This is a genomic window from Pseudocolwellia agarivorans, from assembly GCF_002000085.1.
GTDB lineage: Bacteria > Pseudomonadota > Gammaproteobacteria > Enterobacterales > Alteromonadaceae > Pseudocolwellia > Pseudocolwellia agarivorans.
In genome coordinates, this window is record NZ_MUZU01000002.1 from 576,715 (window position 1) to 618,223 (window position 41,509).

The window sequence follows — 41,509 nt, forward strand, 5'->3', positions numbered from 1 at the left end:
AGTGATCGTAAGATTCAAACGGACCAAATTCAGCTTGCCATTTACCGTCAGCATGATGAATCAGTCGCGATTGAACTTGCTCTTCGCACGCGATACCAGCAAGTTCGTCAGGAGAAATAGGATCTTCAAAATTTAAAAAACCTTGTTTGATAACAACTGGCTTTTTTTGCCAGTAATCACGTAAGAATTCTTCTTGGGTAAACTGAGTTAAATTTAATTGAAACATAGACTATTTTCGTATTCTGTAATTTTATCTGTACTTGCGCGAAGTTTATCACGTTAGCTTACAGCTCGTAATCTCTCATTAAATAATTATTACCTCGTTATTCAACGACCATTCATTAGACAAAATAGGCCACTCGCCATAGAATGATTTTTCTAAGATAAAGAATAAAGAGATAACACACGATGGATTTGATTCAAGGTTTAATGATCATTACCACTATTCACTTTTTAGCAGCCGCAGCACCAGGACCAGACTTTGTACTAGTGTCGCAACAAACACTCACCCATGGTAAAAAAACAGGTTTGTTATGTAGCATAGGGATCACGCTAGGTTTATCTATCCATCTAATCTATTCAGCCCTTGGTTTAGCGGCCGTTATTGCCAATTCAAGCTCTGCACTTTGGGCGATTAAAATTATTGGTGGCTGTTATTTACTTTACTTAGGTTATAAAGGCATTACCTCTAAAAAATCAAGTCACGAAGCAGTTCAAATAGTTAGCGTAAAAAACTCACCACTCAAAAGTATTGGTATCGGTTTTTTATGTAACGCACTGAATCCAAAGGCTCCTATCTATTTTGTGTCATTATTTACCTTAGTGCTATCGCCTGACTTACCTCTTTCACATCTATTAATTTACGGCGTTTGGATAATGGCTATTCAATTTATTTGGTTTTCAAGTGTAGTGTTTTTACTTTCAAGACCAGCGGTCAATAAAAAATTTCAAGACATGGGGCATTGGGTAGATAGAGTAACGGGTGTCGCTATGGTTGCACTGGGTTTAAAAGTGATAACCACTAAGCTGAATTAACACTTTTCGCCTTTATATAATAATTAATTTTCAAATAAAAAAGGTGAGCTAATTGCTCACCTTTTTGTTTCTAACATTTTGTTTTACTTAACGATTAATCTTTACCATGCTGCTCAGCTAAATATAACCAAGTAGGTATAACCGTATCAGGGTTTAACGATACACTGTCGATACCTTGCTCTACCAGCCAAGCGGCAAAGTCTTCGTGGTCGCTTGGACCTTGACCACAAATACCCACATATTTACCTCGTGCTTTACAGGCTTTAATCGCCATAGACAATAAGGCTTTTATTGCAGGGTTGCGCTCATCAAACAAATGCGCAATTAAGCCTGAATCTCTATCTAAACCAAGGGTTAACTGTGTTAAATCATTAGAGCCGATTGAAAAGCCGTCAAAGTGATCTAAAAACTGATCAGCCAATAATGCGTTTGAAGGCAGTTCACACATCATAATTACGCGTAAGCCATTCTCGCCACGTTTTAATCCATGTTCAGCTAATATATCAATTACCTGTGTTGCTTCTTCTAATGTACGAACAAATGGGATCATTATTTCTACATTGGTTAAACCCATATCGTTACGTACACGTTTTATCGCCTCACACTCAAGAGCGAAACAATCTCTAAAGTCTTTAGAAATATAGCGCGCTGCACCACGGTAGCCAATCATAGGGTTTTCTTCTTCTGGCTCGTATTCTTCACCCCCCACTAAATTAGCGTATTCGTTCGACTTAAAGTCAGACATGCGCACAATCACTTTTTCAGGTGAATAAGCAGCAGCTAATGTAGAAATACCTTCGGTAAGTTTAGCAATGTAAAATTCTACAGGGCTATCGTAACCCGCGATAATATCGGTAATTTCTTCTTTTAAATCTATCGATTGCTCATCAAAATTAATCAGTGCTTTAGGATGCACGCCAATCATTTTGTTAATAATAAACTCTAAACGCGCTAAACCTATACCTGCATGCGGTAAACGAGCAAACGCAAAGGCTCTATCAGGATTACCCACATTCATCATTATTTTTAGTGGTAACTCAGGCATTTTGTCTACTTCAGAGGTTTTAACCTTGTATTCAAGTTGTCCCTCATAAATAAAGCCAGTATCACCTTCAGCACACGACACGGTTACTTTGTCGCCATTGGCTATTTTACTGGTTGCATCGCCACAACCTACTACAGCAGGAATACCCATTTCACGGGCAATAATAGCAGCATGGCACGTACGGCCACCACGGTTAGTAACAATGGCTGAAGCACGTTTCATGATAGGTTCCCAGTCAGGATCTGTCATGTCAGTGACTAAAACATCGCCCGGCTGGATCTTATCCATTTCATCAAGCGAGGCAAGCACCTTGGCTTCACCACTACCAATTTTATGGCCAATTGAACGACCTTCAGCAATGACTTTTGCGGTTTCTTGTAATTGAAACTGTTCTATTACATTAGTGCTTTCACGGCTACGTACAGTTTCAGGTCGAGCTTGTACAATATATAACTTTCCGTCGAGGCCATCTTTTGCCCATTCAATATCCATAGGGCGTTGATAGTGCTTTTCAATAATAACGGCTTGCTTAGCTAAATTCATTACCTCATCGTCGGTTAACGAAAAGCGATTAGATTGCGCTTCGTCTACATCAACAATTTCAACTTGCTTGCCATGCTCAGGGTTGTCTGCGTAAATCATTTTAATGGCTTTACTACCGATATTTCGGCGAACAACGGCAGGTTTACCTTTAGCTAACGTAGGTTTATGAACATAAAATTCATCAGGGTTAACAGCGCCTTGTACCACCATTTCACCAAGGCCTAAGCTTGAAGTTACAAACACTACATCTTCAAAACCCGATTCAGTATCGATAGAAAACATAACACCGCTTGACGCAATATCACTTCGCACCATACGTTGAATACCCGCTGAAAGCGCGACACCACGGTGATCGTAACCTTGATGTACACGATATGAAATAGCACGATCATTAAATAAAGAGGCAAATACATGCTTGATGGCAATCATTACGGCGTCAAGTCCACGTACATTTAAAAAGGTTTCTTGTTGTCCTGCAAAAGACGCGTCGGGCATGTCTTCAGCCGTTGCAGATGAACGCACAGCAAAAGAAGCTTCATTTGAAAATTCACCCGCTAGCTTGGCATAAGCTTGCTCAATGTCAGTCTGCATTTGTGGTAAGAATGGTGTATCGATAATCCATTGACGAATAGTTGTACCACATTCGCCTAGTGCGTTTAAATCATCTACATCGAGCGTATCTAAAAGTTGATAAATTTTGTCGTTTAAGCCGCTTTGCTCTAAAAACTCGTTAAAGGCAAACGAGGTAGTAGCAAAACCTCCTGGCACTTGCACACCAACATTGGCTAGGTTAGAAATCATTTCACCTAATGATGCATTTTTACCGCCTACGCGATCAACATCATTCATTCCAAGTTCTTCATACCAAAGTACATATTCTTGCACGACAACATCCTCAAGTTATTTAATAAAAGTGTATAATTAAGTAACTTTATTCAATAAAACAATGAGATATGAAAAGTTACTTAGGTATAAACTTTATTTTTAACCACTAAGTATTTATGTTCAAATACATTTTATTCATGGTTAAATAAAAACAATTGATGTTTATAGAGTAAACATTCTACACTGTGAACCACAACAAAAGAAACACCTTTTGAAAACTTTCACACAAAGGAACACAAAATGAGAGCAGCTTTTTATATTTCAGACGGAACAGCGATTACTTCAGAAGTATTTGGTCATGCGTTGTTGTCGCTATTTCCTATGGAATTTGAACATCACACCATTTCTTTTGTTGAAAGTACCGAGCAAGCTTTATTAGCCAAAAAACAAATTAATAAAGCGAGTAAACGCGCAGGCGAGCCACCTTTAGTTTTTCATACCTTTGTAAACCCTGAAATAAGAGAGATTATTGATGGCTGCGACGCCATCATTTATAACTTTCTTGAGCATTTTATTCCGCCACTTGAAAAACAATTAGGTATTAAAGCAAATCCGCAACCCCATAGAACACATAGCATTCATGAAAAAAGTTACGACAATCGTATCGATGCCGTTAATTTTTCGTTAGCCAACGATGACGGTTCAAACATCAGTAATTATGAACATGCCGACGTTATTTTAGTGGGCGTGTCTCGTTCAGGTAAAACCCCTTCCGCCCTTTATTTAGCGCTACAATACGGCGTAAAAGCCGCTAACTACCCTTTTATTGACGACGATATGGAAGACCTACAGATCCCTGAGTTTTTAAAAAAATATAAAAAGAAAATATTCGGTTTAACCATTGATGCCGACCGATTGATGGATATTAGAAACAATCGAATGTCTAACAGTAAATACGCATCATCACGTCAATGTAGAATGGAGCTAAGAGAAGTTGAAAAGCTATACAAAAAAGAGAAAATTCCGTATATAAACACCACTAAATTTTCGGTTGAAGAAATTACCGCCAAAATTCTTTCAGAAATGAAGCTACAACGGAATAAGTATTAATATCAATACCACGAGTAAAATAGATAATACAAAACTAAAGCTTTATTTTATAAACAATGAGGTATAATTGTATCTCTTTGTTTATTTGAGTTAATACCATCAAACATACTGATCAAAAAGAAAATCTACCCGTCATTACTTCAAGCGCTGAAGCAAGTTCAAATATGCCCGTATCAGAAAACAACACACAGTTAAAAATTGCCACGTTTAACTTATTTAATTACCTTGAGCCGCCTAATGCTTGTTACGAATTTGAACGTATTTATAGCGCAGAACAATGGGCTAAAAAGCAAAATTGGATCACTGCGTATTTACAAGAATATCAACCGGATATTATTGGTTTTCAAGAGGTATTTAGCCCTAACTCATTAAAAATATTAGTAGCAGAACAAGGTTATGAGTATTTTGAGGTAGTTGATCAACCTGAAATAGTTGACGACTTTATTTACCGCAGCCCTGTTGTAGCTATAGCCTCTCGTTACCCTATTGTTGATATAGCTACAATAAAACCTAATATAGAACTGGCACAAAGTTTAGGTTTAACTGACGACTTTTCTTTTAGCCGAAAAGTGTTAAGAGCCACCGTTGAAGCGCCCCATATTGGCAACACAGATTGCTATGTTGTGCACTTTAAATCTAAACGTTCAATGTTTGAAATAGACGAACAAAATAATACATGGTCGCCAGAAAAAACCATTATTGAAAGCCTAAAAGCTAACGTTGCAGGTAGTTGGGGTTCAACCATACAACGCGGCAGTGAAGCAACGTTTTTAATGATTGAGATGATAGAACGCCGCGAAGCGACTAATTACCCTATGGTGTTAATGGGAGATTTTAACAATACACTAACCGATGGTGTGTTGAGTCATTTACTTACCGACACTCTACGGTTTGTTTCCGCTATAGATCGCGATGCCTATTTGGCTAAATATTGTTTACAAGACGCTTGGAATTTATTTGAAGCGGTTATTGTTAATGACAATAAAGATATTTCAGAAAGTGATGAGGCTGTTGATTCGAACAAATCTGCTGACATAAATCAGCTTACCGCAGCTAGAACACCTACCCACTATTACGGTGCGAGTAATTCAGTGCTTGATTACATTTTGTTGTCGTGTGAGTTTGATGCCAGTTACCACGATAGTCTTTATCAAGTCAGCGATCATCATACTTACGATAGGCATTTAATTAATCCTATTTTTGATCGAGATGGCGAGAGTACAGATCATGGGGTTGTGCTGGTGACATTGGCATTGAGATCGTAATACGCCTATTTGAGTGTTGTTAGTGTAGCTATAACTCAAGTTTTAACGATCGTTTACCTTTCTTTGTCGTGGTAATGGCTACACTCAAACTCACTTGTTCTTTTGAAATAAGCGCTATTGTTAAAATGTTCACTAGCGCTTTCATATTCCTGTATTACAACGAAGCCAATAATTCTTTCTTAGCAATGGCGGTGATCAAATTACTCACTCGGGTCAATAAGCCTTTTATAGAATTATTTTGAGCATGGAGCTCTTCAACTAAATCAACACAACTATCAACTAATGCGTCACTGTAAGCGAAGCCGATCAGTGCAACAATTTTAACCATTTTTTCTTGTTCAAGCATTTTATGCTCGTCGTTTTGTTGTTCGTAAACGGCATTTACTAACTCAATAGTACTGACTAGTTTTTCCATTTTAGGGCTTAATCTAATTAATGCATCTGCCCGCTTACTTTCTGTTTTTTCAATTTGTGCTTTGCTTACTACGACTCTAGGTCGAGGCTTTTTACGTGGTGGTTTCTTTTTAATGACTTTACGTTCGATTGAATCGCTATAACTAAACTCGCCATCAACAAACTGATGAATGTTGGTTACACTCAATCGTTCAGACATGATAGCAGCAGATTTAGCGGTTTTACGGGTAAAGTCGCGGTGATCTTCAGCAAAACCATGTGTAGATATGCATTGTGCTAAATCGAGTATCAACGCGTCTTTCTTACCTTTAGATGCACGTAAACATCGGCCGATAATTTGTAAATACAATCTTAATATTTTGGTAGGTCTTGCTAGTACAACACAATCAGTTTCAGGATCGTCGAAACCAATAGTCAGCATAGACATATTAATAATCAGTCTAACTTCGTTTGATTTGTATCGGCGTATGCTTTCATTATTTTCATCAACTGAACGTTTTGAATGAACACGATCATGCTTAACACCCAACAAGTGAAACGCGTCAGAAAGTGCTTCTACATGGTTGATTGAGTTAGCAAAAAGCATAACCTTACGACCTTTCGAAAGCGCGTTATCAACGGTTTGTTGCGCAACAACAGAACATTGTTCAAGTAGTATTTGATCTAGGCCTGAAACACTGAAGTCGCCTCGGTACATTTTTACAGCGCTGTAGTCTATTTCTTGAGAAAGACTAGGTACTTTGTACACGGGCTTAGCCAGTTCGCCTCGTTCTATAAGCTGTTTGGTGGTAGTTTCTTCAATGAGTTGCATTGACGGGTCAATATAAACACCAAGCCTGTCAATGGGAGTAGCGGTTAACCCTATAATTAAATCAGGCGAGAGTTCTTCGCGCATGGCGATGTAAACGCCCCCCATGCAACCTACATGATATTCATCGCGCAGTAATACGTCGCACTGTATATTTAAATGTTTTCTTCGGGTAAATGATTGCTCCATTACCAAAGTTACATCACCACCAGCAACGTACTTATAGCCTGATTTAACAACACTAACGGTTAAACCATTAACGGTTAAGGTGTTTAATAATTGAGGAATTAATGCTGCATTACGTAGGCTAACAACCACTTTTTTGTTAGACATTGCTTGGCACAGTTTGAGTATACAAATACTCTTACCGCCCCCCGTAGGTAGTGCGATAATGGAGTTAGTTCCTGCTTCTATCGCTTTGCGAACACTGTTAATTTGGTAGTCTTTTTCTAATATCTGCACGCAATACAACTCGGGCTTATTTCTAGTGTTGGTCTGCTAAACCAGTTATTTCTGAAGTTAACTTTATCACATACGGGCCTGTACCATAAGCATGATACTGATTATTTGTTCTTATACGTAAATACTTGTAAAGCTAATTGCCATTTAATGGCCATTAATCGCAGTAATAAAATAATAGTAAATGCGATAGAGGCACTCAAAGTATCTGAAATATAAGGAGTTAAAAGTACATAAGCTGAACCGCCAGCAATACAACAAGCAGCGTAGAGCTCTTTTCTAAATATCAGAGGAATTTCGTTGGCTAACACATCTCTGATCATACCACCAAAACAGCCGGTTATAGTGCCCATAATTACAGCAATTAACGGTGGTACACCTGTACCTAAAGCTTTTGCAGTCCCCATAACAACAAATAACGCTAAACCTAATGCATCGGCTATTTCTAGCGATTTTTCGGGTAATTTTTTCGAGCTATTAATCCATAAAATAGCAATTAAACTAGAACAAATAATCGCGTATATATAGCTAGGTTGAGTTACCCAAAAAACAGGTACGTCTAATAATAAATCTCTTACTGTTCCACCACCTATAGCGGTAACGGCACCTAAAACTATAACGCCTATGCCGTCCATTTTTTTTTGATAGGCAATAATAGCTCCCGACAATGCAAAAACGCCGCATCCGATGAGATCAAACATAAATAAGTAAGACATTTTATTTCTCTTAAAAAATGTTGTTTATTTTTCTATAAAAAAAGGCAAGTCAGTAACTCGCCTTAATTAGATCAATATAACATTTTACTCAAGTTTGTTAATACACATTCGAACGTTCATTTTCATTCTGATAACCAATAGCCTCTTTCAGTAATAAAAACTAGGCAGCAAATATCGCCATTTTTTTTCTAATGTTATTAATAGCTCTTTCCTCTAATTGTCGAATACGTTCATGAGAAATCCCATATTTATCTGCAAGAGATTTATGAGTTTGTCGTTCATCAGATAACCATCGGTTAATAAGAATATCTTTACTGCGATCATCTAACGTATCGATAACCTCTTTGACTTTTTCTAAAGATTTTTTGGTAAAGTCTTCGTTTATGAGTTTGTTAGAGAACGGTTCAGATTTGTCTTCTAGTAAATGGCCTAAAGTAGAAGACGAGCCCTCCTCGTCGTTATCTGCCGAAGCATCAATAAAAACATCAGGCTGACTTAACTGTACCTCCATATCGTTAACATCGGCTTCGCTAACACCTAAATGATCAGCTATCTCTTTTTTTTCTTTATAACTTAACCATTCAGTTTTCGCTTTTAAACTTCTTAAATTATAAAAAAGTTTACGCTTCGCCTTTGTGGTTGCTGATTTAACTAATCGCCAATTACGCAGTACATATTCTTGTATTTCTGCTTTAATGTAATGCACAGCAAAACTCGCTAACCTCACGCCAAAATCGAGGCTAAATTTTTTTACCGACTTCATTAATCCAATAGTCCCTTCTTGAACTAAATCTTCTATGGGCAAACCATAGCCTTGATATCCTTTGGCTATATAAGCAACAAAGCGTAAATGCGACATAATAATTTGTTGCGCTGCGGCTAAGTCATTATTTTCTTGGTAATTTGAAAACAATGTTTTTTCTTGCTCTTCATTCAACGCAGGTATGCTATTAACATGCGTTAAGTATGATTGAAAACACCCTGTATTGGCTAAGGAAATAGGAAGTTGAATTGACATAGTTATCCCTCCTTATGATTAGATTTGTTTGTTAACGTTTTATTTAAAAAGCGCGAATTAAAGCGCTTAGTTCCAGGTACTAACATACTCAGTTCTTTTTGCATTTTTGTATCTAATGTTGAGGTGTTAACCAAGCGTTTTTGTATATGACTTTGCTGTGGGTAAGAACTTTTAATTGTTTGATTTTGTTTAACGGTAGTAAAAGCGGAAACACCTATACCTACAACCGCAGTTACTAACACCAGTAAAATTTTGAATATTGATTTATTTTTTGAAGTCATGATATATCCTCATTTAAGCAATATAAAACAAGCTCAAATAATGTACTTTAAAAAGCTACACGTATTTGTAATAGTCGTAAATGGGGCTTAATATTTTTGAATACCTGCCCCATTGTATTACTCTGAAATATTATTTGCTTCGTCCTCCTCTTGTTCTGACGTTTCTGAAATAAACTTATCTACCGATACATTAGCCAGTGTTTCAAATTTTAGCTTAGGTATAGTAAACCATTGGTTAATATCGTTTCTTTTTACAAAGTAATTATCGTTATTAGCAGCAAATGAGTAGATATACTCTGTATTTTTATCATCATGAATAATCAGTTTATTTGTCGCTTCGTATGTTTCCTCTGCAATTCCCGATACAGTTAAGCTCGTTAATTGATTAACCAAGTCGGTTATGCTTTCTGTATTTAACGATTGCTGATCATTAAGTTTGCCAGGCGATGTTAACTGCCACTCATTGTCATGCTTTTCTAAATTAACGCTTGAATGGCTTACTTTGCTAATGCCGTTAATTGAAAGTAACGACTTATCTAACCAGTCGCTTGCTTTAGTACTCAATTGATAAGCGCTATACTCGATAGAAAAAACCTCATCTCCATCCGCATCACGCACATAAAGCTGCTTATAACTGGGCGATTCACCCAATAATAACTCGTGCTTATTGTTGTTTTTATCTGTAAACACAATGCGTTTTTCAAAGTTATCTTCAGCAACTTTAAAGCGCTCATGGCTGCTTGCGGTACGCGTGACAGGCCAAGTGACTTGCGTATCTATTAATTCAGAAGTTAAAGAGGCTATTTTACTTGCCACTAGAGGTAGCTCTGGATGCTCCTTTAATCGCCAATCTCCTTCATGTTTAGTGAGTATGAGTTCAGTATCCTTGGCAATTATTTGTATCTGGTTCAACTCGTTTTTATCCATATGAACAAGTGATTGAGGGTTTATATTACTTTGCATCCCTGAATTAGTAGAAAACAATAGACCCGCAATAATTAATTGCAATAAAAATAAGGCCGACAATGTAGTAATGTGTTTGCTCATTTTATTCCCCTATTGTGCTAACCAAGTTAAATAATGGCGTTGTTTGTTCTTTCTATGTTGCCGCTCTAATATCGCAATCCCCGCTAACATAACAAGCGCTAAAATATAGTTACCGTATTCCCAAAACAGCTGTTCGCTATGCTCCATTGGCGGTAATGTTCTATTAAAGTTACCGTGAGAACGAATACTCATTAGCGCTCGGTCTTCTAGAGACCAATCAATAGTATTCACTAAAAGCTGTAAGCTATTTAGGTAGTCGGTTTGCGATACTCCACCCGTAAACTGTAGTACTTGGTCTTGAACAAAATCATTCGAGCTAAACAAAATAATACGCGCACTTTCAGGTGCGTGATTAATAACGCTAGTAACATCGAATGAATTTTCTTCTGGGTTAGATGACGCTGAACTTTCTTCTGCTGTGTTTTTGTTTTCAGCCGTTTTGTTTTCAACAAGTAACGGTGACTCTTTATCAGCAAAATAAGACGTAAATTTACCTTGAGCAATAACTCCCATTAACTGCTCTTTAGTGTCACCCTCGGCACTGTAATTTGTTTCACCTAGTTGATTCACCGTAGGCATAATATTAAGTGAAGACGATGTCCATGCTTCAGCTGAGCTTGATACTAATGGGGTAAAGCTAACATTCGACTTTTTGTCATCAATATTGATTGGCGAAGACCATGCCATAGTTAACTGCGGAAGTTCAGACGTTATTAAGTTGTCTTTATTTAACCCCGCTCTAATGTCGGCAAAATATGGATAATCTAGCATGCGCATTTCTTGTAGCTGAAAACCGCCAACATTACGAGTAACAGGGATAGGAAACGAAGCATTACTTGGGTCCATCACCAAACTATTTTCAATACTTAAACCATGATGCGATAACCATTGAGATAAGCCACTTTCAACAGGCGACATAGATAAACTACCACCGCTAAAATTAACGCTATATGGCGAAGTTGCCGCGATAACCGTACCGCCTTTCATCAAAAATTGGTCAACCGCAAAAAGTTGTTTCTGATCTAATGATTTGGGCGACATTAACATAAGAATATCAGCTTCGCCGGAAACACTCCCATCAGATAAATCTTCTTTTAATACATTAAACTCAGCACCTAACATACGTTCTAGTTGACTATATTTAGCGCTAGGCATTGCATAGCCGTTATAGGGTTCTGCATTGGGGGTAACAAGGGCTACATTTTTATTAAAACCTGAAGCAAAACGTTTAATGGCGGCATCTAAGTTTCGATCAAAGCTTGCTTCGCTAAAGTCATCAAGTGGTATTTGAACCATTTGTTCGCCACCCACAAGTGTTAAATAAAAGTAGAACGATTGGTTTGAAAATATGCTGGTAGACATAGGTTGAAAACCGTAATCGTCAGCAATTTGTTTCGCTAAGCTGCCACCATTTTTTTCAGGTTCAACAAAGTTAACCGTGAGTTTGTTGTTTGATTTAAGTTGTATGTTTTCAAGCTGTTGTTTAACCGTTTTTTTAAATTCGATTAATTGTTCAGGGAGTTTATCGTTTGCTGATATATAACCTGTAAACGTTATATTTTGCTTAACAGTATCAAACAAGTTACCCGCACTCTGATAATTTTGTAACACCGTTTTTATTGCACGTGTAATATCATGTTCAGGGTTACGTAAAAGCACCTCTACATCTGACTCTGCACGCGCGCTTACTTCAATTAAATCTCTAAAACCTAACACCTCATGCTCGTCACCATATTGCACAAGTACATTAAAATATGAACTCACAATAGAAGCTTGATAACGGTCTGCTACTTGAAATGGCATAGGTTTTATACCAAAGCTGGTGTTGGCTTCTTCTTCAAGTTCTGGATTTTTTTGTGGGTCTATAAATTCAACTCTTACTCTGCCCTTAGCTGCGACTTCATATTCTTGTAGTAGATCTTTTATTTGCGGTACAAGGGGCGCCAGTAAAGGGTGCGTTTTTTCACTAAAATAACCACGGATCAACATAGGCTCTTGTAATTGAGTAAGGTAACTTTCTGTAGCCTCAGAAATAGAATACTGTTTACCCGCTGTAGTATCCCAACGTAATTGAGGTAACTGGCTAAGCCATAAATTAGCCGCCAGTAAATTTATGGCGAGCAAGCTGGTAATAAACTGCCAATTTTTATGGTGTTGAGTTTTTTGCTGAGTAACCCAACGCTCTTTTTCTAAAAAGTATGTGTTAAGCGCTAAAAACACGAACGTTAAAGAAACGTAATAATACAAATCTCGCAGGTCAATAACACCACGCGTAATATCTTCAAACCGAGATCCTGTACCTAATTGTCTTAAAAATTCAGCGCTTTGATGATCTAAAAAACCTGTAATAGCAGCAGAACCAATAAAATAGAATAAACCGCAAATAAAACAAGCTGTAATTAAGCTTACTATTTGATTATCACTTCTTGCAGATACAGCCAAACCTATGGCTATATAAGCACTACCAAGTAGTAATACCGCTAAATAGCCTGATACAACCGGCCCCCAATCAAGATCCCCTAAAAAGCTAACGGTTATAGGTAAAGGTACGGTGATAAGCAGTGCTATGGCTAATAAAAACAAACAACTTAAAAACTTACCGATAACAAAATGCCAAAGAGGCACTGATAAGGTATGAACATATTCAATGGTGCCACTGCGTCTTTCTTCGCTCCAAAGCTTCATCGTTAAAGTTGAACACAAGAAAATAAGAAGCAACGGCATCCACTCAAACATAGGACGAACATCAGCAATGTTTCTTGAGAAGAAAGCCTCGCCCCAAAAAAATATAAATAAAGTAATCGCAACAAAAGCACCAATAAATAGGTAAGCAATAGGTGATGAAAAAAACAACGCTATTTCTTTTTGTGCAATACGTAATGTATTAAATTGAGCTGATTGATCAGGCTGCATTTTTAGCCTCCTTGCCTTTTTTAACCGCTTGTTTTTTACTTGAATAAACATCGTTATTAATTTGATTAAATACGGTTTCTAAATCTCTTTTTTGTGGGTAAAGCGCAAATAAATTAGCGCCAGCTTCAATAATAACTTTACTCATATCACTACAAATAGTGCGCGAAAACTCTTGTTTAGATATTTCTACAAGTAAGGTGTTGTTATTATTTACTTCAATATTTTTGACACCTGAAACCTTTTTCAACATGTCTAAGTTTTTACAATCTGTTTCAACAATAAGGTGCTTGCTGTGTTGCAGTACGTCTAATTTTTCGTCAAGCACAAGCTGCCCAGATTTAAGTATGAGAACACGATCACACAAAGCATTAACTTCTTGCATAATATGTGTTGAAAGAATAACCGTAGCCTCTTGCGCAATATCTTTAATTAACTGGCGCATATGCTGTGTTTGTTCAGGGTCTAAACCATTCGTTGGCTCGTCTAATATAAGTAATTTAGGTTTTCCTAAAATCGCTTGTGCAACCCCTACCCTTTGTTTATAACCTCGCGAAAGTGTTTGAATAGGTGCCAGCAATTTAGCACTTAAATCAGTGGCTTTGATCACTCGCTTTATTTCTTCAACTTTTTCTGTAATTTTTAACCCTTTTAGATCAGCCGCATAATCCAAATATTCAGCCACACTCATTTCAGGATAAACAGGTAAACTTTCAGGTAAATAACCTAAATGCTTTTGTAATAGTTTGGGATTTTTTTTAAGAGAAATACCGTTAAAAGATACTTCGCCTTGGTCAGCTTCAAGGTATCCACTCACTATTTTCATAATAGTGGTTTTACCTGCGCCATTGTGTCCGAGCAGACCAATGATCTCACCTTTTTTAATTGAGAAACTCACATCATCTACAGCAACAAAACTGCCATAGTTGCGAGTTAAATGACTCACGTTAAACATGGTAGTCTCCGAAAATTACTGAGAAAGAGTTATATTAATTATTGGTTTTTCAAGATTAGTTTTTAACGTACACATTACGTTGAAAAGGGTCGAATAATACATTGTTAAAATCTCCATAGTTATAAAGGGAATATTCCCAAAACAAAGTACATAACGAGTTAAATGGCTTGATATGGTCTAAAAATAAAAATTCAATAACACCAACTAACACCCAAAAAATAGTTTGAGGGTGTAATAACTACACCCTCAATTTTTTTAGGCCACTTTATCTGCTTTTGATTCTTTAGTGGCTTTTGGATTGTCTTGCGTTTGATGTTCAATCGCTTTTGCCTGTTGATTAATTGCAATCGACTTAGGCTTCATCGCTTCAGGAATTTCTTTCACTAAACTAATAGTGAGCAATCCATTAGAAAGATCCGCATTGGTTACTTCAACATAATCAGCCAAGTTGAACTTGCGCTCAAAGCTACGGTTTGCAATTCCTTGATACAGGTATTTACGCTCTTCTTTCACGTTTTTATTACCTCGTACCGTTAGCACGCCTTTTTCAACCTGAATATCGAGTTCGTCTTGTGTAAAACCAGCTAATGCTAACGTAATGGCATATTGGTTTTCGTCAATAACCTCAATATTGTATGGGGGATAAACACTAGCGGATGTGTCTGATGTAAAAGCATGGTCAATTAACGATGCTAAACGATCAAAGCCAACGCTATTGCGGTAAAGTGGGGTTAAATCAAGTGAGTTCATAATATATCCTCCGTTAGAAGCAACATAAAAATAAAAACAATTTAAGTGATTAATACCAAACGCATTAATGAATTGACCTATTTTATACGAAGAATAAATTGTCAAATACAAGGCATTTATTTTAATAACTAGTTGTTCTAATTATTAAATAACGATGTAATTGGCCATTTAGACAAGTATAAATGATCAATTGGTTATTGTGATTGGTATAGAGTTCTTTTAAAGACATCTCTATCACAGTGATTTATTTAGGGTCTTTGAAAGGTAAAACAAGACTTTTTTTTATAAAAATTTTAAATAAAAAAATAAAATTTTATAATGTTGAGGAATATTTATCTCGGTCTAATAAAGGGGGTTTACAATAGAGTATTATCTCTATATTCCACCGAAGCCATTTCTCTTAACCGGCTTTTGGTACGTTCAAATTCAAACATTAATGAACCACTATTATAAAGTTGCTCTTGTGGCACGTAAGCCGTTATAAATACATTTAAATTACAATCGTAGCATTCATCAATTAGGGCAATAAAACGTCTTGCAGCATCGTCCATGGGTGCTAACATAATTTCACGCTCACCTGTTGTTCCTGCTGACACATTGATATTTGAGCCATTATCTTCAGTGCCTCTCGCTTTTATTCTTTCATAGGTTTGCCCACTCATAGGTGGAACATTAAACAATAACAAGGTGCTAAATTGTTTCGCTAATTCTATGTAATCAAAATGGCTACGCGCGCCTTGGCATAGTTGGGAAAAATCAAAACAAATAACGGGTTTATCTGTTTGAGTATTTTTAGCCATGTAGTTAATTTGTCGACCTAAAATATTAATCGAACGATGTTGAGCAAGCTCAGGCTGAGTTTCTTCCAAAACATTCAAATTAAATCGGCTTAATAAGTTTTGATGCAGCTCTATTTGCTGCTGGGCGCTATGAGGTAATTCAAAATAGTTTTGAGCATAAGTTAACGCACGGTGGCGATGATCTTGTTCTCCATTTAAATGTAATACTTGCGTGTGTTGTTCAATAGCCGCAATGGCAGGTAAAAATAGATCTCGCTGTAAGCCATTTCGGTACAACTCGTTAGGCGCACAGTTACTGGTACTTACCACAACAATGTTCAACTCGAACATAAATTTCAGTAAATTACCCAGTAGCATAGCGTCACCAATGTCTGAAACAAAAAACTCGTCAAAACATAAAACGCGATATTGCTGACTAAATTTTTCAGCAATATGCTTTAATGGTTCGGGTTTACCTGAAAGTTCTTTAAGTTGGCGATGTACGTCTTGCATAAAATGATGAAAATGTTGTCGCTTACATACTTTATCAAGCTCTTTATTAGACTCTTTATTAGGCTCTTTATTAGGTAATGTATTAGCCAAGCTACTTACAAATAAGTCCATTAAAAAGGTTTTGCCACGCCCTACTTTCCCCCATAAATAAAGGCCTTTAACAGCTGTGCGACTTTGGCTACTTTCACTAACATTTTCTGATTGAAGCGTTACATATAGTTGTTGCAACAATTCAACCGCTTGTTGCTGAGCAGGATCAAAGCTTATTTTATTTGAGCTAACTAAAGCTTGGTATTGTTTGATAGGTGAACTATTTGGCATTAGTTTTATGATATTTAAGCGTAATGAATAACAAGTGTATTCTATCGTAAAACACGAATGGCGTCAGTGAATGTGTTTTATCTTAATTTATAAATAACATCTGTTAAAATAAATCAGACTTCCTCTATTTCATAATAAAAAGGGTTTTACGTGTTTAGAATTTCACTACTTATTATTAGCGTACTCATGTCGTTTCAATTATTGGCGGCTAATACCAAAGGCCAATATATTCAACCTAATAACCTATCTCCTAAAGTACGTATAGAAACTTCAATGGGTAATGTGATTATTCAGCTTGATCGTTATCGAGCTAAAATTACCGTCGATAACTTTTTAGGTTACGTAACTCGTGGACAATACGATAAAACCTTAGTTCATCGTGTAGAAGAAGGCTACCTTATTCAAGCGGGTGGTTTTATGACCAACTACCAAGAAATTGAACCCGACACGCCTATTTTTAATGAGTCAGGCAATGGGTTAAAAAATAAAGAGGCGACGATTGCTATGGCAAAACAGCTAAGCGATGCACATTCAGCCACTAGCCAATTTTTTATTAACTTAAACGACAATAGCAATTTAGACCCAGGAGTATCGTGGGGCTATGCCGTTTTTGGTGAAGTGATAGAAGGTTACGATATTCTTGAAGCGATTTCGCAAGTTGAAGTAGGTTATAGCGAACAATTAGGTTATCCAACGGTACCTAAAAAAATGATCACCATTAACAGAGTGGTTATTCTTGACGAAGACAAAGCCTAATAAAAAATTAAAACCGTTTTATAAATTACGTTATTTGATTACATCACAGAAGTGCTGATGAATAACAACACCTTATAACTTCAACCTCTTTATATAGCCTATAAAGCATAATTGGTTAATTAACGCTTTATAGGCTGTTTAAGTTATCTAAATAATATTGTGCTTGCGAAAGTATACTACGTTGCTGCTCAGATGTTTTTTTCTGCCAGTTACTATAAACCATACTCGTACGTGGGTTTTTAACAAAATCATTTTGATGCCTATCCATAAAATGCCAATACATAGAATTAAACGGGCAAGCATCATCCCCTTCTATTTTCGACACGTTATAATGACACCCCGTACAGTAGTCACTCATTTTTTTAATGTAATTACCACTTGCTGCGTAGGCTTTTGATCCTACAATTCCCCCATCAGCAAATTGACTCATACCGCGAGTATTTGGCATTTCTACCCATTCAATTGCGTCTATATAAATACCTAAGTACCAGTCATCAACTTTACTTGGTGAAATACCAGCAACTAAGCAGAAATTTCCAGTAACCATAAGCCTCTGAATATGGTGTGCATAGGAAAAGTCTAGCGACTGCTTAATAGCATGGTGTAAACAGTTCATTTTAGTTTCGCCACTCCAGAACCATTTAGGTAATGTACGAGACGCTTCTAAATAATTTGCATTTGCATAATCAGGCATGTTTGCCCAATAAATACCACGTACAAACTCGCGCCACCCAAGAATTTGCCTAACAAAGCCTTCTATTTGAGCCAGGTTAATTTTACCTTTTGACTCAAAATAGTAATGTATCGCCGTATTAACAACATGCTTTGGGCTAAGTATTTTACAATTCAAAGCAAAAGATAACCTTGAGTGGTATAGGCTCCAGCCTTGTTCTTCACCCATCTGTTTTAATTTTTCGGTCATCGCATCTTGAAATTGACCAAAGCGAGGTAAACAAGTTAAACAAAAAAATCGCAATAATTCATTCGCTTGAACTCGGGTAATTGGCCACAATAACGATGAGCTTGCAGTACCTATAGTGGGTATATTATGTTTTTCAATACGCTGTAAAATTTCAGTGACATCATTACTAAACATTAATGGTGTAGGAACTTCGGCCAAATCAGATTTTTTTAATTTATTTCGGTTAGCTGTGTCGTAATTCCATTGCCCTCCCATTGGAGTATCATTGTCCATCAATACATTAAATTGGCATCGTAATTTACGATAAAAACTTTCTAAGCGATGCTTTTTTCCTTGCTTAAAGTGTTTAGGTAATTCTTTATCAGATAAATAAAAATGCTCACTTTCGCAGTAGTGACTTTCTATTGATAATGTACTTGAAAATTCAGCTAATTGTTCACGTAAGCGAAATTCATCAGGTAACTGATATTCAAAACAGGTAATTTGATACTCTTTTATTAGCGTAGATAATAAATCAGGTAAATCTTTATATTTTTGTGTATCGTCAAGTGTCATGTAATGAACTTGATGATCAGCACTTTTTAACGCTCGAGCAAAAGCCTCCATCGCGGCAAAAAAAGCACAAACTTTTTGTATATGATGTTTGGTATAGGTAGCTTCTTGGTGCAGTTCAACAATTAAATACAAGGTGTCTGACGACTTTTCTTGAAACCAGGAATGACTCGCATTTAATTGATCACCAAGAATTAACCGTAAACGTTGATAACCTTGTTTCATTTTACTCATCCTATTTTTTATTACTCATACAACGCGTTAAACAATATTTAACGTATGACTTTATACGAGAGAAATAAAAAGAAGGTTCATTTAAAAAAGTAAAATGTGGAACAATTCAAACTATCAAAACAATATGGAACAAAAAAGTTAATTTAGGCTTAAAGAAATGGAGAACTGTTTTTTATCAGATTAAAATCTTAATAAGGTAAGAAATAAGACATAAATAAAGCGGGTAGTAAAAAAATAGGCAGTAAATACCTATTAATTTATTGACTACCCACTGCTGATACTGTTAATAATTTTTAAAAATAAAACGAACACTTAATTAAGGTTTTTATATTGGTTTACATTGAAACCTTAGTTCCAGCCTTAACATTTTTAAGTGATTTTTTCTCACCATTTGCCCATACAACATTAACACTTTCAGCCATTTCACATTGGCCTAATCCAAAATGCATTCTGGTATTTAACATTTGATGAAAGCCGTCTCCACTTGCGCCAACTAGCTGAGCTTGCTGCATCCCACAAGCTGATATAGTGACTCGTGCGCCAACGGGTTGAGCATTATTTTTTGGTGAATTAGGTACAGTTACGGTTAAAAACTTACCTATTTCACTAGCACTCAACTCATTTTTTGCAAGATACCAACGACCACGTTCATTACCAAAAATAAGATCTAAACGGCCATCTTGATCATAATCAATAGTACTAACACCTACACCTGTAGCCCCTACTTCTTCAGACATTAAACCTGAGTTAGCGTGTTTGGTAAATCCTTTGCCTTTATTATTTAATAATACAAAATGCTCTACCGGTTGCGACATATTTCCGTAGGGTGAAATAGCTAAATCGACATAACCATCGTTATTAAAATCCCCCGCGGCAGCGCTCGTGGTTTGCTCTGCAATATCAATTCCCATGGCTGTTGTTACATCAACAAACTTACCATCTCGGTTTTCTAATAAACGCGCTGGCATTGGCTTACGTTTAATTTCTGTAGGCTTTGAAACAACATTGGTAATAATAGCGCTTAGTCGTGATTTTACGTAACCACCTACTCGCCATTTACCATTACCTAAATAGCCAATGTGCATACCTTTTAGTTTTTCGCCTTCAGGCCAACCTTGAGCATCTTCTGGCTTTATAACAAGTTTACCACCGGTGTAATGCTCGCTTCTTGAAGCTTCAATCACTGTACGTTTTTTACCTAACTGAATATCGTAAGTCGCCCAAGTTTCTTGAATATTTTCAATAACTAAGTTCTCACCTTCGATCATAATATCGTCGAACATAAAATCTTTGTTAAATGTAAAAAAAGCTAGTTTTTTACTATCAGCATTATAATAAGCTTCTTTTTCAAATTGATAAGGGCTTCGCACTAAAAACAAATCAAAATCGCCGTCATTGTCGTAATCAATTTCGGTAATATTATTAACGTTTTTTATATTGGCTAACTCACCAAGCACTTTGTTGGTAGCGTCTTTAAAACTGCCGTCACCAATACCTGTAGACAATGTCATGCTTCTACCGCCAAACGTAATAACATCTACAATTCCGTCGTTATTCACATCCGTTGTTATCGCCTTCATTGTTAACGGATCATCAGCAATAGCAAGTGTTGCTGAATTAACAAACGCTTTACCATTATTAAGATATAACTGGTTAGTGGTAAGATTTTTTGCATTTTTAGGCGCAAAACCCGTTGCGAAAAGATCGAGCTTAGCGTCTTTATTTGCATCTAAAAACTTAATTGAGCGACCTCTACTTGCTTGAAAGTGCTCAAAAGTACCCAACCTTTTTATTGTTCTATCTTTACTAACTGAAAAATATACAGGTCGCCTTGGGTTACCACCGTTACCGCCACCTTGAGCAACAACTATGTTCATTTTTCCATCGCCGTTATAATCAGAAATACCAAGCCCGTGTGTATCACCTTTTATGAGTACTGAGGGGGCAGAAAATGTTCCCCCTTCGTTCCAATAAATTAAAACATTAGTACCATGCTGTGTGGTAATAACATCTTCCCAACCGTTTTGATCAACGTCAGCTACAACGGCAGCCCCCCATTTACGACGAAATTCTTTATCAAAGGGAATAACACCTTCGGTTTTAGAAAAAAGAGCCGGTTTTTTATTTGAAAGCTGTTGTTGGGTTTGTTCTTGGCTATTACTAACACAACCCAATAAAACCGAGCTACACAAAGCACTGACTAACAAGGTATTAAATTTATTTATTTTTATCATTTTACTTAATCCTACACACAGAAAATAAACATTATATCAAATCAAACATATCATGTTTTAGTTGATAGTGTTAGGTAGTAACGACACGTGAAAAGTGTCTTGTTTTAAATTTTAAAAATGGGTCATAAAGGTAGGTATTATATTTTTTATTTTAAAGTTACGTTATACCCATAGCACTTAAGGGATAACGTAAACATGCATGTTTTTTTACTTTTAGTGCGTTTTATATCTTTGAAATATTATTTTACATATTTAAAGTAAAATATCGTACCTGCTGATTTAATGTAGATAAAAATTAGCAGGTACGATGTAGCTTATTTAAAAAATATTACGCACGTTTTTAAACCTTATTGAGTAAATGTAATAGAGCCTCCTACTACTTCAAAAGTATTTTGACCGTATTGAGCTAATGATGGGCAATTATTTATTATACCTTTCAACAAAATAAAGCTACCTTGCTCAATATCGGCGTAAATACCAGTACCTGCGACTATATGTAATGTTTCTTCAATTTCCCAAGGTGTTGAACCTGTACCGCTTTCACAAGTAGGGTCACCGGCCAAAATATTAGTCATTGAATCATTTGCGGTATAAAGAACGCCTGTGCGTTTTTTATTAACAAAGGTATGATTTAAGGTAAAGTCTGGATTTAAAACACCTTTAATTTCACCTTCTAATACAAGCTTACGCTTATAATGTTTAGCACCTTTTACTCTTTTTAAAATCGCTTTAAACTTACCTAACTGCTCTGTTTCAGACACAGAGAATGTTTTTGCAAAACCACGTTTTACATCGTATGTTTTAGTTGGCTTGTCAGCTAAAACACCAAGGCTGGTTAAAGATAATAAAGCGGCACCTACTACTACTTTTTTCATAAGAATATTCCTTTAGTTTTAATAATATCCATTGGTTTTTATTGTAATACTAATTAACTGTGTTTTTTTAAGACAAGATTTATGCAAGCCTATAAAAAACAAAGAAAAAATATCATAAGGATTGTTAACTAACAATAAAAAACATCGTCCAAAATAACTTATTCGATTAAATACAAAAAACGTAATCTGTAGCTTTTTTACATCATTCATTTCGCTTTTTAGTTCACACTGTTTTATTATGCTGCCCCAGACAACAAAGGGAGTTAAGCTGTGCAGCTAAAAATTAAAATTAACGTATCTAAAGAACCAATAACACCACCTGAACCTGCGCCATTTGATCCTGTAAAAATTAGAAATTTTTTATTACTCATCGTTACTTTACTCAGCCTTATAGGTTTTGGCGTTTACAGCTTGTGGACTAAAGAACCAGAGCCCTCTTTGCCTAATACCGTTAATGCTCCAAACAATGTCTTATCAAGTAAAACAGTGGTAAACGATACTGATTCAAATAACAATAACGTGAATACCGCCGAGTCAAACAGCGCCACAATAAATACAAAAACTTTTGCAAGCCCAACACTCACTGAAGATACAATCGCTAATGCGGCTATTAACACAGTAAGCGATACCGTAAGTGATGCAATAAATGCTGAAGTACTTCAAAACGACATCACCAACAAAAAAGCAGTAGTACAACCCCAAAAAACTACTACAGCGCGTGAAACTAATACGACTAAAAATAACACCACAGAAACTAGCACGACTGAAACAATATTAGCCGTAACCTCTAATTTGTCAGCACAAGAAACTGATAAAACCGAACCTGAACTAGTAGCAGAAACAAAACCAGAAATAGTGAACAACGTTGAGCTAAAAGAAGCTAATTTATTAGCACCTACTCAAGCCATAAATAACGGTGTTTACCGAGCACAATTAACTTCAAATATACTCTCTAGAGAACCAAGCGATAATATTCAACACCTGAGTTTACAAAAGCAAAATAAGTTATATTTTTTCACTGAAATTCACGGAAAAAATAACCAAAAAATTTATCATCGTTGGATATTTAAGAAAAAACGCTTAGCTGAAATAGCACTCAACATTAAAAATGATCAATGGCGCACTTATTCAAGTAAAAACTTTGATGAAACTATGGTTGGTCAATGGGAAGTTCAGGTGGTTGATCAGAATAATAATATTTTGAAAACGGTCATGTTTGAGGTTTCACGATAGAAAGTACTAAAGAATATAATAGAAGTATCAGATAACGCCCTGCCAGTTTAAACAAGCGCTTTAACAAGTAAAAGAAAATGTCGTATAAACGCAATATTGTCGTATAAATGGTTTTATGCGACAAAAATAATATAGCTAAAACACACCTAAGTAACTTCTATTTAACTCTGTAAGATCTTCTATAACCTCAAACAGTCTTTGCCCATTGATTATTTAGCTCTAAATGGTTAAATAATCAAAATTAGCCAAAAATGGTTAAATCATTATAATTAGCCAGAAATGGTTAAATTTGCATTATTAGCCATAATTGAATCGCTGAGATAGGAAATGGTGATCGCTTAAATTTTGCGGAAAAAGGTTTAGCTAATATCAAGTTGGCTGACCCCTTGATACACTAGCTAATATCAAGTTGGCTGACCCCTTGATAATTCATTAGCAATTAATATAAATGTCGATAAATCGAACTTTATATAAATCAACTAGCTAAATATGAATAACGTTAAAAACCAGAGCAAATTAATTGCCTAAAAATAATTTTGGTCAATTAATTTGACTACCTTTCCAATTCCTCAATTTTCTCATATGATAGGATTAATCTAAGTTAGGGGGCATTGTGAATGGCTGACGATATACTCACTATTCAAGAGTTAGCGCTTTATTTAAAATTAAATGAGAAAACAGCTTATAGACTCGCTAGCGAAGGTAAACTTCCCGGATTTAAAGTCGGCGGTAGCTGGCGCTTTAAGCGTGTAGATATTGAACAATGGATTGAAGAGAAAAAACAGTGGCAAAAATAGTACTTAGGTCAGATTCTGATGAGATAAAAGATATTCATGTTATTTTTCTACATGGATTAGGAGGAGACGCAAATGGGACCTGGCTTAAAAAAGGCTCAAAAGATGAAGCTTGGCCAATTTGGTTAGCTGAAGATAATTGCGACCTAAATATATGGACAGTAGAATATGACGCTCCCAAGCTTAAATTTAATAGCTCAGGAATGGGCATACCAGATCTCGCTGTAAATATATTTGAGCACATATTAAAAGTCCCCGAATTAGCTGAAGGAGAAATAATATTTGTTTGCCATAGTCTTGGTGGATTAATCACAAAGCAGATACTTAGAATTGCTAATGATCAAACTAATAGAGTCGAAGTACAACAACTTTTGGGCAGAGTTTCTGGTGTAGCCTATTTGGGAACTCCTCACCTCGGCGCTGATATTGCAAAACATGGCCATAATATTGTTGCTAAAGGTCTATTAAGGTGCCTTACATTTCAACAACCATCTATTGTTGCAGCATCTTTAAGCAGAAATGCCCCTAACCTAAGAGAGTTGAATACTTGGTATCGAGATTGGTGTCAGCACAAAGAAATAAGGCACCTTGTTCTAACAGAAACTGAAAAAATGTACGGCATTGTCACCGTTGTTAAACCTGACAGTGCCGATCCAGGAATAGCAGGAGTTAGAGCTATCCCTATTTCAGTTAGTCATGAAAACATATGCAAGCCAAATGATAAAAACGACGAGATTTATACGCACATCAAAGGCTTTATATCTCAAAAAAAAAGAGAATTTCATGAGCTATGGATAAATTCTAGGTTTTATAACGATACAAACTCATGGGAAGGATATAGTAACTGGGCACATTGCCCCCATGGAACATCCGGTGAATATTTCGTTGATGAACAGGTCAGATTGCTTGATTCATCGTCAAACAATAATGAAGGACTTAAAGGTTTAGACGGCTTAAACCTTATTAGAAATAAGTTATTAGAAAACAAAGCGTCTATTAGACTTATTGGTTTATCTGGTGTTGGAAAAACTAGGTTCGTGCAAGCCTTATTTGATGAGCGCATAGGTGAAAACCCTTTGCCTTACAAAGCTGTATTTTATACTGATATGGCTAATGGTCCGAAGCCAACACCTCAAGCTTTGGCTGAAAAAATCGCTGGCGAAGGTCGAAAAGCAATTTTAATAATAGATAACTGTCCGCCTGACCTACATAGATCTCTTACAACCTTATGCAGCACTGAAAGCAGCAATACCAATTTACTGACTGTCGAATATGATTTAAGAGAAGACCAACCTGAGCAAACTGAAGTATTCTCTTTAGAACCATCTTCAATCGAGCTTATAGAAAAAATACTTAACGCTAGATATCAGCATCTAGGTCAGCAAAACTCTAGAACAATTAGTGAATTTTCATGTGGTAACTCAAGAATAGCTTTAGCTTTGGCTGAAACAATAGGTAAAGACGAAAATATCTCAAGTTTAAGGGATGAAGAACTATTTAAAAGGCTATTTTACCAACGTCATGCTAGTGAAAAGTCACTCGAAACAGCGGCTCAATACCTTTCACTAGTTTATTCATTCCAAATTAACAGTGAGAAGATTTATAGTGATGATATTACTTTTCTCAGTAACTTATCAGAAATTCCATCAAGAGATATTTATGAATCAGCTATAGAGCTAAAGCGTCGAAATTTAGTTCAGCAACGAAGTAAATGGATGGCTGTTTTACCGCACCCAATTGCGAATAGGTTAGCAAAGCATGCGTTAGAAAATATAAGTACAGGTGTTATTTCTGATAACTTTAATGAATCAACAGATGAACGCTTACTAAAATCCTTTTCAAGGAGATTAGGTTACTTACCTAAATGTGAAGAAGCCAAAATCATCGCTAATGATTGGTTAAATGAAAATGGATTTTTACATAAACTATACGCCGAAGGAAAAAGTGAACTTGCTTGGGTGTTGCTCACCAATATAGCTCCTATTTCAACTAAAGAAGTTTTACTTCACATTGAAACTTTAGCTAAACAGCCTGAATTTTGCACACGAAAAAATAAGCAATTTACAGAAATAACAAGGCTTATCAGGTCTATTGCTTATGATGAACAATATTTTGATATATGTGCAAAATTGTTATGCCAATTCACGCTATCAGAAGATAAAGCTGAAAATTACAACTCTATCAGAAGTATTTTAAAGTCATTGTTTCAACTTTATTTATCTGGAACTCATGCAACCAAGGAGCAGCGTTTAGATATTATAAAGAATTTAATTTCTACCGCTACCGAGCATAGTGTAGAACTAGCTTTCGAACTTTTAGACTCATCTCTTGAAGCTTGGCACTTTTCCTCAAGCCATAGCTTTGATTTTGGTGCGAACCCAAGAGACTTTGGTTACAGACCAAAAACCAACCAAGATGTTGCAGACTGGTATGAATTATTCATCGAATATACAACTGAATTTATTTCTAATAAAACAGAGCACTCGAAACTAGCAAAAAAAATGCTAGGCAAAAACCTACGTAGCTTGTGGCGACAAAATAACTTAAGAAATTTAATTGAAAGTACTTGTATAAAAATAAGCACTTTAGGAATGTGGGCTGATGGCTTTTCTGCCATTCATGATATATTAAAATGGGACTGCAAAACGTCCATAGAAACAGAAATACAAAGGTTGCAATCAATCGCAAAGCAATTATCACCTAAGTCCTTATTAGACGATATAAACATGTATGTATTGGCTGATAAATGGAAATTTCATGATTTAGAAGAATATGATGAGAATGGTGTTGTAGTTGAGCGTGGTTATAAAAAAGGACAGCAATACTCTTCAGATTTGGGAGTAAAAGTAACAAATACTAATAGTGAGTTACTTCAATCTATGTTGACTGAACTTCTATCTTACAGTGGTTCTAGCTCTAACTTATTTGAATTTGGAGAAGGCTGTGCAGAAGGAGCGCATAATAACGAAGAGTTATTAGCTTTGACTGTTTCTAAATTAGAGAAAATTCCTGAGAAAGAACGAAACATTAACTTCTTATGTGGTCAAATTAAGTACCTCTCGAAAGTTAATATCAACCTCACCAATACTTTCTTAGATGAATTCATGAAACACCCTGAACTCAAGCAATACTTTATGTTAGTCCAACTGAGTTACGTTATCGACCAAGATGCAATTGCTCGAATACTTAAAGCATTAAAAGAAAACACATCTCCAGTTTGGATGTATAGAAACTTAGCTTGTGGTCGCAGTCACGAACCAATAGCCGACGACCAGCTATGTGAATTATTAGAGTTAATTTGGCAACAAAAAGACGGCCAGGTAGTTACTATAGATATATTATCAATGCGTTTTCATGGGCTAAAGCAAAACCAACACTATGTTGTTTCAGAGTTACTTAAAGAAAAATCAGCATCACTTTTAGCGTCATTCGATTACTCTGAAGAAAAAGGCTCTTCCGGTGGCAGCGATTATAGTTTAACCCAAATAGCCAATGTCTGCTTTTCTGCTGGTACAAATGAAGAGAGTGCTTTAACTGTTCTAGAAGCAATTAAAGCGAAAATTTTGACTCATATTATCGGCAGGTATGATTTCCCTGAATTTATGTCTACAGTTATTCAGTTACACCCAATATTAGCTCTTGAAGTTTTTATTGGTAAAAGCAGTGAAATCGAGTGCCAGATAAGGAACGCTATAAAAGGTAGATTTGACAAGAAAGTAAGTCCTTTCTCTAAAATTGATAACAAAAGCACGCTAGATTGGTGTAAAAACAATGGTAAAGATAGTTACCCAGTGCTCGCATCTATAATTACGCCATATCAATCAAATGAAAAATCAATTAAGTGGACTTCACTAGCGACAGAACTATTAAACACTTGCCCTGAACCGATTAGAGTTCTAGATGAATATCTCGCAAACTTCAGCCCAACGAATGGATGGTCTGGATCAAGAGCCAAGATACTTGAGTCTCGTTTACCTTTATTTCAATCATTAATAGATTCAACTAACGAGGATATATCAAAATGGGGTATCGCCAAAAAAGCCCAATGGGAAGCATACATTGCTAGTGAATACGAAAGAGAAACAGAACGTGATTCAGAGAGCAATGAGAGATTTGAGTGGTAGCTAATAGTGCAAGATAAAATTAGCCAATAACTTTGTCAATGCAGATAATTTTTTAAGAGTCACACAAGTTTAAATATCGATATTAGAGACAAAAAAATAGACAAACCGAAGTTTGTCTATTTTTTAATACATTGTCTGAATTTTAAATATTCAGGCACACAGTTAACTAGTCTTTATACGCATCAACCAGCGGGCAATTACAGATCAAATTGCGATCCCCAAACACGTCATCTATACGATTAACCGTTGGCCAAAATTTATTTGCCGCTGCTGCTGGCACTGAGTATCGTCACTAATATTGAAGATCCCCTAAAATCACATTTAATGAAATTACTTATTTTGACTTAATAAATTTTCAATCAAACGAATAATAGTATCTTTTTCTGTTGGTTTTGATTCTGCTACTAATAAAGTGATGGCAGCTAAACCTGTGTCGTTAATTACTGGCTGGTAGTTTTCATTAAATAATCGGTTATTGCGGTTTAAAAAATCAACCAATAAAAATGCCCCTGTACGTTTGTTTCCATCTGAAAATGGATGGTTTTTAACAACAAAATACAATAAGTGTGCTGCTTTGCTTTCTATGCTTGGGTAAGCAGGTTCGCCAAATACGGTTTGATCAAGAGCGCCCCAAATAGCGGCTAAGCCGTCATCTCGTTCGTTAGCAAATAATTTAGTTGCTTCACCCTTTGCCATTAGGTTTTGTTTTAACTGGCTAATAGCTTGTTTCGCATCGCTTAAGGGAGTTAAGTTGCCGCCAATCTCGCCTTGTGGTGAGTCGAGTAAACCTTCGTCGTATTGTTGTAACCATAAAAAAGTTTGTGTATAGCTTGCCACTATATCGACCAAACCAGCACCAAATTCGGCATTAAATGGCAGTGCTGCAGCTCTTTTAACTAATAGTAAGGCTTTTTCTAACTCGTTTGCGTTTTCAGTTAATCGTTGTTGGTTTAATGTGTAACCCTGCAATAAATGTTGTTTTAAAGTTTTGGTTGCCCATTGTCTAAATTTAACACCTTGGTTTGACTTTACTCTATAACCCACAGATATGATCACATCGAGATTATAATGTTCAACTTGGTAAACTTTACCGTCTTCAGCAGTTGTTGCAAATTTTGCAACAACTGAATTCTTATCAAGCTCACCATCTTTAAAAACATTATTTATATGCCTTGATATAACTGATTTATCACGTCCAAATAGGGTTATTAATTGCTTTTGCGATAACCATACTGACTCTTGTTCAATAGCAACATTTAGCTGAAGTGCTCCATCTTCATTTTGGTATATCTCTATGGCGTTATTATTCATGTTATTACCTAATTTCCTTATTAATCTGCATTTTTTATTATTTAATTAAACATAAAACTATTCGTTATATCTACTGCTTACTCTGTAATAAACTCGTCAAGCTAAAGCTTCAGGCATTGATACATATAGCCCAACCAATAATACACATGAATAATAAAAGTTATTTTTTGATGCTGTAAAGCAATCAGCTTATGTTATAAAGTGTTGTATTATTTTTATACCATCTTATCTTAAATAAATATCTTTTACCCACAAAAAAAGGCGAACTATCAAGTTCACCTTTATTATTAAATATCAATACGTTAATTAGTCTTTATACGCATCAACCGGCGGACAACTACAGATCAAATTGCGATCCCCAAACACGTCATCTATACGATTAACCGTTGGCCAAAATTTATTTGCCGCTGCGGCTGGCACTGGGAATACGGCTTCTTGAATTGTGTAACCACGATCCCATGTATCCGTAATATCCGCTAACGTATGCGGTGCATTGTGTAATGGGTTGTCGTCGCCACTCCACTCACCTGACTCTACTTTACGTACTTCGTCACGTATGCACACCATAGCTTCAATAAAGCGGTCTAGCTCTACTTTCGACTCTGATTCTGTAGGTTCAATCATAAACGTACCCGCTACTGGGAACGACATAGTTGGCGCGTGGAATCCGTAATCCATTAAGCGTTTTGCCATATCGACTTCTGTAATACCTGATTCCGCTTTAATTGGGCGTAAATCAATAATACATTCGTGCGCTACACGGCCATTTTTACCTGTGTATAAAATTGGGTAATGTTGGCTTAACTTTTTAGCTAAATAGTTGGCGTTGGTAATCGCGTATTTAGTTGCGTCTGTTACGCCTTTTTTACCTAGCAATGCGATGTAAAGGTAAGAAATACATAAAATACCAGCACTACCATAAGGTGCTGCTGAAACTGCGCCGTTACCTTTGTTAGCTTCGTTTACATTCACTAACGCGTGGTCTGGTAAGAATGGTGCTAGGTGAGCTTTAACACCTATTGGCCCCATACCTGGGCCTCCGCCGCCATGTGGAATAGCGAAGGTTTTGTGTAAGTTAAGGTGTGAAACATCTGCGCCAATAAAGCCCGGAGATGTTACGCCCACTTGTGCGTTCATGTTTGCGCCATCAAGATAAACTTGTCCGCCATGTTCATGAATAATATTACAAATTTCAGCAATGGTGCTTTCGTATACACCGTGTGTTGATGGGTAGGTGATCATGATACATGCTAGGTTTTCAGCCATTTCGCTTGCTTTGTTACGCAAGTCGGTCATGTCTACGTTACCTTGTTTGTCGCAGTCTACTACTACAACTTTCATGCCTACCATTTGTGCTGACGCTGGGTTTGTACCGTGCGCTGAAGCAGGTATTAAACAAATGTTACGATGCGCATCGCCACGACTTTCGTGGTATTTAACAATGCTGATTAAACCTGCGTATTCACCTTGTGCACCTGAGTTAGGTTGCATTGAGATGTTGTCGTAGCCTGTTAGCTCAACTAACCAGTCGCCTAGTTCGTCGATCATGTGCTTGTAACCCAGTGCTTGATCGGTAGGAGCAAATGGATGCATGTTGGCAAATTCAGGCCAAGATACTGGTATCATTTGCGCGGTTGCGTTTAATTTCATGGTACAAGAACCTAATGAAATCATTGAGTGGTTTAACGCAAGATCTTTGTTTTCAAGCTTTTTGATATAACGCAGCATTTCAGTTTCGCTGTGATACGAGTTGAATACTGGATGCGTTAGTATTTCTGTGTCGCGCACTAGGCTGTTTGGAATTGAGTCGCTACCGTTAGCAATAACTTGCTTGTCTAAGTCTTCAACACTTAGGTTATGCCCTTCACCTAATAGAATAGTAAATAAGGTGTCGATGTCGCTGCGTGTTGTTGTTTCATCTAACGAAATACTGATTTGATTTTCAACATCAATACGTAGGTTTACGTTGTTTGCTAAGGCGCGCGCTACGATAGTTTCTTTACTGTCGAAACCTGAATTACCTAACTCGTTTAAGTTAAATGTAAGTGTGTCGAAGTAGTTGCTGTGCAATGGTGTTAAACCTTTGCTTAATACGCCAGCCGCTAAAATATCGGTAAAACGATGAATACGATCAGCAATAACTTTTAAGCCTTTAGGACCATGGTAAACCGCATAAAACGCGGCCATGTTGGCTAATAATACTTGAGCTGTACAAATGTTTGAGTTGGCTTTTTCGCGACGAATATGTTGCTCGCGTGTTTGCATGGCCATACGTAATGCTGGGTTGCCGCGCGTATCGCGTGATACACCGATAATTCTACCCGGTAATGAACGTTTGTATTTGTCTGATGTAGTGAAGAATGCAGCATGTGGTCCGCCGTATCCCATAGGAACACCAAAACGTTGGCTTGAACCAATAACTGCATCTGCTCCTAAATGACCTGGCGCTTTTAATAATACTAAGCTCATAATATCTGCAGCTACAGCAACAATACCTTTATTGTCGTGAATTTTAGCAATAAGGTCGCTAATATCTGTTATTTCACCCGTTGCACTTGGGTATTGTAATAAGGCACCAAAAATGTCGTGATCAGCTGCCTCAACTGCCGGAGCAACAATGATGTCGAATCCGAACATGTCAGCGCGTTGTTTAACAAGATCAATCGTTTGTGGAAATACGTCGTTTGAGATAAAAAACAAGTTTGATTTTTTGTTTTTAGAAACACGTTTTGCTAGCGCCATTGCTTCGGCTGCTGCTGTACCTTCATCAAGTAACGACGCTGATGCTAGGTCTAATCCTGTAAGGTCTAAACACATTTGTTGGTAGTTTAATAAAGACTGTAAACGACCTTGTGCAATTTCAGGTTGGTATGGTGTGTAAGCGGTGTACCAGCCTGGATTTTCTAACACGTTACGTAAAATGACGTTTGGCGTTAATGTTGGGTAGTAACCTAAACCAATGTAGCTGTTGTTAACTTTATTTAAGCTAGCGACTTTTTTTAAGTCAGCCAGTGCTTGTACTTCAGTTTTACTTTCTTCAATCGCTGGCAAGTTAGCTAAACGAATATCGCTTGGCACAATTTCGTCAATTAATGCATCTACCGACTCTGCACCAATGTCGTTTAACATGGCTTGAGTTTGCTCTGCGTTAGGCCCTATATGTCGGCGAATAAAATCTTGCGATTGTTCTAATTCGTTTAACGTTGCTTGAGATTGAGTAGTCATAAACAGTTTCACTTAAATGATTTTACTAATAAAAATAAAGCCTCTGTTTCAATAGAGACATGAGGCTTAAAATATTTTTTGGTTCGTTTCTATTTTGCAAAGATAATCGAGAATTAGACGCAGGTTTTACGTTTCTGACAAAACCTAAGTACCTACATCCATGTAATCACAGGTTTTACGTTCCTGACAAAACCTAAGTACCTACATCCATGTAGGCAAAGCCGTCAAAGTTGCGAGACATTTGAGCTTAGTGTACTAAGTGATAATGTCGAGCAATAAAAACAGCGATGCATAAAATCGATTAGCGAAGCAAAAATTTGTAAATAGTCTGTTGTTAGGCAAGGCACTGAAGTTGTGAGACATTTGAGCTTAGTGTACTAAGTGATAATATCGAGCAACGAAAGTAACGAAGTATAACTACAGAATATGACCGAATATTTTGCAAAGATAATCGAGAATTAGGCAAAGCCGTCAAACGTTAAAGAGCATGAGCTTAGTGTACTAAGTGATTGCGATTTAACGTGTAGACAATGAAGCATAAAATCGATTATCGAAGCAAAAAGTTATTCAGCGATAGACGCTGTGTACCCCTCTGCATCAAGCAAGCTATCTAACTCGCTTTCGTCTGCCACTTTAACTTTAAATAACCAACCTTCACCGTACGCGTCTGAGTTTACTAGCTCTGGTGAATCTTCTAATTCTTCGTTTATTTCTACTACGGTACCTGTAATTGGTGCGTAAATGTCTGAGGCCGCTTTCACTGATTCTGCTACAGCAACATCATCGCCAGTACCTATTTCGTCATCAACGTCTGGTAATTCAACAAATACCATATCGCCTAATAGCTCTTGTGCGTGTTCAGTAATACCTACAGTTACAATACCGTTACCGTCGTTACGTACCCATTCGTGAGTCGTTGCATATTTTAATTCTGAAGGGACATTGCTCATTTTTATTAATCCTGTATGTAAATATTATAAATTGTGTTTGGCTACAGCTAATCACTATAGCCTAAAAATAGTACGCTTTTAACGATTAAAAAACTTTTTTACCGTTACGAACAAAGCTTGGTTTTATCACTTGAACATCAACAAGTTTTTTACGCATTTCTACTTGAATTGTATCGCCGAATTTTACTGAACGAGGTACACGTGCCATAGCAATACTATGACCTAATGTAGGAGAAAATGTACCTGAAGTAATGATACCGTCGCCATCTGGTGTAATAACTTTTAAGCCAGTACGTAATACGCCTTTCGCTTCAAAGACTAAACCAACAAGTTTAGGTTGGTCGCCGGCTTCTTTTTGCGCTTCAAGGACTGAGCGGCCAATAAAGTTGCGATCTGTTGGTTCCCAGCTTATGGTCCACGCCATGTTAGCAGCAAGTGGTGATACCGTTTCGTCCATGTCTAAGCCGTATAAGTTCATACCTGCTTCTAAACGTAGAGTATCGCGAGCACCTAAACCACATGGTGCTACGCCAGCGTCTAATAATTTTTGCCATAAGTCAGCAGCCTGAGCTTCTGGAACTACAATTTCGTAACCATCTTCGCCGGTATAACCCGTAGTTGCGATAAATAGTTCACCTGTTTGTACACCAAAGAATGGCTTCATGCCGTCAACTGCGGCAAGTTGTTCGTCATTAAGAAGTGTTGCCACTATCGCTTTAGCTTGTGGGCCCTGTACTGCAATCATGCCAAATTCAGGACGTTCGGTAATAGTTACTTTGAAATTTTGCGCTTGTTTGTTCATCCAAGCTAAATCTTTTTCGCGTGTTGCAGAATTAACCACTAGTTTGTAGCTAGTTTCGCTAAAGAAATAAATAATAAGGTCGTCTATTACACCACCCTCTTCATTTAACATACCGGTATATAATGCCTTACCTGCAACAGTAAGTTTAGCAACATCGTTGTTCACTAGTTTACGTAAATATGCTTGAGCTTCGTCACCTGTTACATCAACAATGGTCATGTGCGATACGTCAAACATTCCAGCCTTTTGGCGAACTGCGTGATGTTCTTCTATTTGAGAGCCATAGTTAATCGGCATTTCCCAACCATGAAAGTCGACCATTTTAGCGCCAGCTTCAATATGTTTTGCATGTAAAGTAGTTTTGTTGCTCATATAACATCGCCTAAAAAGAGAGTGTGTACGAAAGTGACTCGATTATAACCACTCAATTCTGTTGATTCAACAACAAAAGACACTAATTTAAAATATAAAACCACATAAAATAAATTATCAGAATTATATTTCCAAAAGCTCCATTTTCAAAAATAATAATCGAAAAGACCACGTCTAAATAAGATGTTTTTGTGAATAATTTTAAATAAAAAAATGAATTCGATGTATAAATAATCTCAACTGAGGTTAAATATTTATGATGAAAAGTTAATTAGAAGCTTTAAATAAGAAAGGGTTGTTAGTTAGCATAATTTAGTTTTAACGTTACGCCTAAATAACACTGATTGAAATTTAGGCGTATAAAAAATATAGCTATATTAAAGATTTACGCATCAAAAAACGTTTTAAGTTCAGCCCAGTAATTACTAATAATTTGTTGGTCTTGCGGTGTTAACTCTGAACGTGAAGCTGTTAGTTTTTCTGATATATCGTTAGCTAACTCAGCTGATAGTACTTGAGTTTCGTCGCCAAATTGGCTGGCTGATAAGGCAATAAAACCTCTTATGTAACTACTTGCAAACAACTCATCGTCGTTATTTTCTTTTAAACATAAATCGTCAAAGTGTTGATATAGTGCATTAAGGTTTTGAATTGACATGTTTTTTTCCTGTACTGATAAATACTGATTAAGTTAGGCTAATGCTAAGTTAAGTAAGGTTAAAGTGGGCTACTGGCGGGATATAATACCTGATCTTTATAACCTGTAATAACAGGAAAATAGCCTGATAAAGCTTGATCAAGTTCAGTATCGCCAGTATCGATAATAAGAGGTCGGCTATTTAAGCCTGCCAGTTTTGTTTTAGTGGCAACAATAATAATGTTGTCTTTACCTATGGCTTTAATCACTCTAGGGCTAAGTTGCTGGTTGCCACGACCAAATATATGACCTTGCCCACCAATTAAGGTGATCACTAATTTAATCACCTCTGTGTGTGAGCTGTTATCGGCACTTTGAGTTTCTGATAGATGATTTTCTATCAGCGACCATAATTGAGGCTCAGTTACATCGTTTGCAATTACCGCGTGATCTTGAAGTACATCTACCCCAAGCAAAGTATTAGTTTCGCCTAACTCGTCCATGATGAAAGCTGTCGTTGAACCTGATCCCATAATGTAAAGCTCGTCATCCATGGTTTCTATTATGTGTGCAGCTATGTCTTGTAAAACTAATTCGTCGGTTTCTTTACCGCCAGACTTAACCGCTTGTACATAACGTAATTCGCTGGGTATTTGCATTTCACCATAACGTTTAGCTTTTACTACGCCTTGCCTAAACAAGCTTTCGTCTATATCCATTACGTCGGCATCCATTAACGTAACAAGTTGATTAGTGACTAACATTTCAACCACTCGCCCTGCTGCTTTAGGCGTTACGGCATAAACACCTGAATGAATTTTACACCCCGCAGGAATGCCTAATACCGGAAATTTATCGTTAACGGTTGCGCAAATATCGCGTGCTGTACCGTCACCGCCAGCAAATAATAGTACATCAACTTGTGCTTCGGTTTGTGCGTTAAGTAAAGCATTAACGAAATTTTTAGTGTCTTGTGCTGAAGTACTTAGGCATTTTTCTGAGGTTATTTCTGCTGAATGAGTGACTTCGGCTGAGCTATAAACCACAGCAACTTCAAAACCTAATTCAGTAGCGCACATCTCCCCCATAGAGCCACTCGCGGTATAAATAATGATTTGATCTTTATAAGGTTCTAGCACACTTAAGGCCGTATTAGCACGCTGGTTTGCTTTAAATTGTGCTCCTAAAGACAAGGCTTTTTCGGGGGTAGATTCTCCATCGCTTCCTTTTAAAGCAACACTTCCACCGACCCCAGCAACAGGATTAATCACAAAACCAAGCTTGAATTTTTTCATGTAGATAACCTTAGGCCTATTTAAATTGTGCCAATGATAACGTGGTGGGTATAGAAGAAGATGTTTGATAAAAAGCAGCAAGTGCATCAATAAATTGTTGTGCTCTTGTCGGGAAACCTTTTTCAAGGTAATGCTCAACCTGCTTTAATACTGAAGCTTTAAATGCTTGCGTGTCAGCCTCAGCACCATTTAAGTTGTCGGCAGACACATTAAACTTTTTATTAGCTGCAACACAAAATGCCCATTCAATGGCTTGTGGTTTTATTTCTACCGATTCAAATACTTTTTGTTGTTGCTCGTTTCTGCCATCGGGTTCGTACCAATAACCAAAATCTTCTTTTAATCGACGCTCTTTACCCGCAATACACCAGTGGGCTATTTCATGTAAAGCACTAGAATAATAACCATGAGCAAAAACAATTTGATGATATGTACAGCTTTTTGATGCTGGTAAATAGACGGGTTCATCATCGCCTTTAATTAATAAGGTATTGTATTCAGCAAAAAATGTAGCTGAAAATAGCGTCATTAAGTCTTCTATATTATGTATATTTTCCGCTTGGCCATTAACGCGTAAAACATTAGTGGCAGATGGAATGAGAGATGATGAGTGCTGCATGTACAAAAAATTCTATGATAAGGCAAACGCTATTTTTGCGTAACTCTAACAAAAATCGGCGATGGATGCATCGCCGATTTATTTATTGCTACAAAAACAAGTTAACTATTTTTGTTTATTTAAAGTTGTTTTAATAACAATGTAGCCAACAATCCCTGAAATTAATGAACCAATAACAATACCTAAGCGGTCTTGAAATAATGGTGAGTCAGCAGATTGTTCAAACGCTAAAGAACCAATAAATAAACTCATGGTAAAACCGACACCACAAAGTAAAGACACACCGTAAAGCAGTTTCCAGTTTACGTTTTCAGGTAATTTGGCTAAACCTAACTTTATCGCGATAAAACAAAAACCAAAAATACCAATTTGTTTACCTAGTATTAAACCCGCAATAATCCCTAATGGAACAGGTGAAAGTATTTGGTCTATTCCCACACTAGTAAAATTAATACCGGCGTTAGCGAAAGCAAATATAGGCAACACAATAAAAGCGACCATTGAATGTAAATTATGTTCTAACGACTTAAGTGGCGATGGCTCACCTTCTTCGCCTTTAATGGGAATAAAAAAGGCCAACGCAACACCGGCAAGTGTCGCATGTACACCTGATTTTAGTACTGCAACCCACAAGACAATGCCTAAAAATATATAAGGCGATGTACTGGTTACACCTTTTTTGTTTAAACCAAATAATAAGGTAAGAACAACAGCAGAAACCACTAACGACAATACTGAAAGCTGCTCAGTATAAAATAACGCGATAACAATAATCGCACCTAAATCGTCAAAAATAGCGAGTGAAGTTAAGAACACTTTAAGCTGTAAAGGCACTTTACTGCCAATAATAGCCAAAATACCTAAAGCAAAAGCAATATCAGTTGCTGTTGGTATAGCCCAACCATTAATGGCAGTAGGATCATTATAGTTAAATGCTACATAAATTAACGCGGGTATTGCCATACCACCTATAGCAGCGATGGCAGGTAAAGCAATTTGGCTAGGCTCTGATAAGTTACCTTCTATAAATTCACGTTTAAGTTCAAGGCCAACTAAAAAGAAGAACAATGCCATTAAACCATCGTTTATCCAAAGTAATAAGGGTTTAGCTATTTCAAAACTCCCCACAGCAACAACAACGGGTACATCTAAAAATAAATCGTAATAACTCGCCCAAGGAGAGTTGGCTAAAATCATTGCAAATACTGCGGTAAACATAAGTATGATACCGCCAGAGGCTTCTTGTTTTAGAAAATTTTGAATAGGTGAAAGTGCCATGAGTTCCTTTTTGTAAAAAATGTACATTTAGTTAGACATAATATGTCACACGTTGATAGTATTAGTAAAGATCAGTTATAAAAAATATTTCTCATTTTTCATAGTATTCAACTTTTTATCACATGAAATAAGTATAGATAAAAATAACAAAGCTACAAAAATATCTCTTAAAAAATAATCTACTCTGAATAGGCCCTAGTTTAATAACCTATAAGTTAACTTGTAGTTTTTATAAATATATAAAAATAGTGCAACCTTTCTCTTACTTTATTCGTTAAGATTATTACATAGCCTAGTAAAACCTCACCGGATCAGCCTGTTTTATGAGTAAAATTTTGTCTTTTTTAGGCATAAAAGAAAAAGAGCAATCGTTTGAAGCGATAATATCTCCGCACATGAGTAATTTGTTTAAAGTGGCTTATCAATACACTGGCACAAAACATGATGCTGAAGATTTATTGCAAGATTTGCTTGAGTATTTATTTACCAAACAAACTGAATTGCGCAAAATAGAAAAGTTAAAACCTTGGCTTATGCGTTGCTTGTATAATCGATTTATCGACTTATATCGAAAAAAACAACGCCAACCTGGTTTAGACGATATTGACGACGAAAAAATACAACCTTTGTTTCAATATTACGATAACCACCAGCAAAACGATCAACATAAAGAAATTTATCAAGCGATGAACAAGCTTTCGGCAGATCAACGTGCTGTAATTACCTTGCATGATATTAATGGACATACCTTACCTGAGCTCGCAAAGATTATGGACGTACCGTTAGGCACATTAAAATCAAACTTACATCGTGCACGTGCTACGTTAAAGCAGCACATTAGTTTGCAACCTTCTGAACTTAACGTTCGTCATTATTAACAGAGGATAAAATTATGAACTGTAAACTTGTTAATAATACCATTGAAGCACTTAACCTAGCTGATTTCACGTCAGGTTTAGATAGCCAATTAACAACACATATTAAAACCTGCGAAGCTTGTAAAAAAGCATTACAAGCTCAGCAGTTATACTTAAAAAAAATGTCGCAAATACAAGCGCCTGAATTTAGCGAAAGTGAAGCTTCAGCCATGCTAAGTCATGTGGTTAATTCAGCCCAAAACAATATTAATATCAACAAGCCAGCTAAAAACGATAGTAGTTTTTTACAAGGATTTATTGCGGCATCCGTATTAGCGCTATCAGTATTTGGTGCATGGAATATCTTTAATAGTTCGCCTGAACAAACTCCATTAGTTGCCGAAGTAGCACCAGAGTATTTTACCACTGAAGTTGTATTGGTAATTAACGCACCTGAAGATATGTACGACGCAGACTTAAATCTTGTTTTACCACAACAAATCGCTTTAGAAGGTTACGACAATATTCACGATTTAAGCTGGCCTGTAGACTTAAAAGCAGGAACCAACACGCTATCATTACCTATTCGTGTTAATAAAAACAAAGCTGTAGAACAACCCTTAAGTATAATGGCAACCCTTTATCATTATGCTGACGAACGTGAATTTGAAATAAAAGTAGACGTTGAAAAAATGCAAGCACAACAGCAAAACTCAGCGTATTTAACACCTGTTGCTAACACCACTCGTGTTTAACAAAACAGCAAAGTCAATGAGTATTAAAATGAAAAATAGCCAAATAAACAGTAACTATTATTTATTGTTTCTATTACCTTTGGTGTTATTTAGTGCCACATTTACACTAAAAGCCACTGAAGAAATGGACAATATTACGATGGAAATAGCCACAAAAGAAGCTAAGCGTGGTCATCGAATTCATATGCACACTCGTGAAATCATTTTAGATTATATGATTAATAAGGGAGACATTACCGTTGAGCAAGCTGAAGAACATAAACGTAAACGTAACTTGCAACGTAATGAATTAAAAGCACTTAAGAAACAAGGTAATATGGAAGCTTTTAAAACTCGTTTAAACGAAATAAAAGCAGAACACAATAAACAACGTAAAGAGCTCGAAGAATACATTAAAAATAACGATGAGTTACAACAACAGTTAAATGAACGACGTAGTGAACATCGTAAAAAATCGAAAGGTAATAAACATAAACACCGCAAAAAAGATTTCTTTAAAACATCTGATAACAACCAATAATATGAAATAACGGTATAACACGTTATACCGTTATTAAAGTTAATTTATCAAAGCAATTATTGAATGTCTCCATAGCGTCGACGATATAACTTTGTATGAATATCCTTTGCCGCAGATACCATATGAGGAAATGGAATATCAGTGATTGTTACAAAACCAACATTATAATTTTCACCATCATGTGCCCGCCCGGTTAATGGCGAGTCAATATACTGAAACCAATGAGCACCAATAATGTAAGGATTATCAATAGCGGTATTCATGGGGGCGTTCAAAATTCTGTGTCAGCTTAAATTCTTAAATATCGAGCACGCTGTCTAAACGTCCCTCAAAATAAATCGCTAACTGAGATAAACAAAGGCTCCAATTG

General features: G+C 36.5%; 32 protein-coding genes and 1 pseudogene (1 of these 33 cut by a window edge). 10 read left to right on the forward strand and 23 right to left on the reverse strand.

Annotation, left to right across the window (positions count from 1 at the left end):
• Window positions 1–226 carry the start of a ribosomal protein uL16 3-hydroxylase gene (locus tag B0X80_RS05520; protein WP_077338784.1) on the reverse strand. Its footprint begins 920 nt before the window's first position, so the window shows 226 of its 1,146 coding nt (coding positions 1–226); its start codon is at window positions 224–226; its stop codon lies beyond the left edge, outside the window.
• 182 nt (window positions 227–408) lie between these two features.
• On the opposite strand from B0X80_RS05520, the gene B0X80_RS05525 reads away from it, so the two are divergent.
• Window positions 409–1,035 carry a LysE family translocator gene (locus B0X80_RS05525; protein ID WP_077338785.1) on the forward strand — a complete coding sequence of 209 codons (627 nt, stop codon included), beginning with the start codon at window positions 409–411 and terminating at the stop codon, window positions 1,033–1,035.
• A gap of 94 nt (window positions 1,036–1,129) precedes the next feature.
• Here B0X80_RS05525 and ppsA read toward each other — a convergent pair whose 3' ends face one another.
• Window positions 1,130–3,508, reverse strand: a complete 2,379-nt coding sequence (gene ppsA, locus B0X80_RS05530; protein ID WP_077338786.1) for a phosphoenolpyruvate synthase — start codon at window positions 3,506–3,508, stop codon at window positions 1,130–1,132.
• A 240-nt stretch (window positions 3,509–3,748) separates the two neighbouring features.
• Between ppsA and ppsR the strand changes: the two genes are divergently transcribed.
• Together ppsR and B0X80_RS05540 are read left to right on the forward strand one after the other, a co-directional pair.
• Window positions 3,749–4,558, forward strand: coding sequence for a posphoenolpyruvate synthetase regulatory kinase/phosphorylase PpsR (gene ppsR / locus B0X80_RS05535; RefSeq protein WP_077338787.1), 810 nt, complete (start codon window positions 3,749–3,751; stop codon window positions 4,556–4,558).
• Window positions 4,559–4,722: 164 nt separating this feature from the next.
• Window positions 4,723–5,823, forward strand: a complete 1,101-nt coding sequence (locus B0X80_RS05540) for an endonuclease/exonuclease/phosphatase family protein (protein ID WP_077338788.1) — start codon at window positions 4,723–4,725, stop codon at window positions 5,821–5,823.
• A 154-nt stretch (window positions 5,824–5,977) separates the two neighbouring features.
• Here the strand turns inward: B0X80_RS05540 and B0X80_RS05545 are convergent, their stop codons facing one another.
• The 9 genes from B0X80_RS05545 to zapE form a co-directional block, all read right to left on the reverse strand.
• Window positions 5,978–7,507 carry a DEAD/DEAH box helicase gene (locus B0X80_RS05545; protein ID WP_077338789.1) on the reverse strand — a complete coding sequence of 510 codons (1,530 nt, stop codon included), beginning with the start codon at window positions 7,505–7,507 and terminating at the stop codon, window positions 5,978–5,980.
• A 101-nt stretch (window positions 7,508–7,608) separates the two neighbouring features.
• Window positions 7,609–8,220, reverse strand: coding sequence for a trimeric intracellular cation channel family protein (locus B0X80_RS05550; protein ID WP_077338790.1), 612 nt, complete (start codon window positions 8,218–8,220; stop codon window positions 7,609–7,611).
• Window positions 8,221–8,380: 160 nt separating this feature from the next.
• Window positions 8,381–9,238, reverse strand: a complete 858-nt coding sequence (rpoH, locus tag B0X80_RS05555; protein ID WP_077338791.1) for an RNA polymerase sigma factor RpoH — start codon at window positions 9,236–9,238, stop codon at window positions 8,381–8,383.
• 2 nt (window positions 9,239–9,240) lie between these two features.
• Window positions 9,241–9,519, reverse strand: coding sequence for a hypothetical protein (locus B0X80_RS05560; protein WP_077338792.1), 279 nt, complete (start codon window positions 9,517–9,519; stop codon window positions 9,241–9,243).
• 117 nt (window positions 9,520–9,636) lie between these two features.
• A complete protein-coding gene (locus B0X80_RS05565; protein ID WP_077338793.1) occupies window positions 9,637–10,566 on the reverse strand; it encodes a DUF4340 domain-containing protein in 930 nt (309 codons plus the stop codon).
• A gap of 9 nt (window positions 10,567–10,575) precedes the next feature.
• Window positions 10,576–13,479, reverse strand: a complete 2,904-nt coding sequence (locus B0X80_RS05570) for a Gldg family protein (RefSeq protein ID WP_077338795.1) — start codon at window positions 13,477–13,479, stop codon at window positions 10,576–10,578.
• Window positions 13,469–14,431, reverse strand: a complete 963-nt coding sequence (locus tag B0X80_RS05575) for an ABC transporter ATP-binding protein (protein ID WP_077338797.1) — start codon at window positions 14,429–14,431, stop codon at window positions 13,469–13,471. The genes B0X80_RS05570 and B0X80_RS05575 overlap by 11 nt, the downstream gene beginning before the upstream one ends.
• A gap of 255 nt (window positions 14,432–14,686) precedes the next feature.
• Window positions 14,687–15,181 (reverse strand): Hsp20 family protein, encoded by a 495-nt coding sequence (locus tag B0X80_RS05580; protein WP_175623879.1) that lies wholly within the window; start codon window positions 15,179–15,181, stop codon window positions 14,687–14,689.
• Window positions 15,182–15,537: 356 nt separating this feature from the next.
• Entirely contained in the window at window positions 15,538–16,794 is a 1,257-nt protein-coding gene (gene zapE, locus B0X80_RS05585; RefSeq protein ID WP_077338798.1) for a cell division protein ZapE, read from the reverse strand.
• A gap of 150 nt (window positions 16,795–16,944) precedes the next feature.
• Here zapE and B0X80_RS05590 point away from each other — a divergent pair, with 150 nt between their 5' ends.
• Window positions 16,945–17,550: a peptidylprolyl isomerase gene (locus B0X80_RS05590; RefSeq protein WP_245825395.1), complete on the forward strand. Its 606-nt coding sequence runs from the start codon at window positions 16,945–16,947 to the stop codon at window positions 17,548–17,550.
• A 127-nt stretch (window positions 17,551–17,677) separates the two neighbouring features.
• Here the strand turns inward: B0X80_RS05590 and B0X80_RS05595 are convergent, their stop codons facing one another.
• The 3 genes from B0X80_RS05595 to B0X80_RS05605 form a co-directional block, all read right to left on the reverse strand.
• Window positions 17,678–19,258: a cryptochrome/photolyase family protein gene (locus B0X80_RS05595; protein WP_217697130.1), complete on the reverse strand. Its 1,581-nt coding sequence runs from the start codon at window positions 19,256–19,258 to the stop codon at window positions 17,678–17,680.
• Window positions 19,259–19,593: 335 nt separating this feature from the next.
• Window positions 19,594–21,492, reverse strand: coding sequence for a CRTAC1 family protein (locus B0X80_RS05600; RefSeq protein WP_245825396.1), 1,899 nt, complete (start codon window positions 21,490–21,492; stop codon window positions 19,594–19,596).
• 347 nt (window positions 21,493–21,839) lie between these two features.
• The gene (locus tag B0X80_RS05605; protein WP_077338801.1) at window positions 21,840–22,367 is read right to left on the reverse strand and encodes a hypothetical protein; all 528 of its coding nucleotides are present in this window, start codon (window positions 22,365–22,367) and stop codon (window positions 21,840–21,842) included.
• Between the two features lie 270 nt (window positions 22,368–22,637).
• Here B0X80_RS05605 and B0X80_RS05610 point away from each other — a divergent pair, with 270 nt between their 5' ends.
• From B0X80_RS05610 to B0X80_RS05620, 3 genes are all read left to right on the forward strand, one after another.
• A complete protein-coding gene (locus B0X80_RS05610) occupies window positions 22,638–23,600 on the forward strand; it encodes a DUF2914 domain-containing protein (protein WP_077338802.1) in 963 nt (320 codons plus the stop codon).
• 617 nt (window positions 23,601–24,217) lie between these two features.
• Window positions 24,218–24,397, forward strand: coding sequence for a helix-turn-helix domain-containing protein (locus tag B0X80_RS05615; RefSeq protein WP_077338804.1), 180 nt, complete (start codon window positions 24,218–24,220; stop codon window positions 24,395–24,397).
• Window positions 24,385–28,518, forward strand: coding sequence for an esterase/lipase family protein (locus B0X80_RS05620; RefSeq protein ID WP_077338806.1), 4,134 nt, complete (start codon window positions 24,385–24,387; stop codon window positions 28,516–28,518). The genes B0X80_RS05615 and B0X80_RS05620 overlap by 13 nt, the downstream gene beginning before the upstream one ends.
• A 330-nt stretch (window positions 28,519–28,848) precedes the next feature.
• Here the strand turns inward: B0X80_RS05620 and B0X80_RS05625 are convergent, their stop codons facing one another.
• The 8 genes from B0X80_RS05625 to nhaA form a co-directional block, all read right to left on the reverse strand.
• The gene (locus tag B0X80_RS05625; protein ID WP_077338808.1) at window positions 28,849–29,829 is read right to left on the reverse strand and encodes a virulence RhuM family protein/type II toxin-antitoxin system death-on-curing family toxin; all 981 of its coding nucleotides are present in this window, start codon (window positions 29,827–29,829) and stop codon (window positions 28,849–28,851) included.
• A 306-nt stretch (window positions 29,830–30,135) separates the two neighbouring features.
• On the reverse strand, window positions 30,136–33,054 hold the full coding sequence (gcvP, locus tag B0X80_RS05630) for an aminomethyl-transferring glycine dehydrogenase (RefSeq protein ID WP_077338809.1): 2,919 nt from the start codon (window positions 33,052–33,054) through the stop codon (window positions 30,136–30,138).
• A gap of 563 nt (window positions 33,055–33,617) precedes the next feature.
• A complete protein-coding gene (gcvH, locus tag B0X80_RS05635) occupies window positions 33,618–34,004 on the reverse strand; it encodes a glycine cleavage system protein GcvH (protein WP_077338811.1) in 387 nt (128 codons plus the stop codon).
• Between the two features lie 85 nt (window positions 34,005–34,089).
• Complete coding sequence (gene gcvT, locus B0X80_RS05640; protein ID WP_077338813.1) at window positions 34,090–35,178, reverse strand: glycine cleavage system aminomethyltransferase GcvT; 1,089 nt, start codon at window positions 35,176–35,178, stop codon at window positions 34,090–34,092.
• Between the two features lie 385 nt (window positions 35,179–35,563).
• Window positions 35,564–35,836 (reverse strand): YfcL family protein, encoded by a 273-nt coding sequence (locus B0X80_RS05645; RefSeq protein ID WP_077338814.1) that lies wholly within the window; start codon window positions 35,834–35,836, stop codon window positions 35,564–35,566.
• Window positions 35,837–35,895: 59 nt separating this feature from the next.
• Window positions 35,896–37,110 carry an ATP-NAD kinase family protein gene (locus B0X80_RS05650; protein ID WP_077338816.1) on the reverse strand — a complete coding sequence of 405 codons (1,215 nt, stop codon included), beginning with the start codon at window positions 37,108–37,110 and terminating at the stop codon, window positions 35,896–35,898.
• A gap of 16 nt (window positions 37,111–37,126) precedes the next feature.
• A complete protein-coding gene (locus B0X80_RS05655; RefSeq protein WP_245825401.1) occupies window positions 37,127–37,639 on the reverse strand; it encodes an elongation factor P hydroxylase in 513 nt (170 codons plus the stop codon).
• A gap of 195 nt (window positions 37,640–37,834) precedes the next feature.
• Window positions 37,835–39,007: a Na+/H+ antiporter NhaA gene (gene nhaA / locus B0X80_RS05660; protein WP_077338820.1), complete on the reverse strand. Its 1,173-nt coding sequence runs from the start codon at window positions 39,005–39,007 to the stop codon at window positions 37,835–37,837.
• 323 nt (window positions 39,008–39,330) lie between these two features.
• On the opposite strand from nhaA, the gene B0X80_RS05665 reads away from it, so the two are divergent.
• From B0X80_RS05665 to B0X80_RS05675, 3 genes are read left to right on the forward strand one after another with little or no spacing between them, the layout of a single operon-like run.
• The gene (locus B0X80_RS05665) at window positions 39,331–39,885 is read left to right on the forward strand and encodes an RNA polymerase sigma factor (protein WP_077338822.1); all 555 of its coding nucleotides are present in this window, start codon (window positions 39,331–39,333) and stop codon (window positions 39,883–39,885) included.
• 14 nt (window positions 39,886–39,899) lie between these two features.
• Complete coding sequence (locus B0X80_RS05670) at window positions 39,900–40,619, forward strand: hypothetical protein (RefSeq protein ID WP_077338824.1); 720 nt, start codon at window positions 39,900–39,902, stop codon at window positions 40,617–40,619.
• A gap of 16 nt (window positions 40,620–40,635) precedes the next feature.
• Window positions 40,636–41,139 carry a hypothetical protein gene (locus B0X80_RS05675; protein ID WP_139345294.1) on the forward strand — a complete coding sequence of 168 codons (504 nt, stop codon included), beginning with the start codon at window positions 40,636–40,638 and terminating at the stop codon, window positions 41,137–41,139.
• A 56-nt stretch (window positions 41,140–41,195) separates the two neighbouring features.
• Here the strand turns inward: B0X80_RS05675 and B0X80_RS05680 are convergent.
• Window positions 41,196–41,402: pseudogene (locus B0X80_RS05680) on the reverse strand (hypothetical protein); the annotation flags it as partial.
• Window positions 41,403–41,509: the final 107 nt, after the last annotated feature.

Bases quoted from the DNA above. Each gene is read 5' to 3' on its own strand.
- B0X80_RS05615 (WP_077338804.1), top strand. From the start codon at position 24,218: ATGGCTGACGATATACTCACTATTCAAGAGTTAGCGCTTTATTTAAAA.
- B0X80_RS05625 (WP_077338808.1), bottom strand. From the start codon at position 29,829: ATGAATAATAACGCCATAGAGATATACCAAAATGAAGATGGAGCACTT.
- B0X80_RS05595 (WP_217697130.1), bottom strand. From the start codon at position 19,258: ATGAGTAAAATGAAACAAGGTTATCAACGTTTACGGTTAATTCTTGGT.
- B0X80_RS05575 (WP_077338797.1), bottom strand. From the start codon at position 14,431: ATGTTTAACGTGAGTCATTTAACTCGCAACTATGGCAGTTTTGTTGCT.
- B0X80_RS05645 (WP_077338814.1), bottom strand. From the start codon at position 35,836: ATGTCAATTCAAAACCTTAATGCACTATATCAACACTTTGACGATTTA.
- B0X80_RS05675 (WP_139345294.1), top strand. From the start codon at position 40,636: ATGAGTATTAAAATGAAAAATAGCCAAATAAACAGTAACTATTATTTA.
- B0X80_RS05540 (WP_077338788.1), top strand. From the start codon at position 4,723: ATGCCCGTATCAGAAAACAACACACAGTTAAAAATTGCCACGTTTAAC.
- gcvP (WP_077338809.1), bottom strand. From the start codon at position 33,054: ATGACTACTCAATCTCAAGCAACGTTAAACGAATTAGAACAATCGCAA.
- B0X80_RS05605 (WP_077338801.1), bottom strand. From the start codon at position 22,367: ATGAAAAAAGTAGTAGTAGGTGCCGCTTTATTATCTTTAACCAGCCTT.
- B0X80_RS05550 (WP_077338790.1), bottom strand. From the start codon at position 8,220: ATGTCTTACTTATTTATGTTTGATCTCATCGGATGCGGCGTTTTTGCA.
- B0X80_RS05570 (WP_077338795.1), bottom strand. From the start codon at position 13,479: ATGCAGCCTGATCAATCAGCTCAATTTAATACATTACGTATTGCACAA.
- gcvT (WP_077338813.1), bottom strand. From the start codon at position 35,178: ATGAGCAACAAAACTACTTTACATGCAAAACATATTGAAGCTGGCGCT.
- B0X80_RS05600 (WP_245825396.1), bottom strand. From the start codon at position 21,492: ATGATAAAAATAAATAAATTTAATACCTTGTTAGTCAGTGCTTTGTGT.
- B0X80_RS05655 (WP_245825401.1), bottom strand. From the start codon at position 37,639: ATGACGCTATTTTCAGCTACATTTTTTGCTGAATACAATACCTTATTA.
- B0X80_RS05565 (WP_077338793.1), bottom strand. From the start codon at position 10,566: ATGAGCAAACACATTACTACATTGTCGGCCTTATTTTTATTGCAATTA.
- nhaA (WP_077338820.1), bottom strand. From the start codon at position 39,007: ATGGCACTTTCACCTATTCAAAATTTTCTAAAACAAGAAGCCTCTGGC.
- B0X80_RS05560 (WP_077338792.1), bottom strand. From the start codon at position 9,519: ATGACTTCAAAAAATAAATCAATATTCAAAATTTTACTGGTGTTAGTA.
- gcvH (WP_077338811.1), bottom strand. From the start codon at position 34,004: ATGAGCAATGTCCCTTCAGAATTAAAATATGCAACGACTCACGAATGG.
- B0X80_RS05665 (WP_077338822.1), top strand. From the start codon at position 39,331: ATGAGTAAAATTTTGTCTTTTTTAGGCATAAAAGAAAAAGAGCAATCG.
- B0X80_RS05650 (WP_077338816.1), bottom strand. From the start codon at position 37,110: ATGAAAAAATTCAAGCTTGGTTTTGTGATTAATCCTGTTGCTGGGGTC.
- ppsR (WP_077338787.1), top strand. From the start codon at position 3,749: ATGAGAGCAGCTTTTTATATTTCAGACGGAACAGCGATTACTTCAGAA.
- B0X80_RS05525 (WP_077338785.1), top strand. From the start codon at position 409: ATGGATTTGATTCAAGGTTTAATGATCATTACCACTATTCACTTTTTA.
- rpoH (WP_077338791.1), bottom strand. From the start codon at position 9,238: ATGTCAATTCAACTTCCTATTTCCTTAGCCAATACAGGGTGTTTTCAA.
- zapE (WP_077338798.1), bottom strand. From the start codon at position 16,794: ATGCCAAATAGTTCACCTATCAAACAATACCAAGCTTTAGTTAGCTCA.
- B0X80_RS05580 (WP_175623879.1), bottom strand. From the start codon at position 15,181: ATGAACTCACTTGATTTAACCCCACTTTACCGCAATAGCGTTGGCTTT.
- B0X80_RS05670 (WP_077338824.1), top strand. From the start codon at position 39,900: ATGAACTGTAAACTTGTTAATAATACCATTGAAGCACTTAACCTAGCT.